The organism is Actinomadura sp. NBRC 104425, assembly GCF_030269545.1.
Taxonomy (GTDB): domain Bacteria; phylum Actinomycetota; class Actinomycetes; order Streptosporangiales; family Streptosporangiaceae; genus Spirillospora; species Spirillospora keratinilytica.
Genome location: NZ_BSTN01000007.1, coordinates 230,687 through 288,120 on the forward strand (window position 1 = coordinate 230,687; position 57,434 = coordinate 288,120).

Annotated in this window: 47 protein-coding genes, 2 tRNA genes and 1 riboswitch (1 of these 50 cut by a window edge); of the genes, 25 read left to right on the forward strand and 24 right to left on the reverse strand. The window is 71.6% G+C overall.

Annotation, left to right across the window (positions count from 1 at the left end; translation table 11 throughout):
- The first annotated feature begins 1 nt into the window (after position 1).
- Positions 2-1,423, forward strand: coding sequence for a DEAD/DEAH box helicase (locus tag QSK22_RS13980; RefSeq protein ID WP_285494548.1), 1,422 nt, complete (start codon positions 2-4; stop codon positions 1,421-1,423).
- Between the two features lie 377 nt (positions 1,424-1,800).
- Here the strand turns inward: QSK22_RS13980 and QSK22_RS13985 are convergent, their stop codons facing one another.
- A complete protein-coding gene (locus QSK22_RS13985; RefSeq protein WP_285494549.1) occupies positions 1,801-2,538 on the reverse strand; it encodes an acyltransferase in 738 nt (245 codons plus the stop codon).
- A gap of 317 nt (positions 2,539-2,855) precedes the next feature.
- The gene (locus tag QSK22_RS13990) at positions 2,856-3,272 is read right to left on the reverse strand and encodes a hypothetical protein (RefSeq protein ID WP_285494550.1); all 417 of its coding nucleotides are present in this window, start codon (positions 3,270-3,272) and stop codon (positions 2,856-2,858) included.
- 240 nt (positions 3,273-3,512) lie between these two features.
- Between QSK22_RS13990 and QSK22_RS13995 the strand changes: the two genes are divergently transcribed.
- On the forward strand, positions 3,513-4,046 hold the full coding sequence (locus QSK22_RS13995) for a peptidylprolyl isomerase (RefSeq protein ID WP_285494551.1): 534 nt from the start codon (positions 3,513-3,515) through the stop codon (positions 4,044-4,046).
- Between the two features lie 40 nt (positions 4,047-4,086).
- A complete protein-coding gene (locus QSK22_RS14000; RefSeq protein WP_285494552.1) occupies positions 4,087-4,995 on the forward strand; it encodes a rhomboid family intramembrane serine protease in 909 nt (302 codons plus the stop codon).
- 182 nt (positions 4,996-5,177) lie between these two features.
- Here QSK22_RS14000 and QSK22_RS14005 read toward each other — a convergent pair whose 3' ends face one another.
- Positions 5,178-5,435: a cell division protein CrgA gene (locus tag QSK22_RS14005; protein ID WP_285494553.1), complete on the reverse strand. Its 258-nt coding sequence runs from the start codon at positions 5,433-5,435 to the stop codon at positions 5,178-5,180.
- An 80-nt stretch (positions 5,436-5,515) separates the two neighbouring features.
- Between QSK22_RS14005 and QSK22_RS14010 the strand changes: the two genes are divergently transcribed.
- From QSK22_RS14010 to QSK22_RS14025, 4 genes are read left to right on the forward strand one after another with little or no spacing between them, the layout of a single operon-like run.
- Positions 5,516-6,265, forward strand: coding sequence for a DUF881 domain-containing protein (locus QSK22_RS14010; RefSeq protein ID WP_285494554.1), 750 nt, complete (start codon positions 5,516-5,518; stop codon positions 6,263-6,265).
- A 51-nt stretch (positions 6,266-6,316) separates the two neighbouring features.
- Entirely contained in the window at positions 6,317-6,964 is a 648-nt protein-coding gene (locus QSK22_RS14015) for a class E sortase (RefSeq protein WP_285494555.1), read from the forward strand.
- Between the two features lie 17 nt (positions 6,965-6,981).
- The gene (locus QSK22_RS14020; protein WP_285494556.1) at positions 6,982-7,176 is read left to right on the forward strand and encodes a hypothetical protein; all 195 of its coding nucleotides are present in this window, start codon (positions 6,982-6,984) and stop codon (positions 7,174-7,176) included.
- Positions 7,177-7,193: 17 nt separating this feature from the next.
- On the forward strand, positions 7,194-7,775 hold the full coding sequence (locus tag QSK22_RS14025; RefSeq protein ID WP_352231448.1) for an anthranilate synthase component II: 582 nt from the start codon (positions 7,194-7,196) through the stop codon (positions 7,773-7,775).
- 371 nt (positions 7,776-8,146) lie between these two features.
- On the opposite strand, the gene pknB is transcribed toward QSK22_RS14025, so the two are convergent.
- From pknB to QSK22_RS14060, 7 genes are read right to left on the reverse strand one after another with little or no spacing between them, the layout of a single operon-like run.
- Entirely contained in the window at positions 8,147-9,940 is a 1,794-nt protein-coding gene (pknB, locus tag QSK22_RS14030) for a Stk1 family PASTA domain-containing Ser/Thr kinase (protein ID WP_285494558.1), read from the reverse strand.
- A gap of 34 nt (positions 9,941-9,974) precedes the next feature.
- A complete protein-coding gene (locus tag QSK22_RS14035; RefSeq protein ID WP_285494559.1) occupies positions 9,975-11,396 on the reverse strand; it encodes a serine/threonine-protein kinase in 1,422 nt (473 codons plus the stop codon).
- Complete coding sequence (locus QSK22_RS14040; RefSeq protein WP_285494560.1) at positions 11,393-12,871, reverse strand: peptidoglycan D,D-transpeptidase FtsI family protein; 1,479 nt, start codon at positions 12,869-12,871, stop codon at positions 11,393-11,395. Before QSK22_RS14040 ends, QSK22_RS14035 begins: the two co-directional genes overlap by 4 nt.
- A gap of 60 nt (positions 12,872-12,931) precedes the next feature.
- Entirely contained in the window at positions 12,932-14,578 is a 1,647-nt protein-coding gene (locus QSK22_RS14045; protein ID WP_285494561.1) for an FtsW/RodA/SpoVE family cell cycle protein, read from the reverse strand.
- On the reverse strand, positions 14,579-16,192 hold the full coding sequence (locus QSK22_RS14050; RefSeq protein ID WP_285494562.1) for a Stp1/IreP family PP2C-type Ser/Thr phosphatase: 1,614 nt from the start codon (positions 16,190-16,192) through the stop codon (positions 14,579-14,581). It abuts the gene before it with no gap.
- Positions 16,189-16,662 (reverse strand): FHA domain-containing protein FhaB/FipA, encoded by a 474-nt coding sequence (locus tag QSK22_RS14055; protein WP_285494563.1) that lies wholly within the window; start codon positions 16,660-16,662, stop codon positions 16,189-16,191. The genes QSK22_RS14050 and QSK22_RS14055 overlap by 4 nt, the downstream gene beginning before the upstream one ends.
- Positions 16,663-16,673: 11 nt before the next feature.
- Entirely contained in the window at positions 16,674-17,426 is a 753-nt protein-coding gene (locus QSK22_RS14060) for an FHA domain-containing protein (protein WP_285494564.1), read from the reverse strand.
- Between the two features lie 128 nt (positions 17,427-17,554).
- Here QSK22_RS14060 and QSK22_RS14065 point away from each other — a divergent pair.
- Positions 17,555-17,637: transfer RNA gene (locus tag QSK22_RS14065), tRNA-Leu, on the forward strand.
- Positions 17,638-18,571: 934 nt separating this feature from the next.
- On the opposite strand, the gene QSK22_RS14070 is transcribed toward QSK22_RS14065, so the two are convergent.
- Genes QSK22_RS14070 through QSK22_RS14080 form a run of 3 tightly spaced genes read right to left on the reverse strand, consistent with a single transcriptional unit; the run spans position 18,572 to position 27,475 of the window.
- Positions 18,572-20,323, reverse strand: coding sequence for a hypothetical protein (locus QSK22_RS14070; RefSeq protein ID WP_285494565.1), 1,752 nt, complete (start codon positions 20,321-20,323; stop codon positions 18,572-18,574).
- On the reverse strand, positions 20,316-23,798 hold the full coding sequence (locus QSK22_RS14075; protein WP_285494566.1) for a phospholipase D-like domain-containing protein: 3,483 nt from the start codon (positions 23,796-23,798) through the stop codon (positions 20,316-20,318). The genes QSK22_RS14070 and QSK22_RS14075 overlap by 8 nt, the downstream gene beginning before the upstream one ends.
- Positions 23,795-27,475, reverse strand: a complete 3,681-nt coding sequence (locus tag QSK22_RS14080) for an AAA domain-containing protein (protein WP_285494567.1) — start codon at positions 27,473-27,475, stop codon at positions 23,795-23,797. Before QSK22_RS14080 ends, QSK22_RS14075 begins: the two co-directional genes overlap by 4 nt.
- 251 nt (positions 27,476-27,726) lie before the next feature.
- Between QSK22_RS14080 and QSK22_RS14085 the strand changes: the two genes are divergently transcribed.
- From QSK22_RS14085 to QSK22_RS14105, 5 genes are all read left to right on the forward strand, one after another.
- Positions 27,727-28,134, forward strand: coding sequence for a YciI family protein (locus QSK22_RS14085; protein ID WP_285494569.1), 408 nt, complete (start codon positions 27,727-27,729; stop codon positions 28,132-28,134).
- A 396-nt stretch (positions 28,135-28,530) separates the two neighbouring features.
- Positions 28,531-28,730, forward strand: a riboswitch (cobalamin riboswitch).
- 79 nt (positions 28,731-28,809) lie between these two features.
- Positions 28,810-31,011 (forward strand): ribonucleoside-diphosphate reductase subunit alpha, encoded by a 2,202-nt coding sequence (locus QSK22_RS14090; protein ID WP_285494570.1) that lies wholly within the window; start codon positions 28,810-28,812, stop codon positions 31,009-31,011.
- On the forward strand, positions 31,002-32,006 hold the full coding sequence (locus QSK22_RS14095; RefSeq protein WP_285494571.1) for a ribonucleotide-diphosphate reductase subunit beta: 1,005 nt from the start codon (positions 31,002-31,004) through the stop codon (positions 32,004-32,006). Before QSK22_RS14090 ends, QSK22_RS14095 begins: the two co-directional genes overlap by 10 nt.
- Positions 32,007-32,109: 103 nt before the next feature.
- Positions 32,110-32,259 (forward strand): hypothetical protein, encoded by a 150-nt coding sequence (locus QSK22_RS14100; RefSeq protein ID WP_285494572.1) that lies wholly within the window; start codon positions 32,110-32,112, stop codon positions 32,257-32,259.
- Positions 32,260-32,438: 179 nt separating this feature from the next.
- Positions 32,439-33,077 (forward strand): class I SAM-dependent methyltransferase, encoded by a 639-nt coding sequence (locus tag QSK22_RS14105; RefSeq protein ID WP_285494574.1) that lies wholly within the window; start codon positions 32,439-32,441, stop codon positions 33,075-33,077.
- A gap of 155 nt (positions 33,078-33,232) precedes the next feature.
- Here QSK22_RS14105 and QSK22_RS14110 read toward each other — a convergent pair whose 3' ends face one another.
- Complete coding sequence (locus tag QSK22_RS14110) at positions 33,233-34,405, reverse strand: sensor histidine kinase (RefSeq protein ID WP_285494575.1); 1,173 nt, start codon at positions 34,403-34,405, stop codon at positions 33,233-33,235.
- A gap of 235 nt (positions 34,406-34,640) precedes the next feature.
- Between QSK22_RS14110 and QSK22_RS14115 the strand changes: the two genes are divergently transcribed.
- Positions 34,641-35,546 (forward strand): alpha/beta fold hydrolase, encoded by a 906-nt coding sequence (locus QSK22_RS14115; RefSeq protein ID WP_285494577.1) that lies wholly within the window; start codon positions 34,641-34,643, stop codon positions 35,544-35,546.
- A gap of 56 nt (positions 35,547-35,602) precedes the next feature.
- Here QSK22_RS14115 and QSK22_RS14120 read toward each other — a convergent pair whose 3' ends face one another.
- Positions 35,603-36,076 (reverse strand): pyridoxamine 5'-phosphate oxidase family protein, encoded by a 474-nt coding sequence (locus tag QSK22_RS14120; protein WP_285494578.1) that lies wholly within the window; start codon positions 36,074-36,076, stop codon positions 35,603-35,605.
- Positions 36,076-37,554 (reverse strand): MFS transporter, encoded by a 1,479-nt coding sequence (locus QSK22_RS14125; protein WP_285494579.1) that lies wholly within the window; start codon positions 37,552-37,554, stop codon positions 36,076-36,078. The genes QSK22_RS14120 and QSK22_RS14125 overlap by 1 nt, the downstream gene beginning before the upstream one ends.
- Before the next feature lie 92 nt (positions 37,555-37,646).
- Here QSK22_RS14125 and QSK22_RS14130 point away from each other — a divergent pair, with 92 nt between their 5' ends.
- Both QSK22_RS14130 and QSK22_RS14135 read left to right on the forward strand, forming a co-directional pair.
- The gene (locus QSK22_RS14130) at positions 37,647-38,129 is read left to right on the forward strand and encodes a winged helix-turn-helix transcriptional regulator (RefSeq protein WP_285494580.1); all 483 of its coding nucleotides are present in this window, start codon (positions 37,647-37,649) and stop codon (positions 38,127-38,129) included.
- Positions 38,130-38,215: 86 nt separating this feature from the next.
- On the forward strand, positions 38,216-40,594 hold the full coding sequence (locus QSK22_RS14135; RefSeq protein ID WP_285494581.1) for an excinuclease ABC subunit UvrA: 2,379 nt from the start codon (positions 38,216-38,218) through the stop codon (positions 40,592-40,594).
- A 46-nt stretch (positions 40,595-40,640) separates the two neighbouring features.
- Here QSK22_RS14135 and QSK22_RS14140 read toward each other — a convergent pair whose 3' ends face one another.
- Both QSK22_RS14140 and QSK22_RS14145 read right to left on the reverse strand, forming a co-directional pair.
- Complete coding sequence (locus tag QSK22_RS14140; protein ID WP_285494582.1) at positions 40,641-41,009, reverse strand: group I truncated hemoglobin; 369 nt, start codon at positions 41,007-41,009, stop codon at positions 40,641-40,643.
- 1,188 nt (positions 41,010-42,197) lie between these two features.
- Positions 42,198-42,368 (reverse strand): hypothetical protein, encoded by a 171-nt coding sequence (locus QSK22_RS14145; RefSeq protein WP_285494583.1) that lies wholly within the window; start codon positions 42,366-42,368, stop codon positions 42,198-42,200.
- A gap of 174 nt (positions 42,369-42,542) precedes the next feature.
- Here QSK22_RS14145 and QSK22_RS14150 point away from each other — a divergent pair.
- A tRNA-Ser gene (locus tag QSK22_RS14150) sits at positions 42,543-42,632 on the forward strand.
- A gap of 60 nt (positions 42,633-42,692) precedes the next feature.
- Here QSK22_RS14150 and QSK22_RS14155 read toward each other — a convergent pair.
- The 6 genes from QSK22_RS14155 to QSK22_RS33765 are packed head-to-tail and all read right to left on the reverse strand — an operon-like array spanning position 42,693 to position 48,981.
- A complete protein-coding gene (locus QSK22_RS14155; RefSeq protein ID WP_285494584.1) occupies positions 42,693-44,285 on the reverse strand; it encodes a putative type IV secretion/conjugal transfer ATPase in 1,593 nt (530 codons plus the stop codon).
- A complete protein-coding gene (locus tag QSK22_RS14160; protein WP_285494585.1) occupies positions 44,282-45,766 on the reverse strand; it encodes an SCO6880 family protein in 1,485 nt (494 codons plus the stop codon). Before QSK22_RS14160 ends, QSK22_RS14155 begins: the two co-directional genes overlap by 4 nt.
- Positions 45,753-47,303, reverse strand: a complete 1,551-nt coding sequence (locus tag QSK22_RS14165; RefSeq protein ID WP_285494586.1) for a hypothetical protein — start codon at positions 47,301-47,303, stop codon at positions 45,753-45,755. Before QSK22_RS14165 ends, QSK22_RS14160 begins: the two co-directional genes overlap by 14 nt.
- 1 nt (position 47,304) lies before the next feature.
- Positions 47,305-48,060: a DUF8175 domain-containg protein gene (locus tag QSK22_RS14170; protein WP_285494588.1), complete on the reverse strand. Its 756-nt coding sequence runs from the start codon at positions 48,058-48,060 to the stop codon at positions 47,305-47,307.
- A complete protein-coding gene (locus tag QSK22_RS14175) occupies positions 48,057-48,356 on the reverse strand; it encodes a hypothetical protein (protein ID WP_285494589.1) in 300 nt (99 codons plus the stop codon). The genes QSK22_RS14170 and QSK22_RS14175 overlap by 4 nt, the downstream gene beginning before the upstream one ends.
- Complete coding sequence (locus QSK22_RS33765) at positions 48,349-48,981, reverse strand: DUF6668 family protein (protein WP_352231449.1); 633 nt, start codon at positions 48,979-48,981, stop codon at positions 48,349-48,351. Before QSK22_RS33765 ends, QSK22_RS14175 begins: the two co-directional genes overlap by 8 nt.
- Positions 48,982-49,737: 756 nt before the next feature.
- On the opposite strand from QSK22_RS33765, the gene QSK22_RS14185 reads away from it, so the two are divergent.
- From QSK22_RS14185 to QSK22_RS14220, 8 genes are all read left to right on the forward strand, one after another.
- Entirely contained in the window at positions 49,738-50,685 is a 948-nt protein-coding gene (locus QSK22_RS14185; RefSeq protein ID WP_285494592.1) for a lytic transglycosylase domain-containing protein, read from the forward strand.
- Positions 50,686-50,710: 25 nt separating this feature from the next.
- Entirely contained in the window at positions 50,711-51,313 is a 603-nt protein-coding gene (locus QSK22_RS14190; RefSeq protein WP_285494593.1) for a hypothetical protein, read from the forward strand.
- Between the two features lie 791 nt (positions 51,314-52,104).
- On the forward strand, positions 52,105-53,172 hold the full coding sequence (locus QSK22_RS14195; RefSeq protein WP_285494594.1) for an amino acid--tRNA ligase-related protein: 1,068 nt from the start codon (positions 52,105-52,107) through the stop codon (positions 53,170-53,172).
- Positions 53,173-53,216: 44 nt separating this feature from the next.
- Positions 53,217-54,068 (forward strand): class I SAM-dependent methyltransferase, encoded by an 852-nt coding sequence (locus QSK22_RS14200; RefSeq protein ID WP_285494595.1) that lies wholly within the window; start codon positions 53,217-53,219, stop codon positions 54,066-54,068.
- Positions 54,065-54,838: a class I SAM-dependent DNA methyltransferase gene (locus QSK22_RS14205; protein WP_285494596.1), complete on the forward strand. Its 774-nt coding sequence runs from the start codon at positions 54,065-54,067 to the stop codon at positions 54,836-54,838. The genes QSK22_RS14200 and QSK22_RS14205 overlap by 4 nt, the downstream gene beginning before the upstream one ends.
- Positions 54,838-55,863, forward strand: coding sequence for a S66 peptidase family protein (locus tag QSK22_RS14210; RefSeq protein WP_285494597.1), 1,026 nt, complete (start codon positions 54,838-54,840; stop codon positions 55,861-55,863). Before QSK22_RS14205 ends, QSK22_RS14210 begins: the two co-directional genes overlap by 1 nt.
- Complete coding sequence (locus QSK22_RS14215) at positions 55,847-56,305, forward strand: hypothetical protein (protein ID WP_285494599.1); 459 nt, start codon at positions 55,847-55,849, stop codon at positions 56,303-56,305. The genes QSK22_RS14210 and QSK22_RS14215 overlap by 17 nt, the downstream gene beginning before the upstream one ends.
- Positions 56,302-57,434, forward strand: the 5' portion of a protein-coding gene (locus QSK22_RS14220; RefSeq protein WP_285494600.1) for a hypothetical protein. The gene runs 103 nt beyond the window's last position; the window shows 1,133 of its 1,236 coding nt (coding positions 1-1,133); it begins with the start codon at positions 56,302-56,304; its stop codon lies beyond the right edge, outside the window. Before QSK22_RS14215 ends, QSK22_RS14220 begins: the two co-directional genes overlap by 4 nt.

A 57,434-nucleotide genomic window follows, 5' to 3' on the forward strand; every position in this document is an offset into this window, starting at 1 on the left:
CGTGACCGTAACGCTTGCTGACAACGACATCGCCCTGCCCTCCTTCGCCGAACTCGGGCTGCCCGAACAGCTCGTGGCGGCGCTGGCCCGGCAGGGCATCCACGACCCCTTCCCCATCCAGGCGGCCGCGATCCCCGACGTGCTGGCCGCCCGGGACGTGCTCGGCCGCGGCAAGACCGGCTCCGGCAAGACGCTGGCGTTCGGCCTGCCGCTGCTGGCCCGTCTGGCCGGGCAGAAGGCCCGACCCAAGCGTCCCCTCGCCCTGATCCTGGTGCCCACGCGAGAGCTGGCCCAGCAGGTCCAGACGAACCTGGAGCCGCTCGGCCGGTCCGTCGGCCTGCGGTTCAAGACCGTCATCGGGCAGACCTCGATGTTCAAGCAGATCGACGCGCTGCGCCGCGGCGTCGAGGTGCTGGTGGCCACCCCCGGGCGGCTCAAGGACCTCATGCGCCAGGAGGCCTGCGACCTCGGCGACACGCGCATCGTCGTGCTGGACGAGGCCGACCACATGGCCGACATGGGCTTCCTGCCCGACGTCACCGACATCCTCGACCGGGCCCGGCCGGGTGGGCAGCGGCTGCTGTTCTCCGCCACCCTGGACGACGACGTCGACGTGCTCGTCAAGCGCTACCTCAACGACCCGGTGACGCACGCCATCGGCCCGGTGGACGAGCCCGTCGCCACCATGGACCATCACCTGCTGCTGGTGGCGCCCAAGGAGAAGGCCATCATCACCGCCGAGATCGCCAGCCGGGAGGGCCGGACGATCCTGTTCGCCCGCACCAAGCACGGTGTGGACCGGCTCACCAAGCAGCTCACCAGCGTCGGGGTGCGCGCCGCGGGCCTGCACGGCGGCAAGAGCCAGGGCCTGCGCACCCGCACCCTGGCCGAGTTCCGCGAAGGCTCGATCAACGTGCTGGTCGCCACGGACGTCGCCGCCCGCGGCATCCACGTCGACGACGTCAGCCTGGTCATGCACGTCGATCCGCCCGCCGACCACAAGGACTACATGCACCGCGCGGGCCGCACGGCGCGCGCGGGCGAGCGCGGCACCGTGGTGACGCTCGTGCTGCCGCACCAGGTGCGCGCGACCACCGCCATGACCCGCCGGGCGGGCATCGACGCCCGCCGCATCCGGGTGTCGTCCGGCGACGAGGAGCTGGTCCGCCTCACGGGGGCGCGGCAGCCGTCCGGCATCCCGATCGAGGAGCCGCTGATCCCCGAGCGTCCGCAGCGGAGCGGGGGGCGCCGTCCCGGCGGTCCGCGCGGCCGTTTCCACCGCGGTGCATCGGGTGACCGTGACCGCCGTGGCCGCCGTTCGGGGGGACGTTTCGAACGCGGCGATCGTCGCGGCGCTTCGCATGGGGGGCGCGGCCCTGCCGCTCACAGCTCCCGCCGCTCTGGAGACCCCCGGCCCTCCTAAGCCACAACCCGAATGACGGCAACGGGCGCGGCCTCCCCAGGGCGGTTGCGCCCATGTGGATGCCTGGCGTGTCCGTGGTCGTGTGCCTTTTCGGGAAGGGCGTTGGAGCCGTGGCCGGTCAGGGGACGTCGTCCGGGCGGTTCGCGTGGCCGTTTCCGCCGCGGCGCGGTTGATCGTCGCGGTCGTTGTTCGGGGACGCCCTGAGCGTGGTGAGCGTTGCGGCGTCTCGCTGCGGGGCGCGGCTCCGCTGCCCACGTGCCGTGGCGGAGTCCCCGGCTTTCTTCAGGCATGGCGGAGAGGCCTTGCCGGCGCGGCCGCGCATGCTCGGTGTGCCGTGGCCGATGGGGGCGCGATCGATCAGAGCGGCGGACTGTCGGTCAGCCGGCCTCTTCGTGCAGGTCGGTGACGGGGGCCAGGTTGGCCGCCTTCTCCACGGCGGCCAGGGAGCGGTTGCGCAGGGGCGGCTGCCAGCCGAGCTCGGCGTCGTAGCGGCGCAGCACCTTGGCGGGGACGCCGCCGATCACCGAGTGGTCGGGGAACTCGCCGCGCACCACGGCGCCGCCCGCCACCGCGACGTTCCGGCCCAGGCGGGTGCCGGGCAGGATGATGGCGCCCGTGCCGATCCAGCAGCCGTCGCCGATCACGACCGGGTTGTTCTCGGGCCACTGCCGTCCGATCGGGGTGTCCAGGTCGTCGTAGCTGTGGTTCTGGTCGGTGATGTAGACGTTCGGGCCGGTGAACACGTCGTCGCCGATCTCGATGGACTGGTGGCCGACGATGTGCGTGCCGCGGCCCAGCGAGCAGCCCTTGCCGATCCGCACGATCAGGTCCGGGCCGAGGTCCAGGCCGGGGACGAACCCCGCGGAGATCGTGCAGTGCGTGCCGACCAGCGTGTGGTCTCCGATGGAGATCCAGGGTTCGCCGTAGATGGCGCCGATCGGGAATCCGATGCAGACGCCTTCGCCCAGGTAGGCGAAGCGGCGGCGGCCGGGGGTGTGCGGGGTGATCTCGCCCTGCCGCTGGATCCACTCCCAGCCGCGGTGCACGGCCGCGTGTGCGGCGCGGCGGGCCTGGACGGCGATGAACTGCCGTAGCGAACGGGCCTTCGGCGACATGGCGTTCACGGTACCGGTTGGTAGCTATCGCCGGAATTGCCCCCTTACTGCTACGGAAGATCCCAGCTCACGGTGAGGGCCCGGCCGCCCGGCCGGGCCCTCACCGATGACTCCCTCTAAGGTCATGTCCGGTGGATCTTGGCATCCGGCTCTTGAGTGCGGGGCCGGGGCGTCCGCTGCGTGCTTGTGAGTCTGCGGTTTCGCTGTCCGGTGCGAGCGGACCGGTGCGGCGGCCGCCCTGCCGACGGAGCAACTGTGGTCGGGGTCGCCCTGGTCGCCGCACTGCTGCGGGCCCATCATGATCGACCGGACGCACCCTAGGGTTGGCGCATCTGGCCGTCGGACGACTGGTGCTGCGACTGCGACCCGCCGAGCTCGTCCATCGCCTCGCGCATGGCGTTGCGCCGCGTCAGCAGGGCGCCCGCCACGCCCACGGCGGCCATGCCGGCCACCGTCACCAGGGCGGCGTTGCGGCCGCGCCGCTGCCGGCGGGGCGGCTCCACCCGGTGGGCCATCTCGGTGAGAAACGCGCTCACCCGCGGGGCCAGATCCGTCTCCACGTACCCGGCGGCCCGGGCCAGCCGGGGCGCGCTCCACTCGCGTGCGACGAGCACGCGCTCGGTGGCGATGTCACGCGTCTGGCGCGCCGCCGGGACGATCCGCTCGGTGGCGCTGGAGGCGCCCTGCCGGCACAACAGCGCACCCTGCCGGCACGCCTCCTGCATACGCTCCAACCGCGGAAACGGCACTTCTCGCGGCCTACGGCGAATGCTCATCTTTAGGGACACGCTAACCTCCCTGTTTGCGAGGTCCTGTCGGCACCCTTCCCAGGAGGCGGTGGGTAAACCCCGTTTGCGCGTCCCAAACGTCACGCAGGGTGAGCAGGCCGCGTGTGTGACCGCAGTCGACGTGTGCGAACGCGTCGAACGCACCGATCCGAGACACTTCCCGACTCGACGACGAGGAGGCCCGCCATGGCGGAGGAGATCTTCGCGACGCTGCAGACGTCGCTCGGCCCGATCGTGCTCCAGCTGTACCCCGACAAGGCGCCCAAGACCGTGGAGAACTTCGTCGGGCTGGCCGAGGGCACCAGGACGTGGCGGCACCCTCAGACCGGGCAGACCCAGGCCAACACCCCGCTGTACAACGGCACGATCTTCCACCGGGTCATCGAGAACTTCATGATCCAGGGCGGTGACCCGCTGGGCCGCGGCACCGGCGGGCCCGGCTACCAGTTCGAGGACGAGTTCCACCCGTCGCTGAAGTTCGACCGGCCGTACCTGCTGGCGATGGCCAACGCCGGGCCGAACACCAACGGCTCGCAGTTCTTCATCACCACCAACGTCGCCAACACCCGCCACCTGACCGGCCGGCACACCATCTTCGGCAAGGTCATCCAGGGCACGGACGTGGTGGACCGTATCTCCAAGGTCCCCACCGACCCGAGCGACAAGCCGCGCGAGGACGTCGTCATCCAGTCGGTGACGATCGAGCGCCGCCAGTCGTAGAACATGTGAGAGCCCACGCACAGGCCCGCGGAGCCGCCGAATGAGCACAGACCCCAACCTCGCGTCCGGAGCCGGGACGCCGGTACCGACCTGCTACCGGCATCCGGGGCGGGAGACGTACGTCCGCTGCACCCGGTGCGATCGCCCCATGTGCCCCGAGTGCATGCGGGACGCGGCCGTGGGGCACCAGTGCGTCGAATGCGTCGCGGAGGGAAACCGGGACGTCCGCCAGGCCCGCACCGCGCTGGGCGCCCGCGTGCCGGGGTCGGCGACGCCCGTGGTGACGTACACGCTCATCGGCATCTGCGTGCTGGTCTACCTGGCCGAACTGTCGTCCGTGCGGGTCGTGTGGGATTACATGATGGTCGGCCAGGGCATCGGACGCACGGGACAGGTGATCGGGGTGGCCGAGGGCGAGTGGTATCGCCTGGTCACCTCGATGTTCCTGCATCAGCGGCCCGGCGGCGGCTCGTTCAGCATCACCCACATCCTGTTCAACATGTGGGCGCTGTGGGCGATCGGCCCGGCGCTGGAGCAGGTGCTGGGCCGCTGGCGGTTCCTGGCGCTGTACCTGCTGTCGGGCCTGGGCGGGTCGGTGCTGCTGTACCTGCAGTCGCCGGCTGAGGGCGCGGTGGGCGCGTCCGGCGCCATCTTCGGTCTGTTCGCCGCGTACTTCGTGATCGGCCGGCGGCTCGGCGGCCAGGTCGGGCCGATCGTGTTCCTGCTGGTGATCAACCTGGTGATCACCTTTGCGGTGCCGGGGATCTCCTGGCAGGGCCACGTCGGCGGCCTGGTCACCGGCGCGATCCTGGCGGCCGCCTACGCCTACGCGCCCGGCCGCGCCCGCCAGGCGGTGCACATCGCGGCCCCGGTGGCCGTCCTGGCGGTGCTCGCCGTCCTGGTGGCGGTGAAGACCGCGGAGCTGAGCTCCGGCGGCGTGCTGCTGTGACCCGGCCGTGCGCGCACCGCGACCGCTCGCGGCGACGCGGCGTGCGGCGGCCGGATCCGGCCGCGTCCGGGCATGGCGGAACGCACAAGGGCTGTGGAAAACCTGGGGACAACTCCGCGCCGCGGGCCCGCACGCCTGTGGACAACGCGGCCGGACGCGGCCGTGCGCCGACCGGCGGACCGTCAGCGCCAGCGCGTGGACAGAATCACGCCCAGGATGATCGAGGCGAATCCGATGCCCAGGTTCCAGTTGCCCAGGTCGGTCATCAGCGGCAGCTCGGTGCCCGTGCTCGCCGTCACGTAGAACGTCGCGATCCAGGCCAGCCCCAGCAGCCACAGGGCGATCATGGTGGGGGCCAGCCAACGCGGGCTGACCTCGGGCGCCTTGGACTTCTGCGGCGGCGTGTAGACGGCCTTCTTGCGGACTTTGGACTTGGCCACGGTCGGATCGATCTCCTCGGGCGGTCGGCGGCCGGAGCGCCGGTCCGCACATGGGTCTTTGTCGGTTAGCGTAGTCGCTGGTGAGCAGCGTACGGCGTAGAGCGTGGCGAAGCATCCTTCCGCTCCTGACGGTCCTGTCCGGAACCCTGTTCGCGGCCGGGGCGAGCACGTCCCGCGGCACCGACCTGCGCGGCACCGGCCGCACCCGGCTGACCGAATTGATCATCGCGGAGCAGCGCCGCGGCGACCGGGAACGCGCCGAGTACCGGCGGCTGCGCGCCGAGGTCGACCGGGCGTCCCGGCAGGCCGGACGGCACGACACGCGGGTCAAGGACGCCCAGGCGCAGGCCGACCGGCTGGCCGCCGCGTCCGGCTTCACCCCGCTGCGCGGCCGCGGCGTGCGGGTGACGCTGGACGACGCGCCGCAGCCCGAGTCCGGTGAGCTGCCGCGCGGGACGAGCCCCGACGATCTGGTCGTCCACCAGGTCGACGTGCAGGCCGTGGTGAACGCGCTGTGGGCGGGCGGCGCCACCGGCATGCAGATCATGGACCAGCGGGTGATCTCCACCAGCGCCGTGCGGTGCGTGGGCAATACCCTGATCCTCCAAGGGGTCGTGTACTCGCCGCCGTTCCGCGTCACCGCGGTCGGCGACCCCGCCCGGCTGCGGGCCGCACTCGACGACTCGCCCGAGATCGCGGTCTACCGCCGGTACGTGCGCGAGTACGGGCTGGGGTACACGGTGCGGACGCTGCGCCATGTGGAACTGCCCGCCTTCACCGGCAACGTGACGATGAAGCACGCCACGGTGCCGCCGTACGCGGCGCCCTAGCCGGGCGGCGGACGGTGGCCCGACCGACCAGCGAAGGGGGGACGACGCGCGGTGCGGACGCTGATCCGTGGCCTGGGCGAGCTGTTCATCACCGGAGGGCTGGTCCTGCTGCTGTTCGTCGTCTACAGCCTGTGGGGGACCGACCGCTACACCCGCGAGCAGCAGGACCGGCTGGGCGAGCAGCTGGCCAAGGCGTGGCAGGCGCCGCCGGTCACCACCGAGAAGGTCAAGCTCGGCAGCGGCCTGGCCATGATCCGCATCCCCAGGCTCGGCAGCAAGTACCGGTACGTCATCGTCGAGGGCGTGCAGCCGTCCGACCTGCGCAAGGGGCCCGGCCACTACCCGGGCACGGCCATGCCCGGCGAGGTCGGCAACTTCGTCGTGTCCGGGCACCGCACCACCTACTCGGCCCCGTTCAACCGCATCGGCGAGCTGCGCCGCGGCGACCGCATCCTCATCGACACCCGCCGGCGCCAGTTCGTCTACCAGGTCACCGGACGCCAGATCGTCGAGCCCGACGACGTGGAGGTGATCGCGCCGGTGCCGAACCATCCGCGGCGCCGCCCCACCGAACGGCTGATCACCCTGACCACCTGCCATCCCAAGTACTCCGCCGCGCAACGGCTGATCGTCTACGGGCGGCTGGTGGAGACGCGGGCGCGCGTCACCGCCCCCACCAGCCCGCAGGCCGGCGGCTGACCCTGGAGGACTACGCGATGTACGCCTGGATCTGGCGGCACCTGCCCGGCGAGCGGCTGCGGACCAAGCTGCTCGCCGCCCTCGCGCTCGCCGCCGCGGCCGTGCTGCTGCTGTGGTACGTCGTGTTCCCCTGGCTGGACGCCAAGCTGGCGTTCGACCACGGCGTCGTCGACGGCCCCGCCCCCTCCGCCCCCGCCTCCCCATCCCGATGACCTGGGACAATGGGGCTGTGCGCGTTCTGGTCGTGGACAACCACGACAGCTTTGTGTTCAACATCGTCCAGTACCTGCGGCAGCTGGGCGCCGACTGCGTGGTCAAGGACCGCTCGGACGTGGTGCTGGACGATGCCCGCGACGTGGACGGCGTGCTGATCAGCCCAGGCCCGGGGCATCCAGCCGATACCGGCGTCTGCCTCGACCTCGTCCGCGACGCCGACCGGCGCGGTCTGCCGCTGCTGGGCGTCTGCCTCGGCCACCAAGTGATCGCCCACGTCTACGGCGCGGTGGTGAGCCGGGCGCCGTGCATCGTCCACGGCCACACCAGCCCGATCCACCACGACGGACGCGGCGTGCTGGCCGGGCTGCCCGACCCGTTCGCCGCCACCCGCTACCACTCGCTGGCCGTCGAGCCGGCGACCGTGCCCGGTGACGTCCTGGAGATCAGCGCCCGCACGCCCGAGGGGGTGGTCATGGGCCTGCGGCACCGGCGCCGCCCGCTGGAGGGCGTGCAGTTCCATCCCGAATCGGTGCTGTCCGAATCCGGCCACGCGCTGCTCCGCAATTGGCTGGCCACCTGCGCTTCTACCGTGTGACGGGGGTGGCGGCGAGCCCTTCGCCGGTGCAGGGCAAAAATTTCTTCGCAAACCCGTAACGCGTCTCTCCCCGGGTCCGAAGACCATCACGAGAGGGCTTCCGCCATTGCCCCCGAGTGGCGGAAGCCCTTTCTTACGTTCTCGCCAGCTCCGCCCCCGGAATCCTCACTTTCCGAATTCTTTCTGTTGCGAGCAGTGAGCGGACGGGTCATGCTTGTCCCGTGGTCATCGGGGGCGTCCACGACCACGGTTTTCCCTCCGCACAAGCAAGGGCCCCGGATCCCTGGACAGACATCCGGGGCCCGGCCGAACACCGCGAGAGCCCCGCCGGTCCAGGGAGGGCGGGGCTCTCGCGGTCGGTTTTCGGGGCTTCAGCCGAAGTGGGGCTGCCGGCCGTTCTGCGGCGTCTCCTGAGTCGGGGTCGGGCTGGTCGGCGCCGGCTCGTTCACCGTGACCGTCACCGTGTCACCCGGCGCGACCGTCGCACCGGCCTCGGGGCTCTGCGCGAACACCTGGCCCGGGGCCACCGGCTTGTCCGGCGGGGCGGGCTGCTTCTGCACGTTGCACTTGAGCCCCAGCGCCTTGAGGCGGTTGCAGGCGGCGCGCTGGCTCTGGTTGTACAGGTCCGGCAGCTGGATCTGGCTCGGGCCGGTCGAGACCACGACCACCACGCGAGACTTCTCGTCGACCTTGGTGCCGCTCGGCGGGGTCGTCCGGATCACCAGGCCGCGCTGCACGTCCGACGACGAGGCGTAGTCGCGGGAGACGCGGAAGCCGCGCGCGGTCAGGATCTGTGCCGCCTCGTCGTACGGGCGGCCCGTCACGTCCGGCACCTCGACCTGCTCCGGCGGCTTCTTGCCGCGCGAGACCACCAGGTTGACGAGCGAGCCCTCGTTGACCTGCGTGCCCGGCCGCGGGTCGGTGCTGATGACATAGCCGCGGCGGACGCTGTCGTTGTACTCTTCCTTGGTCTGGCCGACCTTCAGCCCGACCCGGGCGAGGGCGGCCGCGGCCTCGTCCTGGGACTGGTTGACGATGCTGCTCGGCACGGCGACCTGTTTGACCTCCTCGCCGCCGCGGCCCGACAGCGCCCAGCCGACCAGCGCGGCGCCGCCGATGAACACCACCGCCAGCGCCACCCACAGCGCGGCCTTCTTGCCCGCGCCGCCGCGCCGCTGCGGCTCCTCGTAGTGCACCGGCGGCAGGTCGTAGTCGTTGCCGACCGGCGGCTGCATCTGGGTGCGCGGCGGCACCCCGCCCATCACCTGGGTGCTCTGCGGTTGCGCGCCCATCAGCATGGTGGACGCGGCGGTGGAGGCGACCGGCTGCCCGTGGAGCGCCCGCTGGATCTCCTGCCGGAACTCGTTGGCGGTCTGATAGCGGTGGTCGGGGTGCTTGGCCATCGCCTTGAGCACGATGGCGTCGGCCCACTGCGGGATGTCGGCGTTCAGCTGCGACGGCGGCACCGGCTCCTCCCGCACATGCTGGTAGGCGATGGCCACCGGGGAGTCGCCGGTGAACGGCGGCCGGCCGGTCAGCAGCTCGTACAGCACGCAGCCGGTGGAGTAGATGTCGCTGCGCGCGTCGACCCGCTCGCCCCGCGCCTGCTCGGGCGACAGGTACTGGGCCGTCCCGATCACCTGGGCGGTCTGCGTCATCGTGGCGGCCGAGTCGGCCATGGCCCGCGCGATGCCGAAGTCCATGACCTTGACCTCGTGGCTGCGGGTCAGCATCACGTTGGCCGGCTTGATGTCGCGGTGCACGATCCCGCCGCGATGGCTGTAGTCCAGCGCCCGCAGGATGCCGTCGGTGATCTCCAGCGCCTTCTCCGGCAGCAGCGCCCGGTTCTCCCGCAGCAGGTCGCGCAGTGTGCTGCCGTCGACGTACTCCATGACGATGTACGGGATGGAGGTGTCGCCGACGGAGTCCTCGCCGGTGTCGTACACGGCGATGATCGACGGGTGGTTCAGGGACGCGGCCGACTGCGCCTCCCGCCGGAAGCGGGCCTGGAAGGTGGGGTCACGAGCCAGGTCGGAGCGCAGTGTCTTGACCGCCACGACGCGGTCGAGGCGCAGGTCTCTGGCACGGTAGACCTCGGCCATGCCGCCGCGCCCGATGACGCCCTCGAGCTGGTAGCGGCCGCCGAGCAGCCGAGGTTGACTCATATGTGCACTTTCCCTCGTACGTCTACACCTTGTCTCAGAACCTAGCCCCCCGCGGTGGACGTGCGAGGGATCCGGGCTCGGAGTTGACGGAGTCGTGGTCCTCCCCGTCGGTGCGGGTGCTGGCTTCGGGCCGGGGGCGGTCCCGGTCGGATCTGTGGTCGGCTTCTGTAGAAGGGGACGCGCTGCGGTACGGGGTTGTTGCCCTCGGTCCTGGCCGCGGCTCACGATCGTCCCGGACGGGCCGCGCGGAGGCAAGACCCACGGGCCGCAAGCCGCGGGCTCCGGGCCCCGCCGGAGCCGATCCCCGCAGGTCGAGCCCACCGGGCCGGCCTGGCTCGCGGATGGGTGCGCCTGCCCGGCTGCGATGCGCCGGTGCCGTGCGTCCTTGCTCCGGCATGTCCCCGACGCGCAGGTTACCGGGCGTAAAGCTGTCGTCAAGTTCCGGCGATTCGGTCGGCGTGCCGGGCGCCCGCTGCGGATCCCCGGGTCGCCCCGGCGATCCTCGGGGAAACCTTGGTGAACCGCGGACGAATTCTGGCGACCCGCGCGGCCGTCGCGGTGAATCGTGTTGATTATCGGAAATGCCTGGCCGGGGTTCCGGGGCGGTCACCGGTGCGGCGCCCGGCGGGACCGGCGGCGGCAGCGCGTCGCGGAGCGCGGCGGCGCGCTCGGCCACCCGGCCCGCGTCACCGCCGAACCGCTCGGCCGGCTCCTTGGCCAGCAGCGTGAACACCAGCGCCTGGACGTCCGCCGGAACGTCGTCCGGCAGCCGCGGCGGTGCCTCCCGGACATGCTTGAGCGCGGTATCGACCGTCGTGTCCCCGTCGAACGGCACCCGGCCCGCCAGGCACTCGAAGGCCACCACACCCAGCGCGTACAGATCGACCGCCGGGGTCAGCTCCTGCCCGGTGGCCTGCTCGGGCGACAGATAGCGGACCGAGCCCATCACCCGCCCCGCCGCCGTCACCCCGGCCGACTCGGGGCCCCGCGCGATCCCGAAATCGGTGATCTTCACGGTGCCGTCCGCGGTCACCAGCAGATTGCCGGGCTTGACGTCGCGGTGCACGATCCCCGCGCGGTGCGCCGCGGCCAGCGCCCGCGCCGTCTGCGCCACCAGATCGAGCGTGCGCCATGCGGTGAGCCTGCCCACCCGCGCCAGCACCGCCGACAGCGGCTCCCCCGGCACCAGCTCCATCACCAGATAAGCCCGGCCGCTGTGGGTGCCGTGGTCGTACACCCGGGCGATGCCCTCATGCCGCAGCACCTCCGCGCACCGGGCCTCGGCCGCGAACCGCTCCGGCGCCGCCACGTCCGGCGGCACGTCCTCGCGCAGCAGCTTCACCGCGACGTCGCGGCCCGTCCGCTCGTCGCGGGCCGTCCAGACCTCGCCCATCCCGCCGGTGGCGACCGGCTGCACCAGCCGGTACCGGTCGTTCAGGACGAGATCGCGGCTCACTTTTTCAGCACCTGGGCCATGATCGCGCCGGCCACCGGGCCGGCGGCGGTGCCACCGCTGCCCGGACCCTCGGTGACGACCGCGAAGGCGTACCGGGGCTTGTTGATCGGGGCGAACCCGACGAACCACCGCGCGTTGGGGTTGCCGTCGCCCTGCTCGGCGGTACCGGTCTTACCGGCGATGTTCAGGCCCTGCAGGTTCTTGGCCGTGCCCTCGGTGACCACCGCGCGCATCATGTCGGCCAGCTGCTCGGCCGTGTCGGACTGGATGGCCTGCGAGAACTCCTCCGGGTCGGCGCTGTAGAGCTCGCTTTGGTCCTTGGCCCGCACGGTCTGCACCAGATACGGCTTCATGATCTTGCCGCCGTTGGCGACCGCGGCCGCCACCATCGCCATCTGCAGCGGGGTGGCCCGCACGTTCTCCTGGCCGATGCCGGAGCGGGCGGTGCCGTCCTGCCCGGTCCGGGTCATCTGCCCGGTCTCCAGGTTCCGCACCGACACCGGCACGTCGCTCTCGGCGGGGTAGACGTCCGGCTCGATCTCGAACCGCCGGTTGAAGCCGAACTTGGTGGCGCCCTGGTTGAGCCGCTCGATGCCCATCTTCAGCGCCAGCTCGCCGAACGTGGTGTTGCAGGACTCGGCGTACGCGCCGCGCAGCGAGGCCCGTCCGGCGCAGTTGCCGGTGTCGTGCGAGTTCGGCAGCGGCCTGCCCGACTCCGGCAGGATCAGCTGGCCGGTGTTGACGATCGAGCCGCTGTTCAGCCCCATCTGCTCGATGGCGATCGCCGCGGTGACCGTCTTGAACGACGAACCCGGCGGGAACGTCTGGCTCATCGCGTTGTCGATCAGCGGCTTGATGACGCCCTTGGTCTGGTCCAGCTGGATCAGCCGCTCGCTGCCCTTGGTGCCCTTCTGCGGCGCCACCTCGTTCGGATCGAACGACGGGTAGGACGCCAGCACCTGCACCGCGCCGGTCTTGATGTCGATCACCGCGGCCCCGGCCCGGCGCGTGGTGCTGGCCTTCAGCCGCTGGTAGGCGACCTCCTGGGCGTCGGTGTTCAGCGTCAGCTCCACATTGGCGCCCTCGGCCTTCTTGCCGATGAACATGTCGAACCAGCGCTGGTGGGTGATCCGTTTGTCGGTGCCGCCCAGCAGCGAGTTGTAGGCCAGCTCCACCTTGGACGCGCCGCCGTTGAAGTAACCGGTGACCGGCGAGTACACCGGGCCGTTCTTGTAGCTGCGGCCGTACTTGGGGTTCTCCTTGCCGGTCGGCTCGGACTGCGCGAGCACCTGCCCGTCCGCGATGATCTGCCCGCGGGGCGAGTTGAACACCTCGGCGAACTTGCGGGTGTTCTTGTCGTCGTTGCGCAGCGCCTCGGCCTGGCTGCCCTGCACGTAGTTGACCTGCGCCATCAGGCCGAAGAACAGCAGCAACCCGAAGATCGCGACCCGGCGCAGCGGCTTGTCCATGTTCATCGGGTGATGCTCCGCTCGATGTCGGGGACAGGTCCGGCTTGGCTGGTCATCGGTGCGGGATCACCTCGTGCTCACGATCTGGGTCATGCCCTCGTCCTGGATCGCCTGCGGCGCCGGCTTGCGCGCGTCGTGGCTCATCCGGACCAGGATGGCGATCAGGATCCAGTTGGCCATCAGCGACGAACCGCCCTGGGACAAAAACGGCGTGGTCAGACCGGTCAGCGGGATCAGCCGGGTGACGCCGCCGACGATCACGAACACCTGCAGCGCCAGCACGAACGACACGCCGCCGGCGAACAGCTTCAGGAACGGGTCGCGGGCGGCCACCCCCGTCTTCATGCCGCGCTGCACGATCAGCGCGTAGATCAGCAGCACCACCATCAGCCCGGTCAGCCCGAGCTCCTCGCCCAGCGAGTCGAAGATGAAGTCGCTGAACGACAGCGGGGTGCGCCACGGCTCGCCCTGCCCCAGGCCGGTGCCGAGGACCCCGCCCTCACCCAGCGCGAACAGCCCCTTCATCAGCTGGGCGCTGTCGGAGTACTCCCCGCCCAGCTTGCTGCAGGCGTACCAGCCGGGCCCGATGAGGCGGGTCTGCTCGGCCTTCCCGGTGTCCCCGGCCCGCTCGTACTCGGCGGCCTTGCGCTCCAGCTCCTCGTCGTACTGCTTGTAGATGTCGGTGTCGGGGTTGACCGGCTCGACCTTGCCGTTCTCCAGCAGGCAGCCGCCGTCGAAGTACGGCTTGGGGTTCTGCCAGATGTCGATGCGCTGGTTGACGTGCCCCATGAACGGCAGCAGCGTCGCGATGAACACGCCCACCGCCAGCAGCCCGACGCCGATCAGCACCCACGACACCCGCTGCGTGGCGATGTACAGCATCGACACGAACAGGCCGAAGTACAGCAGCGCCGTGCCCAGGTCCTTCTGCATGAACAGCACGCCCAGGCAGAACAGCCAGATGACCATGATCGGGCCCAGGTCGCGGGCCCGGGGCAGGCTGAGCGGCCCGATCTTCTTGCCGATCAGCGACATGGCCTGCCGCTTGTTCACCAGGTAGCCGGCGAAGAAGACCACCAGCATCAGCTTGGCGAACTCGCCCGGCTGCACCGAGAACCCGGCCACGTTGATCCACACCCGGGCGCCGTTGATCTCCGCGCCCACGCCCGGCACGATCGGCAGCAGCAGCAGGATGATGGCGCCCAGGCCGATCATGTAGGTGTAGCGCTGCGCGGTCTTGGGGGTGAACGACAGCGGCGCGTCGGTCCGGTTGGTGTCCCGCATGATCAGCACCGCGGCGACGAACAGCGCGATGCCGACGAAGGTCCACATCAGCTGGGACGGGGCGTCGGCGGCGTCCTTGAGCACCTGCTGGCCCGCGGCCGCCGCGGCCCGCCGGTTCGGCTGGGTGTCCAGGTCCAACCGGTAGATCATGGCCAGGCCGAGCCCGTTCAACGCCACCGCGAGCGGCAGCAGCAGCGGGTCGGCGTACGGTGCGAACTTCGCCTGGACGAAGTAGGCGGCCAGCGCCAGCACCACCAGGCCGCCGCCGTACCCGAACAACCCGGCGGGGATCTGCCCGTCACGGGCCAGGCCCACCTCCGCGAACGCCGACAGCGTCAGCACCATCGCGAAGATGAGCAGCGCCAGCGACGCCGCGTTGCGCCGCTGGTACGGCAGCTGGCGGCGGATCTGCTCCCCGAGCTGATTCATCTACGACTTTCCCCCGTCGGCCGGACAGCCCTGGATCTGCTGGCTGCCGGTACGGCACGCGTCGCGGCGCCGCTCCAGGTCGGCGAGCTTCTGCTCGGCCTGCGACCGGCCGACGAACGCGAAGGACCCCTGGCGGACGCCGGCCGCGTCGCTCTCCGGAAGTTCACTGGTGTTGACGGTGCTTTCGGCGACCGTGCGCTCACGGCAGTTCTTCTGGTCGGCCCCCTGGACGATGACGACCTTGCCGCCCTGCTCGCGCAGCGAATACTTGCACACCGCGTTCTGCAGGTCCTTCACGGCCTCGGGGCCGCTGACGGTGTAGGTCTCCTTGACCGCCTTCTGCTTGTCCTGCGGCAGGTCCGACACCATGATCGGCGGGTTCGGCTGGTCCTTGGCGGCCGCCTTGCGCGACAGGTCCAGCCCCGGCACCTGCTGCGTGGTGCCGCGGAACAGCACGACCTGCCCGTTCTCCTCACCGATGTAGTAGCCGTTGCGCACGGACTGCAAGCCCACGAAACCCACGGCGGCCAGCCCCACCACGGCCACCCCGGCGGTCACGATCAGCCACGTCCAGCGGCGCGGGCCGCGGCGGCGCTTGGCGGCCGGGGCCTCCGGCGGGGCGAGCACGTCCGGCGCCCCGCCCGGCATCGGCTGCCCCATCGGCATCGGCGCGGGCTGCGGCGGCGGCATCTCGTCCACCGCCACCGGCGGCTGCGGCATCGTGTCGCGCAGCTGCGCCGCCCGGCTCGCCGGAGTGTCGGCGCCGCCCTCGGGCCCCATGCCGCCCGGCGGGGCGGGCTGCGTCGTGCCGGGATCACCCGGCAGGTCCGGCGGACGGGCCGTGGCCGCGGCGCCGACGGCATGGCCGGGGCCGGGCGGCGGCGGGTGCTGCCCCAGGTCGACGACGTCCGCCACCACGCACGTGATGTTGTCCGGACCGCCGCCCCGGTTGGCCAGGTCGATCAGCTGCCGGACGGCCTGCTCGGGGTCGTCGACGTCGGTCAGCACCTGGAAGATCGTATCGGCGGTGACCACGCTGGACAGCCCGTCCGAGCACAGCAGGTAGCGGTCGCCGATCTTGGCTTCGCGCAGCGACAGGTCCGGGTCGACCTCGCCGCGGCCGTCCAGCGCGCGCAGCAGCAGCGACCGCTGGGGGTGCGAGGCCGCCTCGTCGGGGCTGATCCGGCCCTCGTCCACCAGCGACTGCACCAGCGTGTGGTCGTGGGTGATCTGGAACAGGCTGCCCTCGCGCAGCAGGTAGGCCCGCGAATCCCCGATGTGGACCAGCGCCACCTGGTTGCCCGCCCACAGCATCGCCGTCAGCGTCGTGCCCATGCCCTGCAGCGACGGGTCCGACTCGACGATGTGGTGCAGGTTCTCGTTGGCCGCCTTGACGGTGTGTTCGAGCGCCGCCAGCAGCTCGTTGGCCGGCAGCTCCTTGTCGAGCTTGCGCAGTTCGGCGATGGCGGCGGCGCTGGCGATCTCGCCGCCGACGTGTCCGCCCATCCCGTCGGCCACGGCGAGCAGATGGGCGCCCGCGTACGCCGAGTCCTCGTTGCCCTCGCGTAGCATGCCGACGTCGGACCGCGCGGCGTAGCGAATTCCCAGAGTCATTTGCGCAGCTCGATCACCGTCTTGCCGATACGGATCGGTACGCCCGGCGGAACCGGCATCGGCCGGCTCACCCTCGTGCGCCCGAGGTAGGTCCCGTTGGTCGAGCCGAGATCTTCCACGATCCACTGACCGTCCTGCGCGTAAAGTCGGGCATGCCGCCCCGAAGCGTAGTCGTCGGTCACCACGAGCGTGGAGTCATTCGCCCGGCCGATGCTGATCGGAGCCCCCGTCAGATCGATGACCGTGCCGGCCCGCTCGCCCTGGACCACCACCAGCTTGGTCGGCACGTTGCTGCGCTGCGCCCGCGGCGGCCTGGACGGCCGCGCGGCCCGCTGCGGCGGCTGGGCCGCGCGGGCGGCGGCCTTGGAACCGAACAGGTCGGCCCGGATCACGCCGACGGCCGCGATGACGAACAGCCAGAGCACCGCGAGGAACGCCAGCTTGATCAGCGTGAGGGTGAATTCGGACATCGGAGTCGGGGCTACTCCCTATCGCGGCGGAAGACCAGGGTTGTCCGCCCCATCGTGACGCGCGAGCCGTCGACGAGCGTGACCCGCCGGATCGGCTGACCGTTCACGAAGGAGCCGTTCGTCGACCCTAGATCCACCAGCACGACTTCGGGGCCTTCTACGCGGATCTCGGCATGGTGGCGGGACACGCCGGGATCGACCAGCCGCAGGTCGCAGTCGGTGCCGCGGCCCAGCAGCGTGACCGGCGTGTTGATCTCGTAGGTGCGCTGGGTGGCGTCCCCGCCCTCCACCGCCGTGGTCACCAGCAGCCGCGGCCGGCCGGCGAACACCCCGCCCCGCCCCTGCGGAATGTCGCTCACCGGACGGCGGATCTCCCCGCCCTCCACGGTGGAACCGCGGATGACGCCGGACCGGATACGGAACATGCCCGTGGCCAGGTCCCCGGCGTTCTCGAACCGGACACGCACCGGCCCGACGAAGGAGTACCCCTGCTCCTTGGCGTACTCGCGGGCCAGGTTCGCCAACTCCTGGCTCAGGCTGTCGGCGTACACCTGGAGCCGCTGTCCGTCCTGTTCGGAGATCTCGACGACGAAGTCGTTCGGCACCAGGGTGCGTCCAGCCGCCACGATGGCGGCGCGGTCGTCCATCTCGCGCTGAACAGCACTGGCCACCTCGACCGGCTGCAGCTCCGACTTGAAGGCCCGGGCGAAGGCACCTTCGACCATGCCCTCCAGCCGTCGCTCGAAGCGCTGAATGACGCCCACGGGCACCTCCCTTCCCCACTGGTAGACGATCGTATCGGTGCGAAGGTTCGCTCGAAGTATCTGGATACCTAACCACCCCCGAGACCGTGCTAGCCTTTTCGAGCACCCCCCGAGAGGGGGCGGCACCCGGGCGGGTGGCGGAACGGCAGACGCGCACGGTTCAGGTCCGTGTGTCCGCAAGGACGTGAGGGTTCAAATCCCTCCTCGCCCACTCAGGGGTGGTGACGCCGGTCTCCACCTCACAGTGACGGAACGACCCCCCTGCGGCAAGCAGCGGGGGTTCTTCTGTATCCCTCAACGGTACGGCGTCCCCACCGCTGCGTCTCATCCGCGGACACCGGGCGGGAAGCCTGAGCACGTTGGGGTCCGTGAGGCCAAGTCGCCTGTTTCGGCGCACGGCGGCCCCGCGCCGCCGGCCTCGCGGCGTTCGTCCTCGGCCTAGTTCGTGGGGGTGGCTTTTGGGCGTCCAGGTGCCCAGCGGCTTGGTTCGTCGTCACCGCGCCCGGCGCCGGGGTCGCCCGCCCTGGCCCGGCACCGCCCCCGGCCAAGCCTCACCGCCGCCCTGATCGCCCTGGACCGGCCGACAAGGGCGATGGTGTCCGCGTATGGGGCCGCGTGCGGCGCCCGCGGCGCAGGGTCCGACGACCACACGGGGGCCTCGCCGCCGCTCAGCGGAACCTGCCGGTCTCGCCGCGACCGCCGCACCAGCCGCCGCCGATGCCCTGATCGACTCCTTCCGCGCTTGGTCCGCGAGCCCGGCATCCGCAGCGCGGGCCGCGCTTTTCCAAGGCTGGCGTGGCTCTTTGATACGTCGACTACTAGGGCATGTTTCGAAGTTGGCCAGAGCCGTTCGTTGATGGCGGCGATGTGGACGGTGGCCTGGTAGCGGACGGCGAGCTCGTCGAACCCGGGTGGTCGGCCACCGCGCACGCCGCGTCGGCGCCGGTGGTCGGCCTGATCGGCCGGTTCGCAGATCGTGGCCGCGATGCCTCACTGCGTCCGGCGTGCGACATGCCGCCACTCACCACACTTCGAAACAGGTCCTAGGACGCGGAGGTGGAAGCGGCGTTCTGTCGCTCCGCGCCGCCGTGGACGTTCTCAGCCCCGTTCTCCGGTGTGATCGTGATTCGGGGGCGGGGGCGGGCTCAGTGGAGTCGGGTGAGGGCTTCTGCTGCGAATTCGGCGGGGTTCCAGCCCGCTCCGCCGCGTACGAGGTCCCCGATCCCTGACTGCGCGAGCCGGTACTGGTCGCCGACGTGTTCGAGGAAGTGCGCGGTCACAAGCGCGTCGGCGGTCGTGACCGGCTGGAGGATCTGCTCGGGGTCGGTTTCTTCGGGGAGGCCGACCAGGTGCGCGCAGGACGCCAGTTCGGCGGCGTCGAAGGGGGCGGACGGGAACAGGGCGCCGGCGAGGCCGAGCACGGCCCGTTGGGCCGCGTCCAGCGGGGCGAGCAGCAGGGTGCGCAGCCGGGCGCGGGCCTCGGGGGTGCGGATCGCCTCCAGGTCGGCGGTGACCAGTTCGTAGGCGCCCCGGTCGCGCAGCGCGTCGAGCAGTGGGGCCAGGACGGCGGGGACGGCCAGCGGGTGCCGTCCGGTCTCGTAGGTCAGCGCGTCGAGCACGACGGCGTGGGCTCCGATGCCGAGCAGGTCGAGCAGCCAGGCCAGCGACTCGCGGGGGCGGGCGTCGTTCAGTTCGAGCCCCCCGGCCGGGTCGGTCACCGCGTCCAGTCCGAGCTGCGGGACGAGCGCGCGCAGCAGGTTGACGCGGCGGTAGGGGACGCTGGTGGGCTGATGGTCGTCCGCCGGGGCGAGCAGGCACAGCAGCCCCGGGATGTCGAGCACGGCCGTTCCGGCGGGTGCGGTGAGCTCCTCGGCGTTGCCGGGGACGAACCAGATGATCGGCGGGGTGAGGTCGGCCGGCGGGGGAGTATCGGCGTCGGCGATCCAGAGCGGGACGCCGGACCCGCGCAGCAGGGACAGGCGCGGCAGCCGTGTGTCGTCCAGGCAGTCGAGCGTGGTGGCGAAACCGCCGTCCCGCTCCTGGACCGCGGGCCGCGGGGTGCCGCCGAGGAATTCGCTGAGCGCGGTGGCGAACGTCTCGGCGGCGGCCGCGTCGGGATGCGCGGCGAGCGCCCGGAGCCGGTCGAGGACGGCGGCGGCGCCTGGGTCGCGGCGCGCCCGTACGAACCGGTCGAGCTGTGGGAACGGCAGCTGCGCGCCGTCGTCGTACCAGCTCAGCGCTTCGGCGGCGGTGTGGCCGTACCAGGGCCAGCGGGGCGCGCGGGGGACGGTGCGGGGGCCGCCCGGCCCGGTGTCCCCCCGGTCGTTGTCCAGCAGCCATTGGGCGGCGGCCGGTTCGCCCGCCGCCAGGCACGCCTCCAGCGCCTCGGCGCGTGGGTCCTGCGGGCCGTCCAGGCGGCTTCTCAGTTCCGCCGCGAGGGCGTCCTCGGCGTCGCGGAGCCGCTGCTTCTCGGCGTCGAGCATCCGGCGTGCTTCGGCGCGGCGGTGCCCGGCGGCGGTTTCGGCGTCGGACAGGTCGGCGGGGGCGAGGCCGATGCGCTCGGCGCGTTCGCGCAGCACCGCCGCTTCGCGGGCGACTTCGGCGCGGGCCGCCTTGCGGGCGTCCTCCAACAGCCCGGGGACGTCGCGGCTCCACTCCCCGGCGTCGCCGGTCGCCTGCGCGAGGAACGCCTCCACGGCGGTGAACTCGCCGTCCTTGATCAGCCTGCGCACGCCTTCGGCCTCGGTGGCCGGGGCGGCCAGACCGGCCAGGACGAGCCCGGCGACGCGGTCGTCGTCGAGGGCGGCAGCCGGTGTGCGTGCCAGTTCCGCCACCAGGAGCGGATGCCGCCAGCGGCCGGGCCAGCGGCCGATGATCCCGGCGAGTGTCTCATCCATGGTCGGCCCCCCACCTCATCAGGTCTTCAAGATCGGTCAGGAACTCGCGCGCGAGCCGGGCCTCGGCCGCCGGGAGGCGGGCCGCGGAGTCCTCCAGGCTCGGCCAGGCGCCGGCCAGCCAGCGGGCGAGTTCGGCGGTCTCGCCGGGCAGGGCGGCGGCTTCGGCGGTGTCGGCGCGGCCGTGGTCCTCCACGATGTGCCGCACCTGCTGGACGACCGGGTCCAACCGCTGCACATAGCTGCGCAGGTGGCTTCCCTGCATCGGGGTGTACTGCTTGCGCAGCACCTTGGCGCTCGCCGCGGTGACGAAGTCCGCCATGTCGAGGGTGGGCAGGGCGTCCAGCCAGTCGCGCAGCGCCTCGGCGGCGCGCGCGTCCCGCTCGGCGGCCGGGAGCGACGCGGCGTCGGCGTCGGCGCGCTCGTCCAGGATCCGGCGGAGCCGGGCGAACTCGCCGGTCGCCTCGTCGAACAGGCTGTGGTGCGTACGGTTGCTGACGGTGTGGTTGAAGTTGCTGGCGGCGGCGTGCCGCAGCAGCCGGTCCAGGATGCGCCACGCTTCGGCCCGGGAGCGTTCGAGCTCGGCGCCGCCGAGGGCGGCGCGCATGACGTCGAGCGGGACGGCCTGGTAGGCGCCGGGGCGTTGGCCGTCCCCGTGCCAGTAGGCGTGGACCTGTGCGGCGAAGTCGGCCCAGACGCCGGCCCATGCCTCGGCGTCGTCCTCGGTCCAGGCGGTCGACGCGGCGGCCACCAGGCCGTCGGCGACCACGTCCAGGGGGTCGGTGTCCGCGACGGGGCCGAGCAGTGTTCCCGCGGCCGCCGCCGCGACGCCCACGATCCGTTCCGCGGGCCGCAGGTCCTCGACGACGAAGTCGTCGAGGACCTGGGGGAAGTCGGGAGTTCCGCGTGCGGCGCCGAGCAGGGCCAGGGCGGCCGTCGGGGCGGCGGACCGGTCGGGGAGCGTCCTGCGCAGCACCGCCGCCTCGACGAACGCGCCCTCCTGCCAGCGGTCGCGGATCAGCCAGGTGAGCCAGCGTGCGGAGACGGCCTCGTCCGTTCGGTCGCGGTGGTCGGCCAGGCACCGGGCGGCGACGACGCGCAGCAGGTCGCGGGGGGCGGCCGCGTCCGGCACGTCCCCCGCAAGGGAGTCGTCGGCTGCCGTCTCCCCGGCCGGCGCGTCCTCGGTGAGGGCGTCGAGCACCTGCCAGGGGTCGGGCGCGGCCGCCAGGACGTCCCGGACGAGCTCGGCGAGGGGCGCGTCCGCCCGGTACCCCGCGATGATCCGCTGCGCGGCGGCGTAGGCGGCGCCCGACGGGGCCGCCGGCCCCGTCGTCGGCCGGTCGGCGGGGCGCGGTACCCGGGCGGCTCCCACCGCGGTCGCGACGGCGTCGGCGGCTTCCTGCCCGGTCAGCCGGACGCTCAGCTCGGAGGCCGGCCGCTGCCGTCCGTACCGGCCCTCGAACGACAGGTAGTTGAAGCTGCCGACGACCGCGTCGTCGTCCCAGACCAGCACCTTGGCGTGGTTGTCGCGGCCGTTCCCGGCCTCCGGGCCGATCAGGGTCAGCAGCCCGGGGTAGTCGCCGCGGAGCGCTTCGAGACGGGCCAGCGCCTTGGCCCGGCCGCGGGCGTTGCGGCCGCCGTACACCAGCGTGGTGGCGACGCCGCGGTCCAGGCAGCCGCGCAGCGCGTTGACGAACCGGTCGTCGATCACCTCGGCCGACGCCCCGTCGGAGGCGATCACCAGCCGGCGCGCGGCGCGGCGGAGCGCCACCCACAGCAGGTCGCGGTGGGTGGCGTCGGTGACCACGCGCACGTCCGGAAGCGCCCGGGAGGACAGGAAGTCGCGGCACTGCCGCAGGTGCGCCTGCCATCCCTCCGCCCAGATCCGCACGGACGCGGGGGCGACCGCCTGGTCTTCGTCGGGCGGGTCGACGTTGGCGGCGGGTGGCTCGTCCAGTGGTTCGGGGTCGTCGGGCTCCTCGCCGTGCAGACGCGCGGCGGCCACGAAGTCGGCGTGCCGCACGGTCAGCAGCTGCGCCTGGTCGTAGGAGGGCACCGAGCGGCGCGCCCAGCGCAGCAGCTCCTCGATCGGCGCGCATTGCCCCGGCCCTCGGGCGCGCAGCAGCACGCCCACCTCGGCGAGGCCGCCGCTGGACGACAGCAGGTTGCGGCTGGTCACCAGCGCCGCGCGGTCGTCGGCGAGCAGCACCTTGGCGTGCGTGCCGACGGAGGTCTCCGGAATGACGACCCGCCGCCTGGGGCCGCCGGGCCGGTCGGCCTTCAGGTCGTACAGCGCGTTGCGCACCTTGTCGTCCTGGTCCTCCAGGAGCGAGTCCCGGTCGGCGCCCCACAGCAGGACGATCACGACACCGCGGTCGGCGGCCCGGTCCAGCTCGTCCAGCACCGTGCTGATCGCGCCGTAGGTCAGCCAGGGGCCGGCGATCACCAGCTGCGTGCGGGCCTGGCGGATCAGGCCGACGACCGTCTCCGGGTGCGCGTCGCCGGGCACCACCTGCGCGGGCAGCTCCCGGTCGACGCGCGCCCGCAGCAGCCGGTCGAGCCGGTCGGCCTCGGCGGTCAGCTCGTCGTGCCAGTTGAGACGCTGACCGGCGGGGATGTCCACGGTGCCGGTCACCCGCTGCTCCAGGCGGGTCAGCACCGACTCCGCTGACGGCGGCTCGACCAGCCGGGCCTCGGCGAGCCTGCGCAGCTCCACGAAGACCGGCTTGGTGGGGAACTCGGCGGCCAGCCGGGTGAGCCGTTCGGACGCCGGTTCGCGCAGTTCGGCCGGGTACGTCTCATCGGTGACGGTCACGACGAGCCGTTCGGAGTCCTCGTCCCACACCGGGGCCACCTGAAGCGGGGTCCACCGGCGGCCCGCGGACTGCTGCAGGTCGCGCGGTGGAATCCGGAACGACCGGACCCGCCGCGTCCGCCCGGTGACGGAGGCGCCGGCGCGGCCTTCCTCCGCCGCGTCGTCCCCTCGGCGCCGGCGCTGCGCGGCGTTGAGCGCGGCGAGCACGTCGGCCTCCCTGGCATCCTGCAGCCGGAAGTCGCTGTCCTCGACGGGGACGGTCATCCGCCAATTGCCCGGCCGCATGGGCCCGGCGGCCGCCCGGACGAGACCGGTGAGCTTGTCCACCATCAGTTCGAGCGTCTCCGGCGTGGCCTCGGCGCCGCGCAGCCGCTCGGGTTCGCCGGCGTCCAGGTGGCGGGCGACCTCGTCCGACACCACGACGGTGCGCCGCGCCGGGTCGATGACCAGGTGGTCGTGACGCCAGAGGTCGTAGACGAAGTCGTTGACCAGCCGCCGGGGCAGCCCCAGCGCCGTCGACAGCTGCGCGACGTCGTTCAGCCCCGCGTGGACGGCGCGCAGCACCAGCTCCTCCATCGACGACAGCGAGTCGCCGTAGCCCACTCGGACCTGGACTTCGACGACGTCGCACGGCACGTACACGGTGACCCGCGTCTCGCTCACCTGGCCTCCACCGGCTTGAACACCTCCGCCGCGTTCATGACGGTCCCGTACTGCTGGACGCCCCGGCAGACCAGCTGCCAGAAGTCGCCGTCGTCGTCGCGATACCGCTGGAAGTGGGCGAAGTTGCCGACGATCACCAGCAGCTTCCTGGCACGCGAGAACATCACGTTGATCAGGTCGGGGCGGGCGAGATGGCCGTAGCCGGCCGCGGCGGCCGTGCCGTCGCCGTGCATCTTGTCGCGGACGAGGGAGACGATGACGATGTCCGCCTCCCGCCCCTGGAACGCGTGCACGGTGTAGGCGTACGGCTCCAGGTCGCGGTGCCGTTTGAGCTTCTGGAGCTGCTGGCGGTAGGGCGTGAGGACGGCCACCGGCTCGGCGCTGTAGCCGTCGCGGTTCGGCCGCGGTTCGGGCCGCAGCTCGCGGAACAGCGAGCACACGATCTCGACCTCGCCGTCGTTGGACCAGTGCCGCCGCTCGCAGCAGTTCGGCATGTCGGCGGTGTCGAGCCAGACCAGGGAGCGTCCGCGCAGCCGCCCCGGCGCCTGGAGCGGCAGCGGGTCGGGTTCGCGGCCGGTTTCCAGCAGCCCCTTCGGCAGCCCGTCCTTGCGCGGTCCGCGGCCGTCGTTGTAGAAGACGCGGCTGACCACCTCGGCGATCGGCGGGGCCATGCGGAACTGCGTGGTCAGCTGCGACACCGGCCGCGGCCCGAGCGTCGGCCGCTCGCCCGCGTCGAACAGGTGCCGGAACAGGTCGAAGGCGTCGATGTAGGCCTGCCGCTTGTCCGCCGGGACCGCGACCGCCGGGTTGGGGTCGCCGATGCAGGAGTCGAGGAAGCGCACCACCTCGTCCCGGCGGTGCGCCGGCAGCTGCGACTGGTCCCCGATGAGCGTCCACCGGGTGCCCCGCACCAGCGGGATCGCCAGTTCGGTCGGCCACGCCTTGGCGGCCTCCTCCACGATCACCCAGTCGAACGCGGTCGCCCCGGCGGTGACCCCGATGTCGTGGGGCGTGGCGGTGCCGCAGGTCGCGAAGACGATATTGGCGCCGCGCTGGAGCCGGTCGGCCAGCTCCGGTTTGACCGACTCGCCGCCGTCGTCGCGCAGCAGCGCCAGCCAGTCCGACAGCACCGGCCGCAGCCGGTCGTCCACCCCGCGGGCGAGCTGCCGTTCGACATGCGCCCGGATCTGCCGGGCCTGGCGCACCACCAGGTTGTCGCGCAGCCACGGCTGGACGTCCTTGTCGGGGGTCGCGCGCTGCGACTTCACCCGTAGGGCGATGGGCACGTTCTCGCCCCGGTCGGTGGGGCCGTCGTCGTCCATGGCTCCGATGTCGCGCAGGATGCGGACGGCGAGGTTGTCCAACGTGAAGTTGGACTGCGCCGACACCAGGACACGGTGGGTGGGCTCCTGCTCCAGGTACGCCGCGATGGCCCGGGACGTCACGGTCGTCTTGCCGGTGCCGGGCGGCCCCTGCAGCGCGAAGAACGGGTCGAACCGGAGCATGTCCTGGACCGCGCCCGGCCCGCTGCCGATCAGATCCTTGCCGGCCGTCGGCCAGCGGTCGGGCATGCGGATCGCCTCGGGGTTGCGCAGCCGGCTGGTGAGCGGGCGCAGCGCGAACAGCTCCCAGCGGGCGTTGGCCTGCCGCCGCTGGACCGCCTCGGCGCCGATGTCGTCCGCGGGGCGGATCCAGCCCTGCTGCGGGACCGGGGGCGCGTCGGGTTCCCGGCGGATGACGATCCGGTCGGGCCCCTCCCTGCGGACGACGGTCGCGCGGGACTTGCGGGACCCCTCGTGCTTGCGGCCGGTCTCGCTGGTGAACAGCTCGACCGCCGAACTGCCGTCCTCGTTCTCCAGGTTGTCGAAGAAGTCGCCGAACGCCGGACGCAGGCCGGGCTGGCGCACGTACTTGGTGAACAGGGCGGACCGGTGGATGCGCTCGCGGTCGCGTTCGCGGTCCCAGTAGACGAACACCTCGCCGCCCTGCCCCGGCGCGCGATCGACCCGGTACGGGTAGCACCGCGCCTGCAGCTCGACGCCCTGGAACTCCAGCAGCCAGTCGATGGCCCGCTGGTAGTCCAACTCCGCCTGCGACACCCTGCCGGCCGGCCGCACGCTGTCCAGCAGCGGCTTCCACGACGGCCTGTCCTTCAGCTCCCTGCGCAGCACCGCCCGGGGCAGACCGTGCTTGATCAGCTTGAACTCCGGCATCAGCCGGGGCCGGGACGCGGGCAGCAGATCGTCCAGCTTCGTGCGGACCGCGGCCAGGTCGCGGCGGGCGACGTACTTGATGACCAGCGCCTCGTCCAGCGGCGTGCCGGAGGGCTGCCCGCTGGCGGGGTCCGGCATCCGGTACGGCTCGCAGAACCACACCACGCGCTCGCCGACCAGCATCACCGTCGCCCGGCGCTTGGGCTCGATCTCGCCGCCCTCGACGAACGGTTCGGCGCCGCTCGGCGAGTGCGCGATCCGGGCCCGCCGCAGGTCGGTGACGATCAGGTCGTGCAGCTCCCGGAGGCCTTCGGGGGTGTCGGTGCCGTAGGTCAGCCAGCCCCAGTTGCCGAACGTGGCCTGGCTGTGGGTGGGCATGTGCACCACCAGGTAGGGGCGTTCGCTGTCGACGTCGCCGTACCAGCTCAGGATGGCGTCGTGGGCGGCGCCGAGGTCGTTGACGACCTCCGCGGCGGTCGGCCGCCCCGCCGGAACCGGGTCGAGCATGCGGTGCAGCAGCGCGCGCAAGGGTTCCGGCACGGCGGTGGCCCGCAGGTCGCGGCGCAGCCGGCGGTTCAGCTCGTCCAGGCGCTCCCGCACCGCCCGCATCGCGGGCTCGTCCTCGGGGACGGCGTCCGGCAGCAGCTCGACGGGGAACGGCCCGACGAACCACTCCCACACGATCGCGGCCAGCGAGTACACGTCGGCCTTCGCGCTCTCCACCTGCGTGACGTCTTCCTCGGTCGCCAGCAGGTGCCGCACCCTCTCGGGGGCGAGGTAGGCGAGCGGCTCCGGGCCCCGGTTCAGCACGAGCCTGGCGAGCTGCGAGCGGTCCAGGGCTGAGTCCACCGAGGTGCCGCTGAGCAGGCTGGAGACGAACGAGCTGAGCTCGAACCTGGCGAGCCGCAGCGTCGGCGGCTCGTTGTCGCCGCCGTGCACCACGTCGATCGTCCAGGGGGACAGGTTGCGGTGCGACAGGCACAGGTCGTGCAGGACGGCCAGGCCGTCGGCCAGATGCGCGAACTGGCGCAGCGCCTCCACCCGGTCGTTGCGGTAGACCTCCGTCCTGCCGCTCTCGGCGAGCGTGTCGTCGGCGCCCTCCGTGGCGACGAACGCGACGCCGTCGACGTTGATGCCGGTGGCCTGGATGCTCTCGGCGTCCTCGTATCCCCCGGACAGCAGCTGGGGGAGCGCCGGATGCCCGAGGCCCGACACCCGCGACAGCGCCCGGACCTCCTGGCTCCACAGCAGCCCGCCCAGTTCCGAGAGGCCGAGATAGATCTGCAGGTCGACCAGCTTGGGGTCGTGCTCGTCCGGGGTGAGCAGCTGGGTCGAGAACAGGCAGCCGCTTAGCAGCTCGTGCCAGGATTCGTCGTCGAACTCCTCGAAGGGCCCGTACTTGGCGGTCCTGGTGTCACAACACAGGTAACGCACCAGCCGTTTCGCGTCTTCAACAGATCCCACGCCGCCGCCCCTCGTCCTGGTTGCCCACGCAAGGGGAGCTTATTACCGGACGAGTCCGGTTATGGCGGTCCTATCGGTCAGACATTCCTGCGGCCGTATCGCGGCACTCCCCCGTTGTGCGGAGGCGGGTTGCGCGGGCTCCTTTCACGGGCGGTCGGAAAAGTTCGGGCGGTGATGTCGAGAACCCGTGACCGGCTCCGTTCCCGGGGTACACGCGACCGAAATGGCCGCCAGCACCGAGGAGAACCACGATGGCCAAGTATCTGCTGCTCAAGCACTACCGGGGCGCCCCGGCTCCGGTGAACGACGTGCCGATGGACAAGTGGACGCCGGAGGAGATTTCGGCCCATATGCAGTTCATGCGCGACTTCGCCGCCCGGCTGGAGGAGACCGGCGAGTTCGTCGACGCCCAGGCGCTCGCCCCCGAGGGCACGTTCGTCCGGTACGACGGCGAGGGGCGCCCGCCGGTCACCGGCGGTCCGTTCGCCGAGACCAAAGACCTCATCGCCGGCTGGATGGTGGTCGACGTCGACGGCTACGAGCGCGCCATCGAGCTGGCGGGGGAGCTGTCGGCCGCTCCGGGGGCGGGCGGCAGGCCGATCCACGAGTGGCTGGAGGTCCGCCCGTTCCTCACTGAGCCGCCCACCATCGCCGAGTGAACGCGTGCCTGGACGGGGCCTTGCTGCGAAGCCTCACGCCGACCGCGGTTCCGGCGCCCGGCGGCGGGCCGCGGCGCGCCTGCTCGGCCCGGCGGCCATCAGTCCGCGCCGGGTCGGGCAGGCGGTCGTGCGCCGGTTCGCCGCCTCGGAAGGCCGGCATCCACACTCACACGTGCTCCTCGGTGTCCGCTGCGATCGGCGTGCTGGACCCGGTCGTCCGCCGGTGTCGTGGCGGCCCGCTCGCGCGGAAACCGGCCGCCGGCCCGCATGGCCGGAGGCCGGGGACAGGCGGGCGTCTCCGCTGCCGCGGCGTTTTCGATCATGCATGTTCTATCACGCCGTCCCGAGTAACACGCACAACATCTAGGTGTTGCATTCTCTCCCGCCACTAGATGTAGAGTTCGGGGCGTCGCGGGTCCGCCCCTCATGGGGCGGCGCGAGAGGCATTCCCGTGTGCATGCGGGACTGCCCCGCAGTGGTGACGGGGGACGACAACCGTCACCGGAGCGCCGGGCTGCACGGCCCGGAAAGCGACGGCCGGTAGGCCCGTGGACGGTGCCCCGAGTCCGAAGACCCGCCCGCGACCGCAAGTGACCATGAGCCTGCGAGGGCGGGCCGGTGGGTGGGTGCGCCGTGCCCACCTTCCAGCGCGCCCGCAGCCCGATGGGAGAGCAGATGACTGATTCCGCAACCGTCGACGACCGAGAACTGGCGGTCCGGGAGGCCGCCGCACGGGTCGGCGCCGATCCCGGCCAGTCCCGGGTCGCGGCCGCGCTGCTCGCCGAGCTGATCCGGGACGAGGCCGCCGGGGAGGGCGTCGATACGTTCAGCTCCTCGGTGCGTCTGGCGCACGAGCAGGGCCTGCTGAGCGACGAGACCGCGGCGTTCGTCGCCGCGCACGCCGCCGAGCTGGACGCGCTCGTCGACGACACCGCCGACGACCGGTTCGAGTACTTCGGCCTGAGAACGGTCTACGACCGCTACCTGCTGCGCCACCCGCACACCCGCAAGGTCATCGAACGCCCGCAGCACTTCCTGATGCGCGTGGCGTGCGGGCTGTCCGACACCGTCGACGAGGCCGCCCGGCTGTACGAGCTGATGTCGCGGCTGGAGTACCTGCCGTCGTCGCCCACGCTGTTCAACTCCGGCGCGCGCCGCCCCCAGCTGTCGTCGTGCTTCCTGCTCGACTCCCCGCGCGACGAGCTGGAGTCGATCTACGAGCGATACGGGCAGGTGGCGCGGCTGTCGAAGTACGCCGGCGGGATCGGGATCTCCTGGTCGCGGATCCGGTCCCGCGGGTCGCTGATCCGCGGCACCAACGGAACCTCCAACGGCATCGTCCCGTGGCTGCGGACACTGGACGCCTCGGTGGCGGCGGTCAACCAGGGCGGCCGCCGCAAGGGAGCGGCCTGCGTGTACCTGGAGCCGTGGCACGCCGACGTCGAGGAGTTTCTGGAACTGCGCGACAACACCGGTGAGGACCAGCGCCGTACCCACAACCTCAACCTGGCCAACTGGATCCCCGACGAGTTCATGCGGCGGGTGGAGGCCGACGCCGACTGGTCGCTGTTCGACCCCAAGGAGGTGCCCGAGCTCACCGACCTGTGGGGCGAGGAGTTCGACGCCGCCTACCGCCGTGCCGAGGCCGAGGGCCGATACGTGCGGCAGGTCCCGGCGCGCCGCCTGTACGGCCGCATGATGCGCACGCTGGCCCAGACCGGCAACGGCTGGATGACCTTCAAGGATGCGGCCAACCGGACCTGCAACCAGACGGCCGAGCCCGGCAACGTGGTGCACCTGTCGAACCTGTGCACCGAGATCCTCGAGGTGACCGGTGACACCGAGACCGCCGTGTGCAACCTGGGATCGGTGAACCTGGCCTGCCACGTCACCCCGGACGGCTTCGACTTCGCCAAGCTGCGTGACACCGTGCGGGTGGCCGTCCGGTTCCTGGACCGGACCATCGACCGCGGCTACTACCCGACGCCGGAGGCGGCCGCGACCAACGCCAAGTGGCGTCCGATCGGACTGGGCGTGATGGGCCTGGCCGACGTGTTCTTCACGCTGCGGCTGCCGTTCGACTCGCCCGAGGCGCTGGAGCTGTCCACCGCCATCGCCGAGGAGATCGCCCTGACCGCCTACAACACCTCGGCGGACCTGGCCGAGGAACTGGGCGCGCACCCCGCGTTCGGCCAGACGCGCGCGGCCCGCGGCGTGCTGCACCCCGACCACTTCCCGGCCGCGCACCGCAAGCCCGCCGAATGGAACGCGCTGCGCCGGCGCGTCGCCGAGGTGGGGCTGCGCAACTCGCTGCTGGTCGCGATCGCGCCGACCGCGACCATCGCGTCCATCGCCGGCTGCTACGAGTGCATCGAGCCGCAGGTCTCCAACGTGTTCAAGCGCGAGACGCTGTCCGGCGAGTTCCTGCAGATCAACCGCTACCTGGTCGCCGACCTGCGCGCCGTCGGCAAGTGGACGCAACAGATCCGGGACGCCATCAAGCGCGGCGGCGGCTCGATCCAGCACATCCCCGGCCTCGACGACGAGCTCAAGCGGCTCTACCGCACCGCCTGGGAGATCCCCCAGAAGGCGCTGATCGACCTGGCGGCCGCGCGCACGCCCTACGTCGACCAGTCCCAGTCCCTGAACCTGTTCATGGCCACCCCCACCATCGGCAAGCTCTCCTCGATGTACGCCTACGCGTGGAAGGCCGGCCTCAAGACCACCTACTACCTGCGATCGCGTCCCGCGACCAGCATCGCCCAGACGACGGTCGCCGCCACCGCTCCCGCCGTCACCGTTGGTGACACCGCGGATGACACCGCGGTGACCGCCTGCTCCCTGGAGAACCCCGAGATCTGCGAGGCATGCCAGTGACCCTGCTCGACCCCGGGATGGACCTGACCCTCCGTCCCATGCGCTACCCCGGCTTCTACGAACGGTTCCGGGCCGCCATCCGCAACACCTGGACCGTCGAGGAGGTGGACCTCGCCTCCGACCTGCCGGACCTGGACAAGCTCACCCCCGACGAAATGCACCTGGTCAGACGGCTCGTCGCGTTCTTCGCCACCGGCGACTCGATCGTCGCCAACAACCTGGTGCTCAACCTCTACAAGCACGTGAACGCGCCGGAGGCGCGGCTCTACCTGTCGCGGCAGCTTTTCGAGGAGGCCGTGCACGTCCAGTTCTACCTGACGCTCCTGGACACCTACCTCAAGGAGGACGAGGAGCGCAGGCAGGCGTTCGCGGCCATCGAGCACATCCCCTCCATCCGGCAGAAGGCCGAGTTCTGCTTCAAGTGGATCGACTCGATCTCACAGCTCGACGAACTCGACACGGCCGAGCAGCGGCGCGCGTTCCTGCTCAACCTGATCTGCTTCGCCGCCTGCATCGAGGGACTGTTCTTCTACGGCGCGTTCGCCTACGTCTACTGGCTGCGCTCGCGCGGCCTGCTCAACGGCCTGGCCAGCGGCACCAACTGGGTGTTCCGCGACGAGTCCATGCACATGGAGTTCGCGTTCTCCGTCGTCGACACCGTCCGCGCCGAGGAGCCGGAACTGTTCGACGACGAGCTCACCGCCCAGGTCACCGAGATGCTGGAGGAGGCGGTCGCGGCCGAACTGGCCTTCGCGCACGACCTGTGCGGTGACGGACTGCCCGGCATGAGCGCCACCGACATGCGCGCCTACCTCGAATACGTGGCCGACCAGCGGTTGACCCGCCTCGGCATGCCCCGCCGGTACGGCACCGCCAACCCCTTCGCCTTCATGGAGCTGCAGGACGTGCAGGAGCTGTCCAACTTCTTCGAACGCCGCGTCTCGGCCTACCAGGTCGGCATCGAGGGCTCGGTCTCCTTCGACGAGGACTTCTGACCCGGCCCCCTGCCCACCGAAGACGTCCCGACCACCCCACGGTGGGCAGGGGCCCCGCCTGCCGGGGACGTGTCGGCCGCCGCTCTCCGCACACGACCACCTTATGCAGCGCAGCCCGAAAGCCGGCGCCGTGGGCACGGTGCTGCTGGACGTCAGCAGCGCCGACCTGCTCAGACGAGTCACGCGCATCGACACCGCCGCGGCCGCCGCTTCGGTCCCCTGCGCGGCCTGGTGCCTGTCGCCACCGCGCTGAACACCGACATCGCCGTCCGCGACCATTGACCAGAGCGAGAAGCCGGGGCGCCGGGACTGACCGCTCCGCCGAGCAGGCGCCCGCACCAGAGGCGGTCCTTTGACCGCCGTCGGGATGTCGCCGGAGCCGTGAGCGGGTTCGAAGTCTTGGGCGGCGCGCGGGACCTAGGATCGTCGCCCGTGACCGAAGCCGCCTCTTATCTCAGGACGACAGCGGACGCCTACGACGCCGTCGCCGCCCTCTACTCCGAGCTCTTCCGGGACGCGCTCGACGACCAGCCGCTGGACCGCGCCTCGCTCGCCGTGTTCGCCGAGCTCGTACGGAACGCCGGAGGAGGACCCGTCGCCGAGCTCGGGTGCGGCCCCGGACATGTGACGGCGCACCTGCACGGCCTGGGACTGGACGTCTTCGGTATCGACCTGTCGCCGGCGATGATCGACCTCGCCCGCGAGGCTTATCCCAACCTGCGCTTCGACGTCGGTTCGATGGACGCCCTGGACCTCGCCGACGGGGAACTGGCCGGCATCGTGTCCTGGTACTCGGTGATCCACACGCCGCCGCAGGAGCTGCCGCGGTACTTCAGCGAGTTCCGGCGGGTGCTGGCGCCGGGCGGTCACCTGCTGCTCGCCTTCTTCGAGTCCGAGGGCGACCCGGTGACGGTCTTCGACCACAAGGTGACGCCAGCCTACCGGTGGCCGGTCGACGACATGGCCGCGCTGGCACGCCGGGCCGGTTTCACCGAGGTCGGCCGTGTGCTGCGCGAGCCCCACGAGGCGGAGCGGTTCCGCCATGGCCGCCTGCTGATGCAGACTCAGTAGGCTCGGCCGGGCCGCAGCACCTCGCGTGCTGGACGTGGACGGTGCCGGGAGCGACGCGGTCAGCTGAGAACATGCCGCTACCCGTCCCGGTGGCCGGCGCGGAGGGGTGGCTCTGGCCGCGCATGCGGCGGGGTACCCGGCCCTGGTGTTCACCATCACGATCCACCGGACGCACCCTGGTCCTGTCTTGGGATGCGGGCGCGGACGAGGAAGCCGCCGTCGGGTTGCGGGTCCGCGGTGAAGTCGCCGCCCAACGCGTCGATGCGTTCCCGGAGCCCGGCCAGGCCCCGCCCGCTTCCGCCGGGGGACGCGGCGCGCGAACCGGTGCCGTCGGTGCTGACCTCCACGGTGATCTCCTTCTCGCCATGGCGCACGCCGACCGCCGTGCGGCTGCCATGGGCGTACTTGAGGGCGTTGGTCAAAGCCTCCTGCACCACCCGGAAGGCCACCAGTTCGGCGCTGCCGCCGGCCCGTGCCGGGGTGCCCTCCATGGTGAACTCCACCGGCTGCCCCGCCTGGCGCGTCTGCTCCACCAGCGCGTGCAGGTCGCCGGTGGACGGTGTCCTGTCGGCGGCGCCCTGGTGGTCGGGGTTGAGCACGTCCAGCAGGTGCCGCAGGTCGGTGATGGCGCGCCGCCCGGCATCGGTCACAGAGCGCAAAGTCTCGTCGAAACGGTCGGGCGCGGCGGTCAGATACCGGGCCGCCTCGGCCTGCACCACCATCGCCGTCACATGGTGGCTCACCACGTCGTGCAGGTCGCGGGCGATGCGGGCGCGTTCGGCCGCGCGGGTCGCCTCGGCGACGCGGCGGCGGCGTTCCGCCTCGGCCAGCCGCGTGGACCGCCACCAGGCCCCGGCGCCCCACGTGCCCGCCAGAGCCAGGTAGAACGTCACGAAGCCCGCCGCCCCCTCGGTCGAGCCGAGCCGGTCCAGCGCGACCGCCATCAGCGCGTACGCCGCCGACAGCCCGATCACGGTGAGGCGCCGGTGCCGCTCCAGATGGGCGCCCGCGCTCATCAACGCCAACGGCAGCGCGGTGCCCGCGACCAGGTGGTAGCGGCGCAGCTCGGCGACGATGAAAGCGAAAGACACCAGGTAGAGGCAGACGGCCGGCCACCGCCGCCGCACGGCCAGCGGGAAGCACTCCAGGGCGAGCACCCCGTAGGCCAGCGCGTCGAGGGGACGGGGCGGCAGGTCGCCGACCTGCGTCTCGTAGCCGTGGAACGCCGGCAGCAGCGAGGTGACGGCCAGCAGCAGTGCGAGCGGAAGGTCACGTACGGTGACGTCGCACCGCCGCCATTCATCCCGGACCTTCCGTAGGTCGATCACTGGGAGAGGGTAGCGGTCATAGCGGCCGCGGCGGAGCAAAAGTCGGATAGCGGGCTCGGTCGGCCCGGCCCGCGGCGACGTTGTCCCCCGTGCGAGCTACCGGCGAATGTCCACCTGGCGGTGACGATTCCCGGGCGGTCGATTCCGTAGCTTTTCGGCATGGCCGGGACGGTCCGGCCGCCCTTTCCGTCACAGCGCCGCGTGATTCGGCTCGGCGCCGGTTCTGGAGGAGAACATGCTCGGCAAGATCAAGGCTTCCGTTGTGGTCGCGCTGTGCGGCACCGTGCTCGGGGCGGGGCTGGTCGGCGGCGGCAGCGCCTTGGCGGACGAGGCCCCGCTCGCCTCCACGGCGCGCAAGGCCGAGCCGATCTTCGGAACCGAGAAGATCGATGTTGACGGCCGGGCGGTGAACGTGTCCTGCACGGGCGTCCCGGCGAAGGGCAGGCCGGTCATCGTCCTGATGCCCGGTATGGGGGACGGGCTTGACAAGATGGCCGCCCTCCAGAAGACCCTGAGCAAGAAGAACCGGGTGTGCTCCTACGACCGGCTCGGCGAGGGCGCGAGCGACCAGCCGGACGGCCCGCAGACCTTCTCCAGCACCGGGAAGGTCCTGACCGGGGTGCTCGACCGGGTCGCCGGCGACCGTCCGGTCGTCCTGGCCGGGCACTCGCTGGGCGGGCTGATCGCCGCCCGGTACGCCCCCGACCACCGGGACAGGGTCAAGGGGCTGGTCCTGATGGACGCCACCTCGCCGACGATGCTCAGCGACATCAAGAAGGCGATCCCCGAGTCCGCCACGGGAGCGGCGGCCGACTTGCGGGCACAGAACCTCGCGGTGTTCCAGGGGCAGAACCCGGAGCAGCTCGTCATCACCGACGGGAAGGTGCGTTCCGCCGGACGGATCCCGGTCGAGGTGATCCAGCACGGGAAGCCGTACCTCGCGGCCATCCCCGAGTACGGGCCGAGCCTGGAGCGGGCCTGGGCCGCCGGCCAGCGCAAGTGGCTCGCGCTGTCCAGCCGCGGCAGGCTGAGCACCGCCACGGAAAGCGAGCACTACATCTACCTCGACCAGCCCCGTGTCGCCGTCCGCGCCATCGAGCGCGTCACCGCCCAGGTCGCACGCCAGGCCAAGCGCAGGTGACACAGCCGGTCGCGGCCGGTGGAGGGATGGCGCCCTCCACCGGCCGTTCCGCTCGGTCAGGACCGCCACATGCGGCTGTGCAGGTCGGTGCCGCGGACCACCTGGACGCGCCACGGCTCCAGGCGCAGGACGTGGAACTGCGGATCGGCGGGCCCCCGCCAGAAGTTTCCGCAGTCGTAGCCCGCGCCGGGCGGGCTGCCTTTGCGGTACAGGTCCCACACGCGCCGCTTGACGTCCATGTCCTCGACCCATTCGGCGACGGTGTCGACGTACACGGCGTTCTGCCGCGGTGACCAGTAGGAGAAGGTGGTGTGCGGGTTGTTCGCCAGGTGCGCCGCCTTCACCGGTGTCCTGAACGTGGCGAGCCAGCCCAGCGGACGCCCGTCCACGACCTCCCAGACGGGGATCAGCACCCGGGCGCGCGGCCGCCCCTTCGCGTCGACCGTGGTCATGGTCGCGTACACGATGTCACCGATGTAGGAGTCGAACGCGTCGCGGATCGCGGCGAACGACGACACTTTCGTGGCCATCAGGCGCTCCTTGTCGGCTGCTGCTCGGCGGGGATGGAGGGGGTGTCGACGGTGGCCGCCGTGCGGCGGTGCAGGCCGGTGCTGATGGTGACCGTGCCGAGGGCGGCCATGACGACGGGCACCACCAGCGCGGTGCGGACGGCGTCCACCCCGGCCGTCGACGAGCCGCCGGCCTCGCCGAGCGCGGCCACGTGCACCGCGGTGACGGCGGAGACACCGAACGCGGCGCCGAACTGGAACGCCGTGTACAGCAGCCCGCCGGCCAGGCCCTGCTCGGACTCGTCCACCCCCTCGGTGGCGGCGATGGTGATCGGCCCGTACGCCATCGCGAACGCCACCCCGATGAGGAGCACCGACGGAAGCATGGCGGCGTAGGGCCAGTCCTGCTCCACCCGCAGGAACAGCGCGTACGCCAGCGTGACCAGCACGAATCCCCCGAAGATCACCCGCATGTTGCCGAACCGGCGGACCAGCACGGGCGTCAGCGTGGGCGCCAGCACCGCGTCCAGTCCGAGCAGCGCCATCGCCAGCCCGGTCTGGATCGTCGACCAGCCCCGCACCTCCTGCAGGTAGAGCGTCACCAGGAACTGGAAGCCGAAGAAGCCGCCGGTCAGCAGCAGCGCGGCCAGGTTGGCCCGCACCAGCGGCGCCGAGCGCAGCACGCCCGGACGCACCAGCGGCGCGGCGGCGCGCCGTTCGATCGCGACGAAGGCGCCGAGCAGGGCCGGCCCGGCGGCGAACACGGCGGCCGTCCAGCCCCACCCGTCGGCGGGGTGCTCCAGCCGGACCACCCCGTACACCAGCAGCATCATCGACCCGGTCACGGTGACGGCTCCGGCCAGGTCGAAGTCGCCGAATCCGCGCCGGGCCGTCCGGTCGCCGTGTAGCGCGCGCAGCACCGGGACGCCGGCCAGCAGGATCAGCAGCGACAACGCGACCGGCGCGAAGAACACCCAGCGCCAGTGGACGGCGGTGAGCAGCCCCCCGACGACCATCCCCAGGGAGAAGCCGCCCGCGGCCGTCCCCGCGTAGAGCAGCAGGGCACGGTCGCGGACGGGCCCTTCGGCGAACCCTGTGGTGATGAGCGACAGCCCGGCGGGGGCCATGAACCCGGCGGCCACGCCCGTGACGAAACGGGCCGTCAGCAGTATCCAGCCCTCGGTCGCCAGGCCGCCGAGGCCGGAGAAGACGACGAAGACCGCAAGCCACCACAGGAACATGCGGCGGCGTCCCAGCAGGTCGGCGGCGCGCCCGCCGAGCAGCATGAAACCGCCGTAGCCGAGCACGTACGCGCTGACCACGCCGCTGAGCGTGCCGGTCGACAGCCCGAGGTCGGCCCGGATGGACGGCAGCGCGACGTTCAGCATCGCGATGTCGATGCCCTCGAGGAAGATCGCGCCGCATAGCACGAACAGCAGGCCGAGCGCCCGCGCGTCCATGCGGTCCACCTGGCCGGGTGGCGACTGCGCTGTGGACATGGGGATTCCCCTCCAAAAGGGGCGGGTCCGTGACGAACCCGCCATCGGTTCCTTCTTGTAACCGGCAGCATCATCAGGAACTATTGCCGACCATGGAAGACGGAACTTCCCGGTCCCTTGGTTACTGCGGGGATACCGACAGCGAGGCCAGGCAGTGGGACACGCGCGCCGACTGCGAGGTCCGCCAGATCCTCGACCGCATCGCCGACAAGTGGTCGCTGCTCGTCATCGCGCTGCTCGACCAGTGCCCCATGCGCTTCACCGAGCTGCGCCGCGAGGTGGACGGCATCAGCCAGCGCATGCTGAGCAAGACGCTGCGCTGCCTGGAACGCGACGGCCTGGTCAGCCGCACGGTGCACGCCACCGTCCCGCCCCGCGTCGACTACGCCCTCACCCCGATGGGGCAGACCCTGCACGCCACCATCCGCGCCCTGGTCACCTGGACCGAGGAGCACCGGCAGCAGATCGCCGAGGCCCGCGACGCCTACGACCGGCGCATCGCGGCCGAGAAGGAAGCCGCCGCGCAGGAGGCCGCCGAACGCGACGAGATCGCCCGCCGCGTCCTGGCGCGTTGAACCGCCGGGCGGCGGTGCGGCACCGATCGGGCCGATCCGGTGCCGAAGGGAAGCTCCACGCCCGGACGTCGCCTAGCGTGAACGCCATGGAGACCGCCGCTCACGAGAGCCGCCCGGCGCACATCGCCGACAGCCACGACATGATCCGCGTGCACGGCGCGCGCGAGAACAACCTGAAGGACGTCAGCATCGAAATTCCCAAGCGTCGGCTGACGGTGTTCACCGGGGTCTCCGGTTCGGGCAAGAGCTCGCTGGTGTTCTCGACGATCGCCGCGGAGTCGCAGCGGATGATCAACGAGACGTACACCGCGTTCGTCCAGGGGTTCATGCCCACGATGGCGCGGCCGGACGTCGACGTCCTCGACGGGCTGACCACCGCGATCATCGTCGACCAGGAGCGGCCGGGCGGCGACCCGCGCTCCACCGTCGGCACCCTCACCGACGCCAACGCGCTGCTGCGCATCCTGTTCAGCCGCCTGGGGGAGCCGCATATCGGCTCGCCCCAGGCGTTCTCCTTCAACGTCCCGTCGGTCCGGGCGGCCGGTGCGGTCACCGTCGAGCGCGGCGCCAAGAAGACCGAGAAGGTGACCTTCACCCGGACCGGCGGCATGTGCCCCGACTGCGAAGGGCGGGGCACGGTCTCCGACATCGACGTCACCCAGCTGTACGACGCGGACAAGTCGCTCAACGAGGGCGCCATCACCGTGCCCGGCTTCAAGGCGGGTGGCTGGTCGGTGCGCTTCTACACCGAGTCGGGGTTCCTCGACCCGGACAAGCCGATCCGCGACTACACCGAGCGGGAGTTGCACGACTTCCTCTACCGGGAGCCGACCAAGGTCAAGATCGGGGGCATCAACCTGACCTACGAGGGCCTGGTGGTCCAGGTCAGAAGGTCGTTCCTGGCGAAGGACCGGGAGTCGATGCGGCCGCACATCCGGGCGTTCGTGGACCGGATCGCCACCTTCGCCGTCTGCCCCGAGTGCGACGGCACCCGGCTGAGCGCACCGGCCCGGTCGTCGAAGATCAAGGGCGCCAACATCGCCGACCTGTGCGCGATGCAGGTCAGCGACCTGGCCGAGTGGGTGCGGGAGCTGGACGAGCCGTCGGCGCGGCCGCTGCTCACCAAACTGCAGCACACCCTCGACAAGTTCGTCGAGATCGGCCTGGGCTACCTGTCGCTGGACCGCCCGTCCGGCACGCTGTCCGGCGGCGAGGCGCAGCGCGTCAAGATGGTCCGCCACCTCGGCTCCGCGCTCACCGACGTCACCTACGTGTTCGACGAGCCCACCGCCGGCCTGCACCCGCACGACATCCAGCGCATGAACGACCTGCTGCTGCAGCTGCGCGACAAGGGCAACACCGTGCTCGTCGTGGAGCACAAGCCGGAGACGATCGTGATCGCCGACCACGTCGTCGACCTCGGCCCCGGCGCCGGCACCCACGGCGGCGCCGTCTGCTTCGAGGGCTCGGTCGACGGGCTGCGCGGCAGCGGCACGCTCACCGGCCGGCACCTGGACGACCGGGCCGTGCTCAAGGACCGGGTGCGCACGCCGAACGGCAAGATCGCAATCCGCGGGGCGAACACCAACAACCTGCGCAACGTCGACGTCGACATCCCGCTCGGGGTGCTGGTCGTCGTCACCGGCGTCGCCGGGTCCGGCAAGAGCTCGCTCGTGCACGGCTCCATGCCCGCCAACGTCGGCGTGGTGTCGGTCGACCAGTCGCCGATCCGCGGCTCGCGCCGCAGCAACCCGGCCACCTACACCGGGCTGCTGGACCCGATCCGCAAGGCGTTCGCGAAGGCCAACGGCGTCAAGCCGGCCCTGTTCAGCGCCAACTCCGAAGGCGCCTGCCCCGCCTGCAACGGCGCCGGGGTCGTCTACACCGACCTTGGCATGATGCACGGCGTCTCGACCACCTGCGAGGAGTGCGAGGGCAGGCGGTTCCAGGCGTCGGTGCTGGAGTACCGCCTCGGCGGCCGGGACATCAGCGAGGTGCTGGCGATGCCGGTCGCCGAGGCCGAGCAGTTCTTCGGCGCGGGCGAGGCGCGCATTCCGGCCGCGCACGCCATCCTCCGCCGACTGGTGGACGTCGGGCTCGGCTACCTCGGGCTCGGCCAGCCGCTGACGACCTTGTCGGGCGGCGAGCGGCAGCGGCTCAAGCTCGCCGTGCACCTGGGCGACGAGGGCGGCGTCTATGTGCTGGACGAGCCGACCACCGGCCTGCACCTGGCCGACATCGAAAACCTGCTCGGCCTGCTCGACCGGCTGGTGGACGCGGGCAGGTCCGTCATCGTGGTCGCGCACCACCAGGCGGTCATGGCCCACGCCGACTGGATCATCGACCTCGGCCCCGGCGCCGGCCACGACGGCGGCCGGATCGTCTTCCAGGGCACTCCCGCGCAGCTCGTCGCCGAACGCTCCACCCTCACCGGCGAGCACCTCGCGGCGTACGTCGGCGCCTGAGCGGGTCTTCGGCCGCGCTTCGGCGGAAAGTCCCGCCGAAGCGCGGTCAGCCGGCCTTCTCCTCGACGCTGACGATGTCGGCGCGCAGCGGTGCGAGCTTCGCGCCGATCTCGCCGATGGTGTCCTCGGGGACCTTCAGCCCGCGCAGCGTCTCGACCAGGTGGCCGACGACGGCGTCGAAGTCCTTGTCGGAGATGTTCAAGCCCGCGTGCGCGGCGGCCATGTCGCGGCCCTTGTAGATCTCCGATCCGCCGATGGCGGCGGCGATGAACGACCGCTGGTGGGACTTCAGGCGGGCCAGGTCCGTGTCGGCGAAGAAGGGGGCGAGGCTGGGATCGGCCAGCAGCCGGGCGTAGAAGTCGTCCACCGCCGCCGCCACGGCCGCCGCGCCACCGATCGAGTCGTAGATGCTCAAGACCGGCCTCCCGTCTGTCTGATCCGAGGTTCTCGCGGCCGACCGTAGGACGGCGAGGTTTCGCGGCGGTTCCCGTCCCTGGACGGCGCCGTCACAAGACCCGCACAACCGATCACCGCCCGTTGTGATACCGGCACGTCAGCGAGCAGACCGAGCGGATCACCGCGAATCGGGCGCGGCGGCGGCATGGCCGGGGGTGCCGTGCCGCTCGCCGATGGCAACGATCGAGGGGCGTCGGCCTGAATACAGGTGATTCTCGATAAAGGTGCAGTTGTGTGGCATTTGGGGGCTTTGTCGCTGGGCATCCCCAGGGGCGTGGCGCATCTGAACCGTGGCGGTGGAGGGCCTCCGCTGAGCCGGACGCCGACCGCCGCGCTCGGATCGCCGGGTAGTTGCGGCGATGTTCAGCGCGGAGCGCCGGGCTCCTTCGGTCGAGCCCGGCGTTCCCGCGTCCGCCGCGGGATGGCATGCGATGTGCGCGTCGCCGTCGCCGACGTGCCTACCAGGGGGCCGAAGCCGGGCGGCAGTGCAGGTTCGGCAGGCGTGGTCACCGCCGACGCCGCCCCTTGCGCGGACGCCGTCGTAGACGCACCCGCCGCAGGGTCTCGCTCATCCCGTAGGCGGTGTGGATGCCCGCGCCGCGCTCGCAGCCGGGCTACCCCAAGCCGAACTGCTGCCCACCTGCCCGCAGCACTGCGGCCACTGCACGCGTAGCGACCTGGTCGGCTCGATCAGTGGGCTCACCTGCACCGCCATTTCCGCCAGACGTTCGACCTGAAGCAGATGTGGCGGCGGTGATGCCGAGTGCGTTTGCTCTGAAGACGCCGACACATGCTCTCGGTGAACCAAGGCGCGGTCGCCGCCGGGGACGCGCTTCATGCATGCGGTTCACTGCGCCGCAAGCGGCCGACGTGCCGGGTGCGGTGGGCCTTGTTGGCTCGATGAGCGGGCTCTTCTGCGCTGTCGTTTGCGTCGGACGTTCGGTCCACAGCGGATGCAGGCGGTCGGCGCGGGTGCATCGCCCTCTGTCGCTGAGGTGGTGTCCGGCGGCTGAGGGGCGGCATGGGGCCGGCCAGAGTCAGAGAGAGGGTGAGAGGGAGCGCGGGTGCTTCTCGGGTGACCGGGGTTGAGCGGCCCGCCGGCGGGGTTCCACGGCCACCGGCGCGTGGACGGCGGGTCGTCCCGGTCTCACATCGTCATCCCGATGGCGATCGCGATGATCGCGACGAGGGCCACGACGGCGACGATGCCGGCGATGAGGCCGACGTTCACCCTGGCGACCTTCTCCGGCTGCGCCTGCTGCTGGAAGTTCTGGAACTGCTGCGTCGACCCTGCCGGATCGTTGGGTGTCTGCGACATGCGGACGAGGATACGGAGGATTTCGATGGGATTCAGGGTGAATGCCGCGAACGGTCTGGCTCTGTCGGCCCCACGTCCGACCTGCGGCGCCACCGGCCTGCCCTGCGGCACCGTCGCGCCCGCAAAGCCTGTGACCTCACCTCGGGCTTGGCGCTATCGTGGGGGCTGCTCACTGGAGGCTTCGCATAGTGGACGAGTGCGACGGTCTTGAAAACCGTTGAGTCGGTAGCCCCGGCTCCGTGGGTTCGAATCCCACAGCCTCCGCCGTGTACGGCCGCTCTCGTCACCGGGGCTCGGTGACGAGAGCGGCGTCGACGGCGCACATCACAGGCGCTTGGGCTTGGTGCTGGAGTGCGCCCAGCGCTTGTTGGTGTCGTTGACCTCCCGCTCCGCGGCGGTCAACTCGACCTTGAACGGGATGCCCGGACGGCCGCCGACCTTGACCAGGAACTTGCCCCGGCCGGGCGGCTCGCCGTCCCGGTTCAGCGTCGGGTCCCAGGACGGCGGCGTCGACCAGTCCACGATCATGCTCTGCTCGGCGGTGGACAGCCGGACCACCTCGTTGACCATGGGCATCTCTGCCTGCGGCAGGCCGCCGCAGATGACCATGCCCGCGCGTTCGGCGAAGCCCTTGGCCTTGAGCTGGTCGGCGGGGTCCGGCAGCGCCAGCAGGTCGGCCATGGTGTGCGTGATCATCGCCTGGCCGAGCCCGCGCTGGCGGTTGAGGCGGGTGAGCGCGTCCACCCGGTCCACCAGGCCCCGTCCGGCGCGCAGCACCCGCCACAGCTCGTCGAGGACGACGAAGAAGTGCCGCTGGGGGCCCAAGCCCTGGTCGGCCAGGGCATGGGAGGCCTCCACCGCGCCGAACCCGTCCGACCAGCACGCCAGCAGCACGGCCGCCTGGAGCTCGGCGTCGGCGTCGTCGATCCCGCTGATGTCGATGCACACGCCGCCGGGGGAGTCCAGCCTGATCGGGGTGGTGGTGTGGTGGGCGAACGTCTCCCCCATCGGCCCGTCCAGCAGGCCGAGCAGCGAGGCGTGCAGCGGGTCCACGGCCTTGCGGTAGCGCTCCTCGCTGCCCCGCGCGAGGGTGACGCTGCGCAGCCGCTCCGGCCCCTCGTCGATCACCTTGATCAGGTCCGGCAGGATCGGCACGCCCTTGTGCCGTTCATCCAGCACCCGCAGCGCGGCGTTCAGGATGGTGCGCTCGGTGTCGGCGATGGGTGTGCCGCGCAGGACCGTCACCAGCGCGGCGACCATGTTCAGCCGACGGCCGTGCGCGTCGGCCGCCAGCTTGGCGCGCGCGTCGCCGGACAGCTTGGCCGCGGCGGCGGCCGTCTCCCCCGGGTCGAGCACGTTCAGCGAGCCCAGCCCGCGGCCGAGCTTGATGATCTGCCCGCCCAGCGCGCGGATCAGGTCGACGTAGTCGGGCTTGAGGTCGCCGAGCACCATGGGGAACACGCCGTAGCCGGTCAGCCCCACCACCATGCGCCGGATCAGCGTCGACTTGCCCAGGCCCGGCTTGCCCAGCACCAGTACGGAGGGGTTGTGGATCAGCCCCGCGCGCTGGAACCAGGAGATCGGGTCGCAGCACAGCGTGGTCCCGCCCATCAGCTCCCGGCCGAGCGGCACCCCCACCATGGGCGTGCCCGACCCGGCGCCGAACGGCCACAGGCCGCACACCTGGACGGTGGTGCCGCGCCACTCCGGCGGCGCCTCCACGTACCCGGCGCGGCCGCCGCCCCGCCCGGCGAAGCCGCGCATGCCGGGCCGGGGCGCCGCGGGGGACCTGCGCTCGGACGCGTGGTCGCCCTTTTTCTTCTTCGCCTTCTTCTTGTTCTTCTTGCGGTTCTCGTCGCCTGCCGCCGGTCCGATGCCCGCGGCCGGGTGGGAGAGCGGATCGGTTGAGGTGCTCACATCGCCTCCCGCACCATCGCAGGAACCTGGAGGTGGTCAGGCAGCACGATGCCGAGGGGCAGGGCCGCCGCGAACGCCGCCGCCTGCGACCCGTACATGCGCCGCAGCTGCACCCGGGCGGGCGGCGCGAGCGTATCGATCGCCGCGGTCGCCAGCGACAGCTCCTCCACCGACCGCACCGTGGCGGTGACCAGCATCGCGAACCGCACCAGCCCGGCGCCCTTGGCCTCCTCGCGGGCGGACTGGTCCGCCGCCGCGACGGCGACCGCGTCCCGCGCGGCGGTCTGGGCGCCGGATATGCGGAACCGGGCGTCCTTGCGGTCCCGCTCCACGATCTTGGCCGCCGCGCCCGGGTCGTACGGCCGGTACAGGAGCGTCACGCGCTTGCGGGCGATGTCCCGGTGCGGGGACACCAGCCCGGTCAGCACGTTGGACAGCACCTCGCCGCGCGGCGCCTCCGACATGCCCCAGGTGACCGAGACGCCCGAGTCGTGGACGTACCGGTCCCAGTACTCCTGCGCCGCGACGGGACCGGCGTTGTCCCAGCTGATCTCCTCGTCGCCGAGGGTCTCCAGCAGCGACTGCGCGTCCGGGTCGTAGGCCACCCGCACGGCCTTGGCCAGCTCCGTCGCGGTCAGCGGACGGGCGGTTCCGGCGCCGGTCATCGCCAGGTTCGCGGTGAGCCCGGGGATGCGGGTGCCGATCTCGCGGGCCATCTCCTCCATGGTGCGGCGCTTGGCGCCCGGCCGCGGCGCGGCCGAGTAGGTGACCGCGACCCTGGTGGAGACCTGGGCGCTGCCGGCCGGGTAGGTCCGGGCGATCTCCTCCAGGGTCTGCCGGGCCAGCTCCGGGGCGTTAGGGTCGACATTGCCCTCGACCTCCCGCTGGAGCCGGTAGCCCAGGTCGGGCGCCGTCTCGATGGTCACGCTGGCGGCGACCAGGCTCGGTTCGAACGCCAGAGAGGCCAGCCACTGCCCCCAGTAGGCGACCCAGGTGTCGATCTGGTCCTGGTCGACCAGGGCCGCCCCGTCGGCGGCGCACTCGAACACCGCGGTGTAGTGGCCGGTCGACGGGATCATGACCATCGCGAACGGGCGGCCGTAGGAGTCCTGCGCCTCCACCAGCCGGGACGCGGCCATCAGCCCCGGCAGGCGGTGGCTGCCGCGCGCGGTGATGCCCAGCGGCCCGGACCGGTACAGGTGCCAGCCCCGGGACCGGCCGCGCCACCAGGCGATCCGCGCGGTGGCGGCCTGCAGGGCCGTACGGCCGTGCCGGTCCTGGATCACCAGGGGCAGCATCACGACGCCCAAGACCACCGCCGCGATCACCGCGGCCCACAGCGACAGCATCGCGGACAGGGCGATCGTCACCAGGCCGAGCATGAGGATGCCGGTGCCGAGCATCCCGAGCCGGCCGATGCCGGGTGAGACGGGTTTGCGCCAGTTGCCGTAGGTGCGCTCTACACGGTTATCTGCTGCCACTCGGACCATCTCCCTCGTCGGCCGCGTTGTTCGCCGCGTTGCGTGCCGTGTCGGCGGCCTTGTCGGCGGCCGCCTTGGCGGCGCCCGCCGCCGCTCCGGCGGCCGCACCGGCCGGGCCCCCTGCGGCACCGGCCGCCGCTCCGGCGGCCGCACCGCCGCCGGCACCACCGGCCGCACCGCTGGCCGCACCACCGGCGGCCGCACCGCCGCCGGCACCACCGGCCGCGCCCGCACCGCCGCCGGCACCGCCGGCCGCGCCCGCGCCGCCTGCGGCACCGCTCGCCGGTCCGCCGCCGGAACCGCCGCCTCCGCCGGAACCTCCGCCGGAACCTCCGCCGCCGGAGCCGCCGGAGCCGCCGGAGCCGCCGGAGCTGCCGGAGCCGCCGGAGCCGCCGGAGCTGCCGGAGCTGCCGGACGGCGGCGGGTTGTCGTCGTCGCCGCCGCCTCCGCCGCCCGAACCGGACGGACCGTTCGGCCGCGTCGATCCTCCGCCGGAGGGACCGCCTCCCGAGCCGCCACCGGTCGGGCCGGCGCCGGAGGGGCCACCGCCTCCGCCGCCCGAGGAGTTGTTTCCGCCGCCGCCCCGGAGGTTGTTCACCATCCGGGCGCCCAGCGGCAGGTAGTCGGCGGCCGCGCTGGCCGCCCGCTCGGCGACGTCACCGCCGGTGTACGACACCATCGGCACGATGAACCTCATCAGCGCGGGCAGTGCCAGCACCGCCATGATGATCAGGATGAGGCCCTGGAGCTGGGCCATCGAGTCGCCGTGCATCGCCCGGAAGGCGACGGCGTAGATGGTGGCCACCACCGGCTCGTACAGCAGGTACGCCACCAGCCACGCGATCAGCTTGCGGAACCAGGCGCGGCCCTGCGGGGTGATGCTGGCCGCGCCCGCCAGCGGAAGCGCCCCGGCCAGCAGTACCAGCATCGCGCTGCGCACCACCATCATGGCGAGCTGGATCACCGACGACAGGATCGCCAGCAGGGCGACGATGAGGATCACCGCCGGCATCGCCGGCAGCAGCGCCGTGCCGAACAGCGCGCCGATCTTGCCGAGGTTGCCCTCGACGTCGCCTTCGGTGGAGGCGTCCAGAATCCACACCGAGTAGGAGTGGCCCGCCTCGATCGCCAGCCGCACCGCCGCCGTCACCGTGAAGACGGCGACGACCATGGTGATCAGCCCGGAGAACGCCTCGCGGAACGGCTCGCCGCGGCGCTGCCAGGCGGTCTTGCCCGCGGCGAACAGCAGCCCCAGCACGGCGACCCAGGTGACCAGCCAACCGGTCCGCTCGCGCATGAAGTAGACGGGGTCGTCGGGGTTCTCGCTGAGGGTGGGGTTGGGAACCTTGACCCACCACGTCAGCAGCACCTTGAGGATCTCGATCGCGGCGTCGGCGAAGGACTCGGCGACCATGTCGACGATGGACCCGGCGAGCGCCCCGCCGACCGCCTTGGCCGTGTCGTCCAGGCACCAGGGGAGGACGGGCACGAGGCCGCAGCCCGCATCGGCGGCGGCCTGTGCTGCGACGACCGACATGTCAGACACCTCCCCAGGGAGTGAAGCCGGCCAGTGACGAGACCAGCTGCTGTGAGTTCGACGGTGACCCATTCGGCTTGAGCTCGAGCTTCCAGTCGCCGGCCTGCCATTTCACGGTGACAGCGCTCACCGACATCTGGCCGCTGGAGAAGCGCATGACGAGCTGGACGACCGCGGTCTGCGGGTCGTAGGTGACGAACTGGAACCCGGCGATCTGCCCTAGACTGCCGGGCGTCACGGCGTCGACGCCGCGGTTCCCGCGCAGCTTGAGGTAGGCGTCCCTGCCAGGACCGGGGACCACCTGCTCGTTGGCGATGACACGCCACTGGCGGGAGAAGACGTAGCGGGAACTGAGGTGGACGGCGGCGATCAGCGCCCCCACCGGGGTATGCGCGAAGCAGCGGGCCACCTCACCGTCGGCACTGACGTTGAGAGGGCCCGCTGTCGACGAGTATGGCAATGCCATCGTCTTGTACACCTGCCAGGTGATCCCGGCGGGCGCTGCCGTCGGGATCTGCTGTGAGGTGTCACCCGGACTGCAGCCGTTCGCGGGAGCCTGCGGCGCGCCGTTCGCGGTGGTCGCACTGGCCTGGGGGGCGGTCGACTGCTCGGAGCGCGGTGCGGGACTGCGGATGAAGGTCACCGCGCCCAGCACCGCCACGACCGCCAGGAACCCGGCCGACATGAGGAAGGCGGGACGCCGGAACGGGCTGGAGTCCTCCAGCCCGTCATCGGTCTTCGAGTGTTGCTCGGTCATCCGACCAGGGCACCCACGAGCGCGGACGCCGAACCGGCCAGGATGCAGGCGGCGGCCACCCAGGCCAGCCCCGACGCGTGCGCGCCGCCCTCACCGTGGCGGTGCATCACCGCCATCCGGCCCGCCGCGATCAGCACGCCCGCGACGCACAGGCCGAACACGACCCATGCCACCCACCGCAGGATCTTCAGCAGCTGGTCGGCCCCGGGCGGAGCCTCGCCCTGCCCGGGGTTGGGAACGTCGGCGGCCACGGTGTGAAGCACGTCTCCCGCGGCGGTGAACAGCGTGCTAAACATGCGTTCCTCCAGTGACGATGCGTTGGAGATCGGCGGCAAGCTCGGAGAACGCCGACGGCAGTTGGATCTGGTCGGGTGGTTCTCCCAGCCTCAGCGCTTCGACCCAGGGCAGTTCCCAAACCTGTGGGAACGCACCCGAAATGAGATGCAGCAACTCCCGCAGCGGTTTCGGCCGTCGGCCGGGTGCGTCGGCGACCACCACCAGGCCGACCACGCGCACGGTCGGGAGTCCGCCGCCGGCCCACTGCCGCGCGGCGGCCTGAGCAGCGCGCAGACCGCCCGCGTGGCCGCGAGCCACCAGCACGACGTTGGCGTACGCGGGCGGGTCGGGTACCGGCCAGTACTGGCCAGAGGCCATCCCGCCTCGAACGATGCCGGCCACCGTTGACGTTCCCGCGCCGCCGTGGCAGCTGGTGAACCACCACGCGGGGCCGGGTCCGCTGTACCGGAAGAGCCCCAGCTGGCTGGTGGGCGGCGGTCCCTGGCGAGGCTGGAGCACGACATGCGGCCGCACCTTGGGCTGGTCACTCTGGGCACTCGGCGGGCTGCCCGTCATGTAGGTGGTCGCCCCTGGTACGAGGTAACGCGGCCCGGAACCGTCCAAGGGGACACCATTCATGGTCATAGTCCCTTCGACGCACCGAGGATGTCCCCTGGTTCAAAAGGCATCTCCAGGGCAGGTCGGCATGCTATAGCATCGGCGCGCCATGATCGCGGGCTTTTTGTACCGTTACAGTACAGTTGGCCTGTTGAAGGAGGTCAGGGCAAGTCAATCGGCGGTCGGCCAAGGGGCGCCACCTCCCTTGGTCAGCACAGGTGAGGGGCGATTCTTATTCGTGGCTGCAAGATTCGCCGACCCCCATGCGGATGGCTGACCAGCATCGATGTCATTCGTCCCGGCGGGGGCCAAGGCCGCGGGCCGCGGCGCCGGGCCCCGGGACGGCCCGCGGGCCGCGCCCTGCCCGCGGCACCTCCCCGAACTCCGGGGCGCCCGCCGGCGCGCAGCCCGTCCCGGAAGCCGTGAAACGCCACCGCGCCCGGCTGCGTCGGACATGTCGATGCGAGCCTTGACCCCCTACATACACCGGTACGCCCGCAGCGGCAGGCGTTCCGAAGCGTGCGCGACCGTCGCGGCCGCGGTGCGCGGCGCACGGCGCCGTGCCCGGCGGTGCGGCGCGCCGAGGCGACACGGTCGGGCCGCCCCTCGTCCGCCCGGCGCCGCCGGGCCACCCCCTGGAGGCCTGCCATGAGCTGTCATGCCGGTCGTGTCGCCGCCTTCCTGCGTTGGCGCGGTGGGCTCCGCTTTACCGATGACGGCTCCTTTTCACCGGTCACCGCGGTGGTCGGCGGCGGACTCGCATTTGTCATCACCTTTGTACTGATGGTCACCTTGTTGTTCGGCGGCGGCGCCGCCGGCGCGTGCTCGTCAGGTGGAACCGCCAATCAACCCGAGGCGTCCGAGGAGGCGAACTCCATCCCCCGCAACTATTTGCGGCTCTATCAGCAGGCCGGGCAGAAGTACGGCATTCCATGGAATGTTCTGGCGGGCATCGGCAAGGTGGAGACCGACCACGGCCGCTCCAACCTGCCCGGTGTCAAGACCGGTGAGAACTCCGCCGGCGCCGGCGGTCCCATGCAGTTCCTGCAGTCCACGTGGAACGCCTACGGGGTCGACGGCAACGGTGACGGCCGCAAGGACCGCTACGACCCCGCGGACGCCATCCCCGGCGCCGCCAACTACCTCAAGGCCAGCGGTGCACCGGAGGACATGCGCAAGGCGATCTTCGCCTACAACCACGCCGACTGGTACGTCGACGACGTCCTGGAGTGGGCCGAGAAGTACGCCAAGGGAAATTTCGAGGTCGGCGGCGACAACGGGTCGGCAGCCGCGTGCGAGCCGGGACCGCAGGCCACGGGGAACTACCCCCCCGGCACGAAGTGCCCCGCGGGGGCGGCCATGGGCGCCGAGAACATCACCAACCGGATGCGCTGCGTCCGCGACCAGATCAAGGCCCTGTTCAAGGTGCCGCGCGGCATCGGCTGCTACCGCTCCGACGGGGGCATCACCGGCGGCGGCGAACACCCGCTGGGCCGGGCCTGCGACTTCATGATCAGCAGTGGTGCGCCGACGGCGGCGGAGGCGCAGCTCGGCAGCGAGATCGCCGCCTGGGCGCAGGCCAACGCCAAGAACCTCGGCATCTACTACATCATCTACCGGCAGCGCATCTGGAACCCGTCCCGCGCGGACGAGGGCTGGCGGCTGATGGAGGACCGCGGCAGCCTCACCCAGAACCACTTCGACCACGTCCACATCTCAGTCCTCCCCTGACCCACCGAGAGAGGGACCACAAGCCATGACCCTTTCCCGGCGGCCGGGTCTCCTGCCCGCCCTGGCGGCGGCGCTGGCCATGGCCGCGACCGCGTGCGGAACGCAGGAGCCCCGCCGTCCCGCGACGGCCGCGACGACGGCCACCCCGTCGCCCACGCCGACGGCCTGCCGGCCCACGGCGCCGTCCAAGACCCCCAAGGGCGGACTGCCGGATCCGCAGGACATCGACCGGCGTGACGCCACCGCGGTCGCCCGGGCCGCGGTGACCGTGATGTGGACCGTGGACTCCGCGATCGACCGCGGCCAGCGCGACGCCTACCTGCGCGCCTGCCCCTACCTGACCGCCGATTACGCCGCCCGCGTCGCCGCCGAGCAGGCCGTCGGCCCGCTGCCGCAGCAGTGGAGGGACCACCGCGCCTACGCCGAGGTCAGTCTGGAGCTGCGGCAGCCGGAGGGAGACCTCGACCCGGACACGCCCACCATGGCGTATCGCCAGTGGCAGGTCACCGTGACCCCCACCGGCCGCGACGAATGGAAGGGCCGCACCGTGCGGGCCATCGCGTTCGTCACCCTCACCCGTCCGTCCCCTGACGCTCCCTGGCAGGTGTCCCGCGTCACCACCGCATGATCTGAGCGGAGACGCGGGCCGGCCCTGGGGTTCCGCCGGGGGCAGGCGATTTCGCAAGTCACCCGTGCTTGTCGGGAGTGAGCGGCGTGAAGGCGGGTAGAGCTTAAAGGAGTGGTAATGTTGCCGAGCTTGATGGGGGCTGTCTCATGCCCCGGGGGATGGGTGCGGCCGGGACGGCATTGGGCTCGGCCGCGTGTAAATGGGGGTCAGTCAATGTGATGCGGGGGCCTGCCTGCGAATGTGAGTCTTGCCACGAACACCGGGTGAACTTTGGGCATCTGGGCTCTCGACATCACTCGTCTCGTGTGGTTATGGTCAGTCTGATATCGCAAGAGATGTGCGTACACCTGTGTGATCAGGTGGTTCGGCGTCTCGTCCGTTAGGTCTTGCCGCTCGTACGTTTACGAGCGGCTTCCTCAAATGGTCGGTGCGGGAGTTCGAGCTTGATGTTTCCCGGTTCAGGATGGGGTGCACGCGCTTATGTGGCGTCCTCTCTCTTCCAGTCGGTGACGTGACCGTCCAATGGTGCCGATGAACACGCACAGCGAGCCGGGGGCTTCCTGCCGGACGGTCTCGGGGTAAACGGCCGAACCGTATCCCGGGTCCGCCGGATAGCCGGACCCCTCTCGTTTCAAACTGCACATGTGCCGCTGCGCGCGACGGTGCGCGCTGCCCGGCGAGCGCGGGCGATCAGAAATACCACCCTGGGGAAGGGGCATCAATTGCTGGGTCCGTACGAGGCACTGGACGACGGTCGAATTCGCTTTCGCGGAAACCGTGTCAGCGAACCCGTGGAGGACGTCAGGAAACTGGAGGTTCCGGTCGCCGAATTCCAGCGGCGGGTGCAGGACCTGGCTGACGGCGAGACCTTCGCGAGCATCGCCAGGATCAACCACCGCATCTTCTCGACGGTGCATTCGTACTTCTCCGGCCGGGGTGCGCTGTTCACCCTCCTGCCGCTGGTCACCCGCATGATCTCCTCGCCTGGGGCGGTGCACGGGAAGGAGGCGATCAGCTACACGACGGACACCTGTCCGATCACCCTGTCGTGGTTCGACCTGTCGAATCCCGCGTTCTTGTCGGAGTCGTCCCAAATCTATCTGGAACTGGCGCTCGCACAGCCGGGAGTGGACGAGGTGTACAGCGTGTACAACTCCTTCCGGCTGGAGGAGAGCGATTTCTCGCACCTCTCGGAGTTCCACCACGTCGAGTTCGAGGGCCGGATCTCCCAGCAGGACAACCTGGACTGCGCGATCGGTCTCGTCGCGCGTATCGTCGGCGACCTGCTCGAGTACGAGGAGGAGGCGCTCGCGCACTTCCTGCCCGCGGACAGGATGGCCGAGCTGGCGGCGCTGACCTCCCCCTCGGCGTACACGCACCTGACCTTCCGCGAGGCTCTGGACCTGCTCCTGGAGGACACCGGAGAGGACCGGTTCCGCCGCTTCACCATGGAGGGCACGTTCGGCAGCTGGGAGGAGATCCGGCTGACGTGGATCTGCGGCGGTCCGGTGACGGTCAGCCGGTTCCCGCTGCTGGAGGTGCCCTTCTACCACGCCGAGGTGCCCGGCTCCGATCCGAAGGTCGCCCACAACACCGATCTGATCTGGCCCGGCTACCGCGAGGTGGTCGGCAGCGGCGAGCGGATCGGCGGGCGGGACGAGCTGGCGGCCAAGGCGGAGATCTTCCAGCTTCCGCCCGACGACTACGCGCCGTACCTGCAGACGCGGGACCTGGACGGCTGGCGCCGCAGCTCGGGTTTCGGCCTGGGCTGGGAGCGCCTGCTCCAAGGCCTGCTGGAAATGCCGGCGATCTGGGACGTCTGCCACTTCCCGCGCACGCACCTGACGCTCAAGCCCTGACCCGTCGTCAGCTTCCCCCTCACCACACAGGAGGACCCGGATTCATGGTGTTGATCTCTGATGAGAAGTTCGAGGAGTTCTTCCAGCCCTACGCCCAGAACGTGGAGGGCTTCTACGAGGCGTCGTACTGGCGGCTGTGCGACGAGGTGATCCGGGAGCTGATCCGGCGCCATCTCGGCGTGCGGCCCGGCGACCACGTCATGGATGCCGGCGGCGGCACCGGACGCTGGGCCCGCTGGCTGGTGCGCGAGCTCGGCACCCGCGTGACCATCGCCGACCGATCGGCGGCGATGCTGGACAAGGCCGCGCGCGATCTGGGCGAGGAGGCGAACAAGGACGTCGCCGACCGGATCGAACTACTGCACTGCGACATCGAGGACGCTCCAAAGCTGCCCGACGACGCCTTCGACGGCGTGGTCAGCATCTACAACATGCTGAGCTTCAACACCGACCCCGGCCGGGCGTTCGCCACCATGCACCGGGCGCTGAAGAGCGGCAAGCACGGCCTGATCATGGGGCAGGGGTACGCCAACGCCCTCGCCTCGAAGTTCAACCGGGACCACGCCTCCCCTGAGGAGATCCGCAAGCTGGCCGAGACGGCGATCGTGCAGTGGGCGTCGCACGTCCCGGCGCTGCGGGTGTTCTCCGCCGCCGACCTGACCCGGCTGGCGACCGAGGCGGGCTTCGAGGTGCGCGGCGTCTTCGGGGTCACCACCCTGCTGACCCCCGGGCCGGAGGACTTCACCTACCCGTACGAAACGATGAGCGAGATCTCCAAGGCACTGGACGATCCGGCCGTCTTCGAGGTCGCCCTGGAGCAGGAGCTCGCCGTCAACGGCCTGCCCGGATGGGCCGACCGCGGGGTGAACCTGATGGTCCACGTCTACAAGCCATGACGGCGACGACGGCCGCGGAGGCGGCGCAGCCGTACGAGCACCTGGCGCAGGTCTACGACCGGTGGACGGCGGAGAACGACTACGACTCCTGGTGCGACTTCCTCGAGGAGCAGTGGCGCGCCGACCCGGTGCCGGTGCGTGAGGTGCTGGAGGTGTGCTGCGGGACGGGGACGGTCCTCAAGCGCCTGGTCGACCGGGGCTACTCCGTCACCGGCTTGGACCGTTCTAGTCGGATGCTGGACCAGGCCAGGAGGAAACTGGGCGCCGAGCCCGCCCTGATCCGGGCCGAGCTTCCCGACCTGCCCGCCGAGGGACCGTTCGACGCGGTGCTGTGCCTGTTCGACAGCGTCAACTACCTGCTGGACGAGGCCCAGGTGGGGGAGACGATGCGGGCGGTGCACCGGGTGCTGCGGCCGGGCGGCACCTTCGTCTTCGACGTCAACTCCCGGTACAAGCTGGGCGAGGTGTTCGGGTCGTCGCACTACGGCGACGACCTCGGGGATTTCGCGTACGTCTGGCGGAACAGGTTCGACCCGGACACGTTCCGCTGCGACTTCCTGATCACCTTGTTCGTGCGCTCCGCCGACGGGACCTACACCCGGTTCGAGGAGCACCACACCCAGCGGGCATACGAGCGGGAGCAGCTGCGGTCGCTCGCGCGGGACGCGGGTTTCATCGGCGTGGAGGTCCACGACGACTACCGGCGGCGGCCGGTGGGTCCACGGACCCTGCGGGAGACCTGGGTCCTCACCAAGGCCGTGGAGGCATGATGGCCGGGCGGGTTCTGGCGCGCACGGAACTCGCCCGGCCGCCGCGCCTGCGGCCGGGCGACGTCATCGGGCTGGTCAGCCCATCCGCTCCGGGGGCTCCGGTCGCACCGCGACGGTTCGCCCGGGCGGCCGACGCCCTGCGGGACATGGGGTTCGAGGTCAGGGAAGGCTCCCGGACCTGGGGCACCGGCCACAGCGCGGGCACGGCCCGGGAGCGCGCCGACGAGCTCAACGAGTTCCTCCGCGACCCCCGGGTGCGGGCGGTCGTGGCGACGATCGGGGGACACACCTGCAACGCGGTGCTGCCCCTGCTCGACTACGACGCGCTGCGCGCCGACCCGAAGATCATCGTCGGGTACAGCGACATCACGGCGCTGCTGCTGGCCTGCGTCACCAAGGCCGGGGTCGTGGCGTTCCACGGCCCGACGCTGCTGGCCGAGTTCGGCGAGTTCCCCGCCCCGCTCCCCTACACCCGGAACGGCTTCCTGGACGTCCTGTGCCGGGCGGAGCCGCCGGGGCCGTTGCGGCAGCCGCCCGAATGGACCGACGAGTTCCTGCTCTGGGACTCGCGGGACACGCGGCCGCGGACGCTCGCTCCCAGCCGCCCGTGGTCGTGGCCGGTCGAGGGCAGGGCGGCCGGACCGCTCCTCGGCGGCAATCTCGACACCCTGTCCGTGCTGGGCGGCACGGGCTACCTTCCCGACTTCCGCGGTGCGGTCCTGCTGTGGGAGACCGTCCAGACGTCCCTGAGCAGGATCGACCAGCTACTGACCCATCTGGAGGCGCTGGGCGTCATGGACGATCTGGCAGGGATGATCGTCGGACACGCGTTCCGGGCCGACCCCGGGTTCGAGGAGGAGCTGCGGGGCCACGTCGCCGAGCGCTACGCCTCCCGGGGCTTCCCCGTGGTGGCGGGCGTGCTGGCCGGCCACTGCGACCCGATGCCGACTCTGCCGCTGGGCTGCGTGGTCGCGCTCGACTCCGCGCGAGGATCGATCGAGGTGGTCGATGCCGCTGTTCGATGACGAGGTCTGCGCGGGCGCCGCGGCGGCGCTGGCCGAGGCCGGTTTCACTCGGCTGCTGGCCGTCCCCGCCGTGCCCGCGGGCACCCCGCGCGGGTTCCGCTATCCGCTGCGGACGAAGACATCGGGCGGCGGCGAGTGGTTCCTGCGTTCGTGGGGGACCGACTTCGAGATCGTGAGCCGCTCCTGGCTGCGGCGCGGCATGCGGGCGTCGTTCTCGCTCGGCTGGGCCGTCCTGCCGGAGGGGCAGACCGATCGGCTCCTCCTGCTCGAAGCGTTCGAGCCGGACACCGCGGCGGCGGACGAGCGCGGGCGGCGGGTGCTGGAGACGCTGGCGCCCTACGTCTGCCGGTCCGCCGTGGCCCGGAGCGCGCAGTGGGGGTACGCGGCGTTGCGCGTGGCGGCGCTGCTGCGGTCCGGTGAGGCGGCGGAGGGATCGCGTTGATCAGCGATGGCTACCTGCGCGTTCTGGAGGACGCGCAGCTCGTGCTGCCCGGGTCGTACGGCCGGGGCATTCCCGTGTGGCAGGACGCCGGGTTGCGGCTGGCGCGCCGCCTGGTGTCGGCGTTCGAGTCGCTCCTCGCGCAGTGGTGGACCCCCCGGATCGTCGAACACCCCTTCCTCATGCCCGCCGCCAGGTACAAGAGCGTGTTCGGCGAATACACCAACGTCTTCGAGGTGCTGGTCCCCGAGGCGGGAGGGACGTGCGTGCTCGCCCCCGACAACATGGCGGCCAGCGTCGGATGGCTGCGCGAGCACGGCGGCGAGGGGCCGCTCGTGGCGGTCGGGGGACTGCTGCGCGAGCTGGCGGGCGGGGCCCAGCCGCTGTTCCGGGATCGTCACATCTGGCCCGCCGTCCAGGTGACGCAGCTGGTCCCGCGCGACCGGGCCCTGGAGGAGCTGGAACGCCACCGTTCGGCGATCACACGGTTGCACGAGCTGCTCTGCCTTCCGGTGGTGACCGTGCGCACGCCCGGTCTCGCCTCCTACGGCAGGACCACCTACCTCACCGTCAGCTGCCTGCCCGACGGGCGGCCCACGGTCACCGCGACGCTCTACGTCATGTCCGAGCGGTACCGCGACCGGCTCGGCGTCGGCGCCGAGGTGATCGACGTCGGGTTCACCGGCAAGCTGCTGGCCCTCGTCGCCATGCACCACCGCGACGGCTCCGGGCTGGCCCTGCCCTCGGTGCTCGCCGACACGCAGGTCGGCGTGCTGGTCGACAACGACGACGGACGGGTCGAGCGGTGGCGGGCGCGGCAGGCGGAGGAGGGCGTGCGCGTCCGCGCGGTGGCCTGCGGCCCCGAGCACGGCGCCCGGCGGCGTGCGGAGCGGCGGCTGCGGCGGCACGGCGTACCGCTCGTCCTCGGCGTCCGGGACGAGGGGTTGCGCATCGCCCGCCGCTACCCCCTGCAGCGGGCGGACCTTCCCGGGTTTCCGGAACCGGCGGCGTTGCGCGGCGAGCTGGCCGCCCACGACGAGCGTCTGCGCCGGTCGGCGGCCCGCCGCTGCACCGCCGGGCTCAGGCAGGGGGGAGTGCTGGCGGCGCGCTGCGACGGATGCGCGGCGGCCGA

Excerpts from the sequence above, each read along its gene's own strand:
- QSK22_RS13985 (WP_285494549.1), bottom strand. The coding sequence starts at position 2,538 with ATGTCGCCGAAGGCCCGTTCGCTACGGCAGTTCATCGCCGTCCAGGCC.
- QSK22_RS13995 (WP_285494551.1), top strand. The coding sequence starts at position 3,513 with ATGGCGGAGGAGATCTTCGCGACGCTGCAGACGTCGCTCGGCCCGATC.
- QSK22_RS14000 (WP_285494552.1), top strand. The coding sequence starts at position 4,087 with ATGAGCACAGACCCCAACCTCGCGTCCGGAGCCGGGACGCCGGTACCG.
- QSK22_RS14020 (WP_285494556.1), top strand. The coding sequence starts at position 6,982 with ATGTACGCCTGGATCTGGCGGCACCTGCCCGGCGAGCGGCTGCGGACC.
- pknB (WP_285494558.1), bottom strand. The coding sequence starts at position 9,940 with ATGAGTCAACCTCGGCTGCTCGGCGGCCGCTACCAGCTCGAGGGCGTC.
- QSK22_RS14040 (WP_285494560.1), bottom strand. The coding sequence starts at position 12,871 with ATGAACATGGACAAGCCGCTGCGCCGGGTCGCGATCTTCGGGTTGCTG.
- QSK22_RS14045 (WP_285494561.1), bottom strand. The coding sequence starts at position 14,578 with ATGAATCAGCTCGGGGAGCAGATCCGCCGCCAGCTGCCGTACCAGCGG.
- QSK22_RS14050 (WP_285494562.1), bottom strand. The coding sequence starts at position 16,192 with ATGACTCTGGGAATTCGCTACGCCGCGCGGTCCGACGTCGGCATGCTA.
- QSK22_RS14055 (WP_285494563.1), bottom strand. The coding sequence starts at position 16,662 with ATGTCCGAATTCACCCTCACGCTGATCAAGCTGGCGTTCCTCGCGGTG.
- QSK22_RS14070 (WP_285494565.1), bottom strand. The coding sequence starts at position 20,323 with ATGGATGAGACACTCGCCGGGATCATCGGCCGCTGGCCCGGCCGCTGG.
- QSK22_RS14085 (WP_285494569.1), top strand. The coding sequence starts at position 27,727 with ATGGCCAAGTATCTGCTGCTCAAGCACTACCGGGGCGCCCCGGCTCCG.
- QSK22_RS14090 (WP_285494570.1), top strand. The coding sequence starts at position 28,810 with ATGACTGATTCCGCAACCGTCGACGACCGAGAACTGGCGGTCCGGGAG.
- QSK22_RS14095 (WP_285494571.1), top strand. The coding sequence starts at position 31,002 with ATGCCAGTGACCCTGCTCGACCCCGGGATGGACCTGACCCTCCGTCCC.
- QSK22_RS14100 (WP_285494572.1), top strand. The coding sequence starts at position 32,110 with ATGCAGCGCAGCCCGAAAGCCGGCGCCGTGGGCACGGTGCTGCTGGAC.
- QSK22_RS14115 (WP_285494577.1), top strand. The coding sequence starts at position 34,641 with ATGCTCGGCAAGATCAAGGCTTCCGTTGTGGTCGCGCTGTGCGGCACC.
- QSK22_RS14120 (WP_285494578.1), bottom strand. The coding sequence starts at position 36,076 with ATGGCCACGAAAGTGTCGTCGTTCGCCGCGATCCGCGACGCGTTCGAC.
- QSK22_RS14125 (WP_285494579.1), bottom strand. The coding sequence starts at position 37,554 with ATGTCCACAGCGCAGTCGCCACCCGGCCAGGTGGACCGCATGGACGCG.
- QSK22_RS14130 (WP_285494580.1), top strand. The coding sequence starts at position 37,647 with ATGGAAGACGGAACTTCCCGGTCCCTTGGTTACTGCGGGGATACCGAC.
- QSK22_RS14135 (WP_285494581.1), top strand. The coding sequence starts at position 38,216 with ATGGAGACCGCCGCTCACGAGAGCCGCCCGGCGCACATCGCCGACAGC.
- QSK22_RS14145 (WP_285494583.1), bottom strand. The coding sequence starts at position 42,368 with ATGTCGCAGACACCCAACGATCCGGCAGGGTCGACGCAGCAGTTCCAG.
- QSK22_RS14165 (WP_285494586.1), bottom strand. The coding sequence starts at position 47,303 with ATGTCGGTCGTCGCAGCACAGGCCGCCGCCGATGCGGGCTGCGGCCTC.
- QSK22_RS14170 (WP_285494588.1), bottom strand. The coding sequence starts at position 48,060 with ATGACCGAGCAACACTCGAAGACCGATGACGGGCTGGAGGACTCCAGC.
- QSK22_RS14175 (WP_285494589.1), bottom strand. The coding sequence starts at position 48,356 with ATGTTTAGCACGCTGTTCACCGCCGCGGGAGACGTGCTTCACACCGTG.
- QSK22_RS33765 (WP_352231449.1), bottom strand. The coding sequence starts at position 48,981 with ATGACCATGAATGGTGTCCCCTTGGACGGTTCCGGGCCGCGTTACCTC.
- QSK22_RS14185 (WP_285494592.1), top strand. The coding sequence starts at position 49,738 with ATGGTCACCTTGTTGTTCGGCGGCGGCGCCGCCGGCGCGTGCTCGTCA.
- QSK22_RS14190 (WP_285494593.1), top strand. The coding sequence starts at position 50,711 with ATGACCCTTTCCCGGCGGCCGGGTCTCCTGCCCGCCCTGGCGGCGGCG.
- QSK22_RS14200 (WP_285494595.1), top strand. The coding sequence starts at position 53,217 with ATGGTGTTGATCTCTGATGAGAAGTTCGAGGAGTTCTTCCAGCCCTAC.
- QSK22_RS14205 (WP_285494596.1), top strand. The coding sequence starts at position 54,065 with ATGACGGCGACGACGGCCGCGGAGGCGGCGCAGCCGTACGAGCACCTG.
- QSK22_RS14210 (WP_285494597.1), top strand. The coding sequence starts at position 54,838 with ATGGCCGGGCGGGTTCTGGCGCGCACGGAACTCGCCCGGCCGCCGCGC.
- QSK22_RS14215 (WP_285494599.1), top strand. The coding sequence starts at position 55,847 with ATGCCGCTGTTCGATGACGAGGTCTGCGCGGGCGCCGCGGCGGCGCTG.